The organism is Pseudoalteromonas gelatinilytica, from assembly GCF_001641615.1.
In the GTDB taxonomy this organism is placed as follows: Bacteria; Pseudomonadota; Gammaproteobacteria; order Enterobacterales; family Alteromonadaceae; genus Pseudoalteromonas; species Pseudoalteromonas gelatinilytica.
This window is the reverse complement of sequence record NZ_LRRU01000004.1, coordinates 230,687-288,357: the sequence shown is the minus strand read 5'-3', so window position 1 is coordinate 288,357 and position 57,671 is coordinate 230,687. Positions and strand designations below refer to the sequence as shown.

The 57,671-nt window shown below is 42.1% G+C and carries 40 protein-coding genes (2 of these 40 running past the window's edge); 16 read left to right on the top strand and 24 right to left on the bottom strand.

The features are described from left to right. From NH153_RS01850 to NH153_RS01840, 3 genes are all read right to left on the bottom strand, one after another. Positions 1-447, bottom strand: the 5' portion of a protein-coding gene (locus NH153_RS01850; protein ID WP_063700406.1) for an ATP-dependent Clp protease proteolytic subunit. It extends 249 nt beyond the left edge of the window; only the first 447 of its 696 coding nucleotides appear in the window; it begins with the start codon at positions 445-447; the stop codon falls past the left edge of the window. 43 nt (positions 448-490) lie between these two features. Next, positions 491-1,411 (bottom strand): alpha/beta fold hydrolase, encoded by a 921-nt coding sequence (locus tag NH153_RS01845; protein ID WP_063700404.1) that lies wholly within the window; start codon positions 1,409-1,411, stop codon positions 491-493. A 119-nt stretch (positions 1,412-1,530) separates the two neighbouring features. Beyond that, the gene (locus tag NH153_RS01840) at positions 1,531-3,900 is read right to left on the bottom strand and encodes a TonB-dependent receptor domain-containing protein (protein WP_063700402.1); all 2,370 of its coding nucleotides are present in this window, start codon (positions 3,898-3,900) and stop codon (positions 1,531-1,533) included. Positions 3,901-4,315: 415 nt separating this feature from the next. Between NH153_RS01840 and NH153_RS01835 the strand changes: the two genes are divergently transcribed. The 3 genes from NH153_RS01835 (at position 4,316) to NH153_RS01825 (ending at position 9,886) form a co-directional block, all read left to right on the top strand. Continuing rightward, positions 4,316-5,569 carry an MFS transporter gene (locus NH153_RS01835; RefSeq protein WP_063700400.1) on the top strand — a complete coding sequence of 418 codons (1,254 nt, stop codon included), beginning with the start codon at positions 4,316-4,318 and terminating at the stop codon, positions 5,567-5,569. 143 nt (positions 5,570-5,712) lie between these two features. After that, the gene (locus tag NH153_RS01830; RefSeq protein WP_063700399.1) at positions 5,713-9,273 is read left to right on the top strand and encodes an ImpA family metalloprotease; all 3,561 of its coding nucleotides are present in this window, start codon (positions 5,713-5,715) and stop codon (positions 9,271-9,273) included. A 139-nt stretch (positions 9,274-9,412) separates the two neighbouring features. Continuing rightward, positions 9,413-9,886, top strand: a complete 474-nt coding sequence (locus NH153_RS01825) for a VOC family protein (RefSeq protein WP_063700397.1) — start codon at positions 9,413-9,415, stop codon at positions 9,884-9,886. Here the strand turns inward: NH153_RS01825 and NH153_RS01820 are convergent. Continuing rightward, positions 9,883-11,523, bottom strand: a complete 1,641-nt coding sequence (locus NH153_RS01820; protein ID WP_105174707.1) for a BamA/TamA family outer membrane protein — start codon at positions 11,521-11,523, stop codon at positions 9,883-9,885. The two genes, NH153_RS01825 and NH153_RS01820, sit on opposite strands and share 4 nt — an antisense overlap. A 235-nt stretch (positions 11,524-11,758) precedes the next feature. Here NH153_RS01820 and NH153_RS01815 point away from each other — a divergent pair, with 235 nt between their 5' ends. Both NH153_RS01815 and NH153_RS01810 read left to right on the top strand, forming a co-directional pair. Continuing rightward, complete coding sequence (locus NH153_RS01815; protein ID WP_063700395.1) at positions 11,759-13,072, top strand: DASH family cryptochrome; 1,314 nt, start codon at positions 11,759-11,761, stop codon at positions 13,070-13,072. 115 nt (positions 13,073-13,187) lie between these two features. Next, positions 13,188-14,870: a sensor domain-containing diguanylate cyclase gene (locus NH153_RS01810; protein WP_063700393.1), complete on the top strand. Its 1,683-nt coding sequence runs from the start codon at positions 13,188-13,190 to the stop codon at positions 14,868-14,870. Here the strand turns inward: NH153_RS01810 and NH153_RS01805 are convergent. The 8 genes from NH153_RS01805 to fucP form a co-directional block, all read right to left on the bottom strand. Continuing rightward, positions 14,856-15,425 (bottom strand): DUF2799 domain-containing protein, encoded by a 570-nt coding sequence (locus NH153_RS01805; protein ID WP_063700391.1) that lies wholly within the window; start codon positions 15,423-15,425, stop codon positions 14,856-14,858. The two genes, NH153_RS01810 and NH153_RS01805, sit on opposite strands and share 15 nt — an antisense overlap. 119 nt (positions 15,426-15,544) lie before the next feature. Beyond that, positions 15,545-17,212 carry an asparagine synthase-related protein gene (locus tag NH153_RS01800; RefSeq protein ID WP_063700389.1) on the bottom strand — a complete coding sequence of 556 codons (1,668 nt, stop codon included), beginning with the start codon at positions 17,210-17,212 and terminating at the stop codon, positions 15,545-15,547. Positions 17,213-17,317: 105 nt separating this feature from the next. Beyond that, complete coding sequence (locus NH153_RS01795; protein ID WP_063700387.1) at positions 17,318-19,201, bottom strand: propionyl-CoA synthetase; 1,884 nt, start codon at positions 19,199-19,201, stop codon at positions 17,318-17,320. Between the two features lie 160 nt (positions 19,202-19,361). After that, positions 19,362-21,578, bottom strand: coding sequence for a tetratricopeptide repeat protein (locus tag NH153_RS01790; protein ID WP_156503605.1), 2,217 nt, complete (start codon positions 21,576-21,578; stop codon positions 19,362-19,364). Positions 21,579-21,582: 4 nt separating this feature from the next. After that, positions 21,583-22,338, bottom strand: a complete 756-nt coding sequence (locus tag NH153_RS01785; protein WP_063700383.1) for a substrate-binding periplasmic protein — start codon at positions 22,336-22,338, stop codon at positions 21,583-21,585. A gap of 84 nt (positions 22,339-22,422) precedes the next feature. Beyond that, positions 22,423-22,803 (bottom strand): hypothetical protein, encoded by a 381-nt coding sequence (locus tag NH153_RS01780; protein WP_063700381.1) that lies wholly within the window; start codon positions 22,801-22,803, stop codon positions 22,423-22,425. Continuing rightward, a complete protein-coding gene (locus NH153_RS01775; RefSeq protein ID WP_370626045.1) occupies positions 22,803-23,174 on the bottom strand; it encodes a hypothetical protein in 372 nt (123 codons plus the stop codon). The genes NH153_RS01780 and NH153_RS01775 overlap by 1 nt, the downstream gene beginning before the upstream one ends. 59 nt (positions 23,175-23,233) lie before the next feature. Further along, positions 23,234-24,523 (bottom strand): L-fucose:H+ symporter permease, encoded by a 1,290-nt coding sequence (fucP, locus tag NH153_RS01770; RefSeq protein WP_063700380.1) that lies wholly within the window; start codon positions 24,521-24,523, stop codon positions 23,234-23,236. A gap of 155 nt (positions 24,524-24,678) precedes the next feature. Between fucP and NH153_RS01765 the strand changes: the two genes are divergently transcribed. After that, on the top strand, positions 24,679-25,809 hold the full coding sequence (locus NH153_RS01765; protein ID WP_063700378.1) for an ROK family transcriptional regulator: 1,131 nt from the start codon (positions 24,679-24,681) through the stop codon (positions 25,807-25,809). A gap of 33 nt (positions 25,810-25,842) precedes the next feature. Here NH153_RS01765 and NH153_RS01760 read toward each other — a convergent pair whose 3' ends face one another. Then, positions 25,843-27,882 (bottom strand): S9 family peptidase, encoded by a 2,040-nt coding sequence (locus NH153_RS01760; protein WP_063700376.1) that lies wholly within the window; start codon positions 27,880-27,882, stop codon positions 25,843-25,845. 141 nt (positions 27,883-28,023) lie between these two features. Next, a complete protein-coding gene (locus NH153_RS01755; RefSeq protein ID WP_063700549.1) occupies positions 28,024-29,256 on the bottom strand; it encodes a TMEM143 family protein in 1,233 nt (410 codons plus the stop codon). 236 nt (positions 29,257-29,492) lie between these two features. Here NH153_RS01755 and NH153_RS01750 point away from each other — a divergent pair, with 236 nt between their 5' ends. The 3 genes from NH153_RS01750 (at position 29,493) to NH153_RS01740 (ending at position 32,726) form a co-directional block, all read left to right on the top strand. Further along, positions 29,493-30,401 (top strand): GGDEF domain-containing protein, encoded by a 909-nt coding sequence (locus NH153_RS01750; protein WP_063700374.1) that lies wholly within the window; start codon positions 29,493-29,495, stop codon positions 30,399-30,401. Between the two features lie 59 nt (positions 30,402-30,460). After that, positions 30,461-31,045, top strand: a complete 585-nt coding sequence (locus tag NH153_RS01745; protein WP_063700373.1) for a YqaA family protein — start codon at positions 30,461-30,463, stop codon at positions 31,043-31,045. A gap of 94 nt (positions 31,046-31,139) precedes the next feature. Continuing rightward, on the top strand, positions 31,140-32,726 hold the full coding sequence (locus NH153_RS01740; RefSeq protein WP_063700371.1) for an L-lactate permease: 1,587 nt from the start codon (positions 31,140-31,142) through the stop codon (positions 32,724-32,726). A 58-nt stretch (positions 32,727-32,784) separates the two neighbouring features. On the opposite strand, the gene NH153_RS01735 is transcribed toward NH153_RS01740, so the two are convergent. Together NH153_RS01735 and NH153_RS01730 are read right to left on the bottom strand one after the other, a co-directional pair. Next, complete coding sequence (locus tag NH153_RS01735) at positions 32,785-34,725, bottom strand: phytase (RefSeq protein WP_063700370.1); 1,941 nt, start codon at positions 34,723-34,725, stop codon at positions 32,785-32,787. Positions 34,726-34,783: 58 nt separating this feature from the next. Continuing rightward, positions 34,784-37,084 (bottom strand): TonB-dependent receptor plug domain-containing protein, encoded by a 2,301-nt coding sequence (locus tag NH153_RS01730; RefSeq protein WP_063700368.1) that lies wholly within the window; start codon positions 37,082-37,084, stop codon positions 34,784-34,786. 284 nt (positions 37,085-37,368) lie between these two features. On the opposite strand from NH153_RS01730, the gene NH153_RS01725 reads away from it, so the two are divergent. After that, positions 37,369-38,286 (top strand): GGDEF domain-containing protein, encoded by a 918-nt coding sequence (locus tag NH153_RS01725; RefSeq protein WP_063700366.1) that lies wholly within the window; start codon positions 37,369-37,371, stop codon positions 38,284-38,286. Next, positions 38,270-39,268, top strand: coding sequence for an AraC family transcriptional regulator (locus NH153_RS01720; protein ID WP_063700365.1), 999 nt, complete (start codon positions 38,270-38,272; stop codon positions 39,266-39,268). The genes NH153_RS01725 and NH153_RS01720 overlap by 17 nt, the downstream gene beginning before the upstream one ends. Before the next feature lie 36 nt (positions 39,269-39,304). On the opposite strand, the gene NH153_RS01715 is transcribed toward NH153_RS01720, so the two are convergent. The 3 genes from NH153_RS01715 to NH153_RS01705 form a co-directional block, all read right to left on the bottom strand. Next, the gene (locus tag NH153_RS01715; protein ID WP_063700363.1) at positions 39,305-40,375 is read right to left on the bottom strand and encodes a cytochrome-c peroxidase; all 1,071 of its coding nucleotides are present in this window, start codon (positions 40,373-40,375) and stop codon (positions 39,305-39,307) included. After that, complete coding sequence (locus tag NH153_RS01710; RefSeq protein WP_063700360.1) at positions 40,368-43,019, bottom strand: TonB-dependent receptor plug domain-containing protein; 2,652 nt, start codon at positions 43,017-43,019, stop codon at positions 40,368-40,370. Before NH153_RS01710 ends, NH153_RS01715 begins: the two co-directional genes overlap by 8 nt. 290 nt (positions 43,020-43,309) lie before the next feature. Continuing rightward, positions 43,310-46,069 carry a cadherin-like domain-containing protein gene (locus NH153_RS01705; RefSeq protein WP_063700358.1) on the bottom strand — a complete coding sequence of 920 codons (2,760 nt, stop codon included), beginning with the start codon at positions 46,067-46,069 and terminating at the stop codon, positions 43,310-43,312. A gap of 260 nt (positions 46,070-46,329) precedes the next feature. On the opposite strand from NH153_RS01705, the gene NH153_RS01700 reads away from it, so the two are divergent. Then, positions 46,330-47,682: a magnesium transporter gene (locus NH153_RS01700; RefSeq protein WP_063700356.1), complete on the top strand. Its 1,353-nt coding sequence runs from the start codon at positions 46,330-46,332 to the stop codon at positions 47,680-47,682. On the opposite strand, the gene NH153_RS01695 is transcribed toward NH153_RS01700, so the two are convergent. Beyond that, the gene (locus NH153_RS01695; protein ID WP_063700355.1) at positions 47,679-48,578 is read right to left on the bottom strand and encodes a LysR family transcriptional regulator; all 900 of its coding nucleotides are present in this window, start codon (positions 48,576-48,578) and stop codon (positions 47,679-47,681) included. The two genes, NH153_RS01700 and NH153_RS01695, sit on opposite strands and share 4 nt — an antisense overlap. 107 nt (positions 48,579-48,685) lie before the next feature. Between NH153_RS01695 and NH153_RS01690 the strand changes: the two genes are divergently transcribed. From NH153_RS01690 to NH153_RS01680, 3 genes are all read left to right on the top strand, one after another. Beyond that, complete coding sequence (locus NH153_RS01690; protein ID WP_063700353.1) at positions 48,686-50,329, top strand: amidohydrolase family protein; 1,644 nt, start codon at positions 48,686-48,688, stop codon at positions 50,327-50,329. Positions 50,330-50,423: 94 nt separating this feature from the next. After that, the gene (locus tag NH153_RS01685) at positions 50,424-51,161 is read left to right on the top strand and encodes a hypothetical protein (protein WP_063700351.1); all 738 of its coding nucleotides are present in this window, start codon (positions 50,424-50,426) and stop codon (positions 51,159-51,161) included. A 67-nt stretch (positions 51,162-51,228) separates the two neighbouring features. Next, positions 51,229-52,134: a tetratricopeptide repeat protein gene (locus NH153_RS01680; protein ID WP_063700349.1), complete on the top strand. Its 906-nt coding sequence runs from the start codon at positions 51,229-51,231 to the stop codon at positions 52,132-52,134. Here NH153_RS01680 and NH153_RS01675 read toward each other — a convergent pair. The 3 genes from NH153_RS01675 to NH153_RS01665 are packed head-to-tail and all read right to left on the bottom strand — an operon-like array spanning position 52,131 to position 55,016. After that, positions 52,131-52,679, bottom strand: a complete 549-nt coding sequence (locus NH153_RS01675) for a hypothetical protein (RefSeq protein WP_063700347.1) — start codon at positions 52,677-52,679, stop codon at positions 52,131-52,133. The two genes, NH153_RS01680 and NH153_RS01675, sit on opposite strands and share 4 nt — an antisense overlap. A gap of 59 nt (positions 52,680-52,738) precedes the next feature. Then, entirely contained in the window at positions 52,739-53,434 is a 696-nt protein-coding gene (locus NH153_RS01670) for a response regulator (RefSeq protein WP_063700345.1), read from the bottom strand. 1 nt (position 53,435) lies between these two features. Continuing rightward, the gene (locus NH153_RS01665) at positions 53,436-55,016 is read right to left on the bottom strand and encodes an ATP-binding protein (RefSeq protein WP_082873958.1); all 1,581 of its coding nucleotides are present in this window, start codon (positions 55,014-55,016) and stop codon (positions 53,436-53,438) included. A gap of 168 nt (positions 55,017-55,184) precedes the next feature. On the opposite strand from NH153_RS01665, the gene NH153_RS01660 reads away from it, so the two are divergent. Beyond that, complete coding sequence (locus NH153_RS01660; protein ID WP_063700341.1) at positions 55,185-56,066, top strand: dioxygenase family protein; 882 nt, start codon at positions 55,185-55,187, stop codon at positions 56,064-56,066. A 63-nt stretch (positions 56,067-56,129) separates the two neighbouring features. Here NH153_RS01660 and NH153_RS01655 read toward each other — a convergent pair whose 3' ends face one another. After that, on the bottom strand, positions 56,130-57,671 hold the 3' portion of the coding sequence (locus NH153_RS01655) for a TonB-dependent receptor plug domain-containing protein (protein ID WP_063700339.1). It continues 978 nt past the right edge of the window; only the last 1,542 of its 2,520 coding nucleotides appear in the window; its start codon lies beyond the right edge, outside the window — the gene reads right to left on this strand; it ends in the stop codon at positions 56,130-56,132.

The window sequence follows — 57,671 nt, the reverse complement described above, 5'->3', positions numbered from 1 at the left end:
GTCGTATTGAGTGCGTAAAGCCTGCCACTTGGTTGTTTTTTCTGGCTCTTTTAAATGGCTTACCATGGCATCAATATCGCTATCTCGCCAGCGAGCTGAAGCGGCATCGCCGTGCCAACCGACAATGGCGTTATTAGCTATGGTAGTAGGGTTTCCTGCAAGCAATACATAATTAGCACACGACGAAAAGCAAAATTGTTTTACATGAACTTTTAAATTATGCGCCAAAATCAATTCTGCGAGATCCATACCCAAATCAACGTTTCCGCCACCACTGGTGATTTGTATGCTGTTTATGTTTGGTTGCTCAGCCAAAAGCTGTGCAACATGTTGATTGTTTTTGGCACTAATTTCGCCCTGATAAATAATGCGCTGCTCGCTTAGTGACACACCGGCAAAGCTTAACCAAGGGATAATTAAAAACAGACTAAAAAATACACGCAACATAAAACGCTAACCTTATAAATTGTATGATAATTCTATCACGCTTTTAGGGTTTTTTAGCGGCTTTTTTGGCGCTGACTTTAGCGGCGTGTTTGGCAATCCACTTAGTCATTTTTTTCATTAAGGCGGGTGGAAAATCATGGCCCATTCCGGGCACAACTTTTAGCTTACTACGCTTTATTAACAGTGCGGTGTTGATACCCGCAGACAGTGGCATAACAGGATCAGCACTGCCGTGGATCACTAATGTAGGGGCTTTAATCTTTTTTAGTAATTGCTCGCGATAAGGCGTTGCGGCAATGGCTGCAAGCTGACGTTTAAAGCCTGTTTGATTCGTGTGAGCCCGCTCAATATAGCGTTCTGCGTTGGCGTATAAAGCGTGTTCATCTTGTGGGTAGGCTGGGCTGCCAATGAGTTGGTTGAGCCTAACATTGTAATCAATAGCGGCTTCTTTATTACTGCTTCGGGGGCGTATTTTAGCGAGCTTTACTAATAGGTTTATGTTTGAACCCGAAAACGATAACGGCGAGCTACTCGACATAATTGAAGTTAAGCTCAGTACACGTTTTTTATACTTTGCCGCGGCAATTTGCGCAATCATGCCACCCATCGACGCCCCCACTAAGTGCGCTTTTTTGATATCCAGTGCATCCATTAATTCTTTTACATCGCGAGCCATGTCATCGAGCGAATAGGGCAGTTTTGCACGAATGGGTAATCGGCGGCTAAGCCAATGCTTTACAAGACTCGGCTTGCCTAACTCATCTAACGATGAGGATAACCCTGCATCACGATTATCAAAACGAATAACCCGAAAGCCTTTTTCGACCAAGCCAAAATAAAGTGACTCTGGCCAAACGGTAAATTGAGCACCTAAGCCAATAATTAAGATGATCACAGGTGCGTTTTCATCGCCTTCATCTTGATAACTAATACTGATACCACTGGCTGTAAGGATATGTTCCATAGACTGACAAATAAGCTTACGCAGGTATCATCAGCTTAGTGTGTGAAGTTGGCAGTTTAGTGACAGTAAGAAAAATAGACAGCACATGACTGCATGCTGTCTATTTTCAGGGAGTTTTCTTAGAAGTAAGCGGTAACGCCAATCCAGAAGTTACGGCCTTTATCTTTAACGTTGTAGTCGTCTGTGAATGTGACCTCACTAATTACACCGCGACCTGTTAGGTACTCATACTCACCATCGCCATTTAGGTCGGTATAGCTTGTGCTATACGAGGTGAAATCTTCGTCTAATAGGTTGTTTACACGGGCATTGATTTGCACGTACTCATTTACATAAAACTGCGCACCTAAATTAAGTAGGTTGTAGTTTTTGTAATAAAGCGCTTTGTCGTGCACGTTATCCCAACCGCGGTAACGGTCTGAACGATATACACCTTGTAGGTATAGGTTCATAAAGTCAGTCGCTTCCCAGTTTAGGGTAAGGTTTGCCATGTGCTCTGCGGAGTTCGTTAGTGGCTTACCTTGTTCAGGGCCGCTCTTTTGTTCGCTATCAGTCCAGGTATAGTTACCGTTAACAGACACTGTTTTGCTGATAGTATATTGGCCTGCAATTTCAACACCTTGTAGGTCTACTTCGTCGATATTGATTTTTTGGCTATAGCTATCGTAGCCAAGTTGATCGTACTGACCTAAGTTCACACAAGGGCGTAAATCGTTAGTTTGCTCACAGCTTAAAATAGTGTCGCCGCTGGCAATTTTGTCTTCAAACTTGGTGTTGTAGTAAGTCACATTGATGTTGTGATCGCCATCAAGCGAAGTCCAGTAAAGGGCGATTTCAGAGTTCACACTGGTTTCTGGTTGTAAGTCTGGGTTACCCGCAAACGGGCTTGTGCCTTGACCGCCAAATCCGGTAATACCGTCATAAAGATCAGTGGTTTGTGGTGTTTTATAACCCGTACTTACACCCCCTTTTAGCGTCCAAGTGTCAGAGAGGTTATAGACACCGTAAACGCGCGGAGATACTTGGCTGCCAAATACATCATGGTCATCGTAACGAGCGCCTAATGTGAAGGTAAAGTTATCAGTTGCCATCCAGTTATCTTCGGCAAAGATTGAGTACATGTTTTGCTCTTGTACTTTGCCAGCTTGGTCACTTTCAAGACCAAATACACCGTCTTTTAATTCACCGTCGATAAGCTGGCCACCAATTGCTAGGTTATGGCTACCAAAGCTACCTGTGATAGGAATATCAAAACGTAAGTCATAGGTATATTGACTGCTTTCAAGTGGGCGAGCAGGGCGCGGTAAGAATGTTTCTTCAGCTAAGTCTTTACGTGCTTGCTCGTCCATTCCTTCGTATTCGCCAGTACCATCGTACATAGCTTGCAGCTCTAGGCGCTCGCTGACACTCAGTGGTAAAGTACGGCCATTATTTTGCGTATCAACATAAGAAACAGAAGCCTTCAGCGTTGCCCAATCAAGCTCGCCATCGTAGCTGATTGACCACCACTCACGGTCAAACTCTTGGTCTGCTGCATAACCTGCGCGCGGGTTTACTTGGCCGCGGCGGTCTTGCCAAATTGATTCAATATTATCTTTAGTGCCAAGCGGGTAAGTAATTGTGCCTGATTCGATGTCGTAGCTTGGCGTGTTGTCGTACACTTGGCTTGAATTATCATAATCAAAACGTAAATGATGAGACTCAAACGGGGTATAAGTTAGAGTAAAACCATACTGCTCGTTTGTGTTATCAACGGTACGACCGCCACTACCAAAACCTAATGAACGAGTATGAACAACACCATTTGGATCGGTTGCTGGTTCAAATGTTGGCGAAGATGCTTGTTGCTCGTAAACACTGCCACGCACACCTAAGCTTAATACGTCTTTAATAAGTGGACCCATCACACTAAAGTCAGTGGTAATGTCATCGCCAAAATCATCGTTTTGCTGTAATGAACGGCTAAAAGACACTGCACCGCTCCAACTATCAGTGTGCTTTTTAGTGATGATATTAATTACACCACCCAATGCATCTGCACCATAAAGCGTTGATGCAGGGCCGCGAATTACTTCAACACGTTCAATGGCATCAACCGGTGGTACGTGGTTAAACGCGTTACCACCAAAGTTGTTTGGATAAATATCGCCATGGTTATTTTGGCGTTTACCATCAATAAGTAACAGGGTGTATTCACCTGTTAAACCACGCATACTTACACTGCCTTGGCCCGTTTTATCTCGGGTTGTGCCAATGTCGATACCTTCTAAATACTGCACAGCATCAAGTACTGAGGTGAAGGCATGAGACTTAATATTTTCATTGGTGATAATTGAAATACTAGCAGGTGCTTCGGTAACTTTTTGCTCAAAACCTGTTGCAGTGATAACTAAGCGTTCCATATCTTGTTTCGGCTTAGCGTCATCAGCAAAGGCTGAAAAATGTGTTGCTATGGCAAGTGCCAGTAAGCTTGGTTTTATTGATTTCATTGTAGGTTTCCAGTTCTTTTTGTAGGTTATCCCTTTGAGGAACGTTGCGTATACTACATAAATGAAAAATACAATCAATAACTATTCTTATTTAGATTAATCTTTTTCAAGTTGGCTTAACACTATTCACAATTAAGTTGCGTTTGTTTTTTAGCTAATTAATACCAACCCGCTTAATTAAGTAGTCTATTTTGAGGCAATAAAACCTCGTTGATAGCAAGGCAAAAATTTCGTTATTTAGTTGTTCTAAATGAGAAATTTTTAACGCAGTTAGCGACAGGTTTAATCCCTCAAAATGATTAAGTATTATTGCGGGTTGGTATAACACGCTGTTACAAACAAGTTTTAGATTAAATACCCAAGGCAGATTCAGTTCCTGTATAGTGTTTTAATCATCATCATAAAAATTAAAATAATGAATTCAGATATCTCTTTAGCGCGCTTTAAGCAGTTTCCTGTGCTTATGTGGATCTTCCTATTTGGCTCATTTATTACCCGTGGTAGCTATTACATGGTGTGGCCATTTCTTGCGGTGATCTTGTACGAAAAGTTTGCTTTATCGGCGACAGAAGTCGGTTTGGTGCTTACCAGTGCCGCGGTGATTTCAGTGTTCACCAGTTTTATTGGCAGCAGCCTATCCGATAAAGTGGGCCGGCATACGCTGATGTACATTACCGGCGTGCTGTATATCATTTCTTTCTCGCTGTTAGCTGAGGTAGAAACCGTGGCCGGTTATATGATTGTAATGACCTTATGTTCGATTGCGACTGCACTTTGGCGACCATTAACCAGTGCGGCGATTGGCGATATTATTGAGGATTCACAAACTCGCGAGCTGGCCATGCAGTCGCTGTACTTTATTGTTAATGTGGGCTGTGCGGTGGGTCCATTAGCAGGGGTATGGCTAGGTTTAACCGGTGAGCAGTCGAGCTTTTATATTACCGCAGGGGCATTTGCTATTTTATTGGTGCTGCTTGTTTGGGGCTTTAATTTTAGTGATAAAGCAGCAAAAAATACTGCCGCAATCGACGAGCCTGAAGAGAAAAAACCAGCTATACAGGGCAAGCAAATCTTACGTATTTTATTTGCAGATAAACTGCTGCAATGTTTAATTTTAGCCAATATTTTGTGCATGTTTATTTATGCGCAAATGGATAGTTCACTCATACAATACCTAACTCGTGCAGAGGCACCCGACCTACTTGCATTGATTTCTGCGCTTATATTTACCAATGCGATAGTGATCATTTCAAGTCAATTTCTGCTGTTAAAAATGATGGCGCGATTTAGCCTAACGGTACGAATACAAATTGGTTTGATGCTATTAATGGTGTCGCAATTTTGGCTAGCACTTAATCCAATCGATTTATTCTGGGGCTGGATTGGTGCGATAGTGGTGATGAGTTTGGCCGAAACTATTTTGTTTCCGACGATGAACGTTCACCTTGATAGGCTCGCACCATCACACTTACGTGGAGCCTACTTTGGCGCAGCTTCGTTTTATGATTTAGGATTTGCTTTAGCACCACTCGGTGGTGGTTTAATTTTAGATTATTACGATGGCCCAACCTTATTCTTTGTAGCGGGAGGGCTTTGCCTTGTGGTGATTTACTTATACGCCATACTCGAAAAGTTACCCAGACCCGATTTTGCAAACCCAAGCTCGTAACCCTTAAATAGCCCCTTTATGGGGCTTTTTACGCTTTAACAATTAATGACAGCGATATCAATTTACGTATTTTTTCCGAGATATTAGTTTGTAGTATCGGCTTATAATGTTAAAAAATTGTTTACTATACCAATAAGAACTCAATGAACGCACCTTACTCTTTGTGCAAACGCTCGCTATTATGCTCGGCTGTAATGCTAACACTTGCTGCTTGTGGCGGCTCAGGCTCAGATGAAAAACAAACAACAACCCCTCCTGTAACCGAAACACCACAAAATCAAGCGCCGCAAATCAGCGGTCAATCACAGACTTTACGTGTTGGTGAAACCTTGAGTTTTAGCCCTGAAGTCTCTGATCCAGATAATGACCCTCTTACTTTGTCTGTAACAAACTTACCAAGTTGGCTAAGTTTTAATGAAGCCTCAGCAAGTATCAGTGGCACACCAGAGCAAGCAGGTAGGTATGCAAACATTGAGTTTACGGTCACTGATGGGCAGCTCTCTGCACAGCTTTTGATTGATATTAATGTAGAAGCCAAACTTATTGAAAATACACCGCCAACGCTCACGTCCACCCCATCGGATAGCAATGAAGGCCAAGCTTATACTTACCAGCTAACATTTACTGATGCACAAAATGACACTGTGGTAGTAAGTGAAGTTAGTAAACCTGATTGGCTTAGTTTTGATGCGAATAACCTCAGTTTTAGCGGCACGCCCTTGTTTGCGAATACGGGCGAACAGCAAATTCGTTTTCGTTATTCAGATGGTGAAGTAACGCAGCAGGCAGAGCAAACATTTAACATCGCTGCCAGAGCAAACTCGGCGCCTGTGGTGTCTCCACTGAGTAGTGAAGCGCGTGCTGAGCAGTCATTCAGTGTGCAGTTAATCAGCACCGATGCAGACAACGATGAAGTGAGCTTAACCGTAACAGGGTTGCCAACGTGGCTAAGTTTTGATGAGCAAACTAGCATCTTATCTGGCACCGCGAGTAATGAAGATCTTGGTGAGCATAAATTCACAATCACAGCCTCTGACTCACGTGTACAAGCAAGCTTCGAGTTTGTGTTAAACATCACCCAAAGTTATGTGGCTGAGGCACTAGAAACGGGTAATGCGCTAGTTGTGCCAAACAGTGAGTTACTGCTTGATGCGACACTTAATGAAATTGATACCCACAAAGCGCGCTTTCAAAGCATTAAAAATAGCTTATTTGCTTTTGGCTCAAGCTCCGCTCTTGATGAATTAAGCTGGTATCCAACATGGGATGCAACGTTATTAAATGCCACTTATCCATTCAATGAGCCAGTTCTACTTACCAACAATAGTTGGCAAGATGGTTACGAGACAAAAGTCAGAAACCTTGCAGTTGTCGGTACTAGTGATGGGGAGCAGGGCCGTTACTTAGTATTTGGTAGTAACCCATATCGAAATACTATTAACGAGCAAATGACTCAGTTTTTGAAAAACAGCACCACATGGTTAGCTGGTAGAGAAATAACCGCAGAGCAGCCACTTAAACTTGTATTAGCGCAACTTGATCAAAGCTATTACTTTCAAGATAGGATCAAAACGCGAGAGTGGTTTGATAGTCAATATGAAGGCATGGTGAGCTATAACGACAATACAAGTTGTGACAACGACGCTTTAGCGGCGTGTTTAACAACTGACACGGATGTACTGATTATCTCTCAGCATGAGCGTGAAGGATTAAATATTGATAATGTTGTGGCTGCAGTAAAGCAAGCGCAAGAAAACGATATAGCAGTGATCTATATTCAGCGTGATGGTAGTCAAACAGCACTCGGTAAAGCGCTATTTGAATTACTCCATGTGAGCGTTGCAGGTGATAACTATTGGCACCGATTAGAACTGGCACAGTGGAACCCAATTGCTATCAACGACAGCTTGCCAACCGATGCGCAAACTATTAAAGACTTACTTAGCCGCTTTAAAAGCAGCGAATTTAGTGTTGATTTAAGTGCCTGTGATAATCGTAGCTGCCCAGCTGAAAGCCAATATCAGCAACAGTTTAGTGATGCGGCAACGATCATTAATTCGGTTTTTAGAGGTTTTGACCAAGCGAAAACAGATATCTTTACAGAGCAGGGCTATCGCTTTTACCAGTTACTGGCGCTGCTTGCAGATCATTATCGCCAAGTTGTAAGCTTCCCGATGGATAAGCTAAGCACCGATAATACAAGCTTCTTTCGTGCCCTGTTTACTGATCATGCGGTATTAAATATACGTAAAGTTAATCCACTTCAAGTTGATATGGGTAATTTCAGCCGTAGTGATTTTAGTCATGTAACACCTAAAACCGTCACAGTGAATATGCAGAGTAAGGCGTATTTTTGCTCAACGGGTGTGTATGCCTTGCCGGGGCAAACGTTTGCTATTAAACGCACCGATAATCAAGCAGTGAATACTAAGGTGTTTGTTAATACTCTGCGTGATGGTGCAACACATTACATGAGCAGCAATGGTTATAATCGACCCGCTAAATTGCAGTCAGTTCATGTGCCTATAGAGACAAATGAAACAGTCTATTTTACGTCACCTTATGGTGGGCCAATTCAAATTGAGTTTGATCAAAATGATTTAGATGTCAGCTTTGAATTTAGCAATGTAGGTGAGCACCCGTATTGGCGTAGCAGCAGTGATGATGAGCGCTTTGCTGAGTTGCTTGAAAAAGGTGACTATGATTGGGCTGAGGTGGCAACTGGTGGCTTTGAAGTGCATTCAAAGCTCGAGAAAATGCGTATTTCAATTAACGATGGTTATTGGCCCATAGCGTCTGACTTCGCCCATGCAGTAGAGCGTTATACCCATAACTATCCGCATGTACTTGCTGGTTTCAAAGGGCCGGGCATCGATGTGGTTAGCGAAATTCATGACTTTGCGAGTGAACGCAATATTGAAGTACAAACAATCGATATTGTAAAACATATGAATGCAGACCAACCGACCTGTGGTTGGGGCTGTTCTGGTAATCCGTATGACGCAGGTTGGAATTTTAATCCAACTGGGCATGGCGATATCCATGAATTAGGACATGGTCTTGAAAAAGGGCGCTTCCGAATCGAAGGGTTTGGTGGCCATTCAAATACCAATTTTTACTCCTACTACAGTAAGTCGAAGTTTGAAGATGAAACTGGCTTTTCGGCATCGTGCCAAAACTTGCCATTCGAGAACTTGTTTGATCATTTACAAGCCAGTAAACAAAGCGCAGATGCATTTGCTTATATGCAAGATTTAGCAATGTCAGAGTGGTCACAAAGTCATGCTATTTATTTACAAATTATGATGGCCGCACAGGCACACAATAAGCTTGAAAACGGCTGGCATTTATACCCTCGCTTACACATTTTGGAGCGTGCGTTTAATCTAGCTGATAACAGTGAGACTAATTGGCAGGCACAAAAAGATGCACTTGGCTTTTCAAGCTACAGCTTGTCAGAGGCACAAAGCTTAGGCAACAATGATTGGCTATTAATCGCGCTTTCAGAAGCAACCGAGCTCGATTTGAGTGACTACTTTAGCATGTGGGGTATGGCAACGTCAGACAAAGCAAAACAGCAGGTTAAAACGAAAAGCTACACGGTATTAGGTGATGTTTACTATGCCTCATCTGCCACCGGCTATTGCACCACGTTAAATCAAACAGAGGTTGCAATAGATGGGGCGCAAAGCTGGCCTGAATAATACACCGCTTTGTTAAGTTGATTGGTATTCATATTTAAAACGCCAGCGAAAGATTTCGCTGGCGTTTTTACTATTAGATTCGTGAAATTAGCTACAGCTGCTACCTTTATAACTCACACATTTATCGTTGAGGTGTAACATGGCTGTTTCTGCAATCCCAAAAGGTTTCCATGCGGTAACCCCGTATTTGATTATTGATGGCGCAACAAAAGCTATCGAATTCTATAAGCAGGCTTTTAATGCCGAGCTTGTAATGCAAATGCCAATGCCTGATGGTGGGGTGGCGCACGGCGAGATAAAAATAGGCGACTCCTACATCATGCTTTCTGACACCTACCCTGAAATGGAATACAAATCTCCACAGCAGCTTGGCGGTACACCTGTCAATATGATGCTGTATGTTGAAGATGTCGATGCTGTTTTTGCCAAAGCGTTGTCGCTTGGCGCGAAAGAGCTACGCCCTGTGCACGACCAATTTTATGGTGATAGGTCGGGCACGTTAGCCGACCCTTTTGGCCATATATGGAACATCGCGACACATAAAGAAGACCTAACCGAACAAGAATTAATCGAGCGCATGGGAGAGCTCATGAGTAAAGAGCAGGATGCTTAAAAAGTTGTTTCAACCGACATTCCTATTTGCCATGAATCAACGTCTTGGTAACTGCCCAGAGGCGTACTAAAGTCGATATGGATCACATTGTCGTTACTTGAGCGCGATGAATATAGGCGAATACCTAGACCTGCACTGGTTAGCATTGAATCTGAAATATTTGCAGTTTCAGTGCTGCCAAAAGCTTGGCCTACATCAACAAAGCCAACAAAGCCTACATCTACAAACTGATACAGATTGATGTTAGGGTACATTCTTAGTTCCGCCGTTGCTTGTACGCTTGAAGTACCATGTTGGTAACTTTCTGGGAAGCCACGCATACCTTCTTCACCCCCAACAGCCAGTGGTTTGTCAGCAAATTCATGGTTTTGCCAATGACCATTTAGATGCGCATAAAAAGCAAATGAGTCTGACCAGCGATAGTTCATTTGTGCTTTTGAATAAAGCGCTAAACGGTCATCAAGCTCAGTTCCGACATTGCCTTTGATTCCAGCGGCAAATCGATACAAGGCGTTATTGTTAAACCACGCTTTGGTAAGGTTTGTATCAAATAAAAAGCCTTGACCAAAATTTACGGTATCGATGGCAAACTTTGAATTTAGCTCCCAACCTAGGTTAACGTCTTCGTTGTGGTTTATTAGGTCAATATCGTGCAAAACGGCGTAATTGTCTTCTAGCCAATGTAATCCGACCCAAGGCGCTGCAATGGTGTAATCGTTAAGGCCTGCAAGCAAAGGCTCTGTTTCAAAAGGGCGGTAACTGACATCTTCGTAATCAATCCCAGCAAGCCAGTGAAAGGTTTGCTGACTGTCTTGCGATAAAATTCCGCCGTAAGCAAACTGGGCGATTAATTCATCAGTAAAAAACTCTGAACGTGTCATGCCATTTTGATAGATATAACTTTTTTGCTTTTGTGATTTAGCAAAGTAGCGCATAAGTGCGTCACTGCTGCGTTGATAAAAAGGCTGATGATAATCCACTAAAAACACTTGCCCGTCATCGTAATCATCAGCTTGTAAAGTGAGGGTTGCATGAGGCTGCCAAGGCACTGGCATTTGCAGCACTGAGTGGTAGCCTGAGCGTTCATGATCTGATTTATACTTTAATGATGCGCGAATACCGTAGCCTAAAAAGTTTTCTTCTTTAAAACCTAAGCTGTATTTATTATTGCCGCTACTACGGCCAAAATTAATGGTTGGCAATAAACTCCAGGTATCCCAGGTATCGATTTGCACCACGCGGGGTTCATCTTCAAGGCAATCTTTTGTATAGCTAACCTTGGCATCTCTTAAGTATTTTTTGCTGCGCAGAATACGCTCCGCTTCTTGTAGCTGACGCTCACTGACTTGGTCACCCTCTTTGAAGGTAATTTGCTCACTAACAACTTTGTTTTTGGTATCTATGTGCAGCCAGTTGATAAAGCGATGTAGGGCGGTTGTTTCAGGGTCATTAGGATCGAAAATCGTATGCGTATCAATGTTGAGTTTATCAACAGTGATGTCTTTGTCTTCGCTTAACTCTGCAGTAGGTTTGCTTTTTACTTCACAAACCACATCTAAGCTTAAAGGCTCGTTTGCATAAACAGTCCCTGTAGCAGTGCATGTTATTAATAAAACGGGTGTTATTTTATTCATCATTATTATGCCTACTAAATACCAAGGAGATGCAGCGTGTTTGGCTTTATCAACCTTTAAATTCTTTACAGTTATCAGCATAAAATCGCTAACTTAAGAAAAACTTAACTAAAACTTAAACTTCATTGAAGATTGTAAGTTTATGATTAATAAACGTTATGCTAACTAATTATGACAAAGTTAATCGAGAAATAGCTGGCTTACGTATGATTTCTTAAGGTTTCTAATTGAGTAAATAATGAAAAAGCGTGTTTTATATTGGCTGCAAAATGATTTACGCCTAGTCGACAATGAAATTCTATCTGAGTTAGCTGATTTTGATGGTGAGCTTGATTTAGTGTTTGTGATTGAGCCGCGCTGGTTTAGGCAAACTAACTATCAATCAAAACCGTATGGGACGCATAAATACCACTTTTTACGTGAGAGCCTAGCCGCATTTGCACAAGCTGTTGAGCAACTCGGGCAAACACTTCATGTAATTACAGGTGAGCCTGAGCAAGTAATCAGTCATCGTTTGCAAAAATATGATATTGAAACATTGGTTTGTACCGAGCAAGTTGGCGTTTATGAGCAAAAACAGCTAAGAAAAATCAACGCATTGTGCCCACAAGTGACGGTAAAAACATATCAGCAAGATACATTGTTTAAAGCAGCAGACTTGCCTTTTCAGCTTGATAACTTACCTAAAAACTTTACAGCCTTTCGCAAACTGGTCGAAGCTGAGCCAACCTTTATAGCCGCGCCACAGCAAGCGGTTAGCCACTTACCTCATCCTGTACAACTATGCCCTGACAACCTTATTGCTGATGTTGCAACTCAATCGGGCGTTTTTAAAGGTGGTTTACTTGCAGCTCAGCAGCATTGTAATGCGTACTTCTCATCTCAGGCGCCAAGCAGTTATAAAGAAACACGTAATGAGTTAGACGGCTTTAGCAACAGTACTAAGTTCAGTGTATGGCTCGCTGGTGGCACAATTAGCGCAAAACAGCTATACCGAGAAGTGGAAGTGTATGAGCTACAAAACGGTGCGAATGAGTCGAGCTATTGGATAAAGTTTGAATTACTGTGGCGCGAATATTTTAAGTGGCATGCAATGCGCTCTGGCGCAACACTCTTTCAGTTTAAAGGGCAAAAGCACAGTGCACCGCTGACGACTTTTAACAGCCAGCGCTTTAATGCCTGGTGCCAAGGTCGCACGCCATTTGCTTTGGTTAATGCAATAATGCATGAGCTTAATGCGACAGGCTATATTGCTAACCGCTCTCGGCAAATTGCAGCAAGTTGTTTAGTTAACGAGCTTGAACTTGATTGGCGCTATGGTGCAGCGTATTTCGAACAGCAACTCATTGATTATGACGTGGCTGCAAACTGGGGTAATTGGCAATATATAGCGGGGGTCGGCGTTGACCCTAGAGGCGGTCGACATTTTCATATTAATAAGCAAACAGTCCTTTATGATCCTCTGGCGCGTTACATTCGAAAATGGCAAGGAGATCAAACCATCGTAAGCACAATCGACAGTGTTGATGAGGTGGATTGGCCAAAAATGTAATAGCCTGCGTTAGATCAATATTCTTCACGGATTTTTAGTGTTTTTTTATTTTGTTAACTAAAATAATGATTAAGGCTTACTTTTATTTCGGGTGAGCTAGTTAACAAGGCTAATTATGGCATTTAGTGAAGGGTATGATGCGATTAAATCGCAGCTTGGATTAGACATTGCTCAGCTAATTCTCGACAGTGGGGATGCGGGTGTCTGGCTTTGGAATGTACAAACAGGCGAAACCATTTTCAATGATAAGTGGGCCGATATTATCGGTTACACACTGCAAGAATTATTGCCAGTTTCAATAGAAACTTGGCTCAGCTTTGCTCACCCTGACGACCTATCAAAATCGGAACAGCTATTAAACGCTCACTTTAAAGGTGACTCTAAGCGTTATATTTGCGAAGCGCGAATGAAGCACAAACAAGGGCATTGGGTTAAAGTGCTCGATAAAGGCCAAGTGCAAAGTTGGGATGAAAATGGCAATCCTGAATGGATGCTAGGCGTTCATATCGATATTACTGAACAGTGGTTAAAAGAGCGAGAAATTGAGTTTTTACATGCTAAATTGCAAAAGTTTACTGATAACTTACCGGGGTTTGTTTATCAGTATGTGGTGGAAAAAGATGGCACCGCATATTTTCCTTTTGCCAGCTCCAAAGTCTTCAAGATTTATGGCTGCACAGCAGATGATATAAAAAATTCTGCAGATTTAATCATGCAAACGATTCACCCAGATGATTTAGAGCGAGTCGTTAAAAGCATTGAGAAATCGCGAGTCGAATTATCCGATTGGCATGAGGTATATAGAGTTAATCATCCAACTAAAGGTGTGATTTGGGTTGAAGGAAAATCCTCACCTATTGCCCGTGCTAATGGCAGTGTTGAGTGGAATGGTTATTCAGAAGATGTCACTGAAGAAGTTAAAAGCAACGAAAAAATACAGCTGCTTACAGCCGTTTTCTCAACAACAAGCCGCGGTATATTAATAACCACCTCTGAGCCTAAAATTGTGGATGTTAACCCTGCTTTTGAGCAAATTACAGGCTTTTGTAAGGCAGAAGTGCTTGATAAAAACCCATCTATACTTTCAGCTAAGCAGCAACCCACAGAGTTCTTTGAGTTGATGTGGGAGAGTTTAATACACAATGGGCGCTGGCAAGGTGAAATATGGAACAAGCGCAAAACCGGTGAAGTTTTTCCTGAGTTGTTAACCATAGATGCCATGTATGACGAACATGGTCAAGTGAGTCATTACATTGGTGCATTTGATGATATTTCGCAGGCAGTAGAAAAGCGCCAACTGCTTGACGAATTAGTCAATCAAGACCCTCTAACTAAGCTGTTAAATCGGCGAGGTTTAGATATTCAGTTACATTCATTTTCTCATCATGCGGCGAATGAAGGTAACCAGTTTTCGTTGATTTATGTCGACCTTGATAACTTTAAACTGGTGAACGATACCTTTGGTCACGAGCAGGGCGATAATCTACTTCTTGAAATCAGTGAGCAGCTTTCACTTCAGCTGCGTGATAAAGACATATTAGCGCGCATTGGTGGCGATGAGTTTGTGATTGTGTTGCCAACGTTAGCAAAACTCTCTGTTTGCCAAGACATTGCTGGACGCTGCCAAAAAGCAGTTGAAGGCGTAGCAAAGCGCTACGCAACAAAAGTGCCTGTGAGTGCTAGTTTTGGTATCGCGCTTTACCCAGAAGATGGTAAAAACGCCAAAGAGTTACTCGCCACAGCTGACGAGCAAATGTATAAGATGAAGCTTAAACATAAAGCATCACCACTCGGTTGATATTTCGACACTCGGCAATTTATTTAAAAGCGGAAGTAAAGCGCGCTCTTTGCGTAAGTCTTTGCGCTCGTTTTCTAAGTCTTTACGCTCTCGATATAGCGCTTTTTGCTGGCTATTATCAAGCTGATTGCTGTTAAGCTCTGCACGAATATCTTTTAGGCGACGGTCTATGTCGTCAATTCGGTCATCAATGTATATCAGCCTTTGTTGTACTTCGTACCTATCATTACCTTCTTGCCATGCTTTACGAAACGCCGTGCTATTACAAACACCATTGTAAGATGCGCCTTGCATACCAAGGGTAAAGCCATTTTCGGGCTCACAATACACTGCCAGACCTTGATCATATCCCACTTTATATTCAGCAATATCGGCACTTACGCCATATTCGCTGCATTGTGATAAGGCATCGATGCCATCACGATACTCAGTGCCATCTGCACCATGTTTATAACCAATACCATGCCAATTGGCTTGTAAACATTCATCTTTACTGACTGAGGTACAGCCTGCTAATACGATTAATGGCAGTAGAGGAAGTGTCCATTTTCTCATTAAAGTCTCAGCTTAAATTATTAATAACTGACTTGATTCTAGCCTGTAATATTATTTTTTAGAAAGTAGTTTTTGTATTTCATAATAATGCCCTCAGATGAGGGCATTATGACTATCAATTACCACTGACAGAACCGCTGAGCAATGCGTATATTTGGCTGGGCATTCTTTAAGTGAGCTAATTGTAATAAGCATAACGCGGTAAAGTGACTGCGTTTGATCAATTGATGGCGATCAAAGCGCATGATCTCGTACCACAGCTTAAAGAGCTCGCCAAAACGCATCAGATTGTTATTGTTAAACTGCCACTGTGATTGGTAATTTACCTTGATAGGGCAAGGCATATGACCCGGATAAGCTTGCCATGGTGCAAGCATAGCTCGTGGGTAACTGGTTTTCAGCCAACGTTGATAAAAGCGGTGTTTACGTACATATTCAACTGGGACAGCTAGAGGATATTGCAGTACTTTCCACGAATAAAACGGATGGAAGAACTCCATTTTAAATTCGCATACTTGCTCGTTCGGAATGCTTAAATGATGGTGTTGATCATTGAGTAGTAAAAACAATTGGAATGCTTTTTCCAGTGGTAATTCAGCCAAGGGTTTAAAACTAAGTTTTAGGTTATCAATTAGTTTTTGTTGCAGCATAGACGCATTATGAACCACTGACTTTGGCAAATAAGCGTACTGCTGATCTAAATAAGCTTGAATGAGCTTATCAAGATTGTTTTCTTTTGCCGCCTCATAAATAGCGTCGCCATAAAATACGGCACCTAAACCAACACTGCCACCATTACCTGACCAACTAATTTGTGGTCTTGAAACGGTTTTATATTCATTGTGATGTGCTTTGCGCCAGTATTTGCCAAGGCGCTGCTCAACAGAGAGCTTTTGCGTGTCGCGTACTTGCACAACTTCAAGTTTAAGGGCATTTTGCGAAGCATATTGTTTTGCGCAGTAGAGATCTTGGCTATCTGATTGCGAAAAATTAAACGACTTAAGCTCAACACCTTGGCGTAAGAGCTCGCAGTTAATTAACCGTGAATCAAGGCCACCTGACAGAGTGCTCAGCACTTTTTTATCGGTGTGCATCGCTTTTGTTACAACACTGCGAAAAGCCTGAGTAACGCCTTCAATTGCATCGGTCACCTCTCGGTTTTGTTTGGCAAGGGCGACCCAATCAAAGTAACGTTGCTTTACCACGCCGTGGCTGGCATCAAAACGTAATATTTCGCCTGGGTATGAGCATTTAATGTTTTTATAAGGCGTGTGATCTAATAGCGGGTAACCAAGCACAGCAAGTTCTGTGAGTGCTTCGGCATCGCTTTCAAGCTCAATACTCAGTTGTTTAAATATCCCCAAGTTGGTTGAAAACAGTAAGCCTTGCGCCGTTTTTAAGGTGTAAAATGGTTTTAAGCCAAGTGGGTCGGTGGCAAGTACTAAGCTGCCTAATTGGCTATTAAACTGGCAAAAGCTAAAAACCCCTTCACATTGCTGTAAGCAGGTGTTGAGCGAAGCTGTATTGGCCATGGCTTTTAAATCATCACTGCGCGAGCTGCTGAGTAAAGGATGACCAATCAGCGTTGCAATTTGCGACTCAGTTTGCAACCAACTCGCTTGTTGGTAAGCATCAAAGTCATAGTGAAAAATAGCTCCATTATCACAATCAAAGCGCTGAACATCTGCTTTTTTATAGCGATTAAATACATCAGCTATTTGATTAATATAATGAAATTCTGTTTTGCCTAATTCATTGAATTGGATATAACCTGCGATAACAGCCATGTTAACCACCTTTTCGTTTGCTAACTTACATGTAAAGTTGCAAGCCATAGGCCAAAACGAATAAAGGCCTTAAACAAGGCCTTTGGGTAACATTACAAAAGCTGATCAGCGATTGTTAAGTTGTTGGTTGATTTCATCAAAAATACTTGCATCATCAATGGTGGATGGAATTTGTAGTTCTTCACCATCGACCAATTGACGTAAATTCTTTCTGAGTATTTTCCCTGAGCGGGTTTTTGGGAGGCGCTCAACATGCAAAATGTTTTTCAGGCAGGCAATGGCGCCAATTTGATTTCTTACCGATAGGATCAACTGTTGCTCGACTTCTTTGCTATCGCCAAGGTAATCGTCTTTGAGCACTATCATCGCCATAGGTAATTGCCCTTTGAGTGCATCGTTAACACCAAATACTGCGCATTCAGCAACAGCAGGGTGGGCTGCTACAATTTCTTCCATTTCACCGGTTGATAAGCGATGACCCGCAACGTTAATTACATCGTCGGTACGACCCATAATAAATAGATAACCATCGTCATCAATATAGCCGCCATCACCAGAAAGGTAATAACCCGGGTACTCGCTTAAGTAGCCCGCTTGAAAGCGTTCATTGTTTTGCCAAATTGTTGGTAAACAGCCAGGAGGTAAAGGTAGTTTAATAACCACAGCGCCACTTTCGTTTGCTGCACACTGCTCACCATTCATATCAAGAATTTGTACATCAAATCCCGGTGTTGGCACCGTCGAACTACCCGGCTTAGTAGCAAGTTGTTCAATACCAATTGGATTACACGCAATTGCCCAACCTGTTTCTGTTTGCCACCAGTGGTCGAGTACAGGCAAGCCGGTGTTGTCTTTTAGCCATTCATAAGTGGGTGGATCTAGGCGCTCACCGGCCAAGAATAAACGTTTTAAACTTGAGGTATCGTATTGTTTAAAGCCCTCGGCGGTAGGGTCTTCTTTTTTAATTGCGCGAAACGCAGTAGGAGCACTGAATAAAGCAGTGACTTTATAATCTTCTACAACACGCCAAAACGCACTGGCATCTGGGGTTCTAATGGGTTTGCCTTCATAAAGTACACTGGCACAGCGATAAATGAGCGGTGCATAAACAATGTATGAGTGACCAACCACCCAGCCAATATCAGAGGCCGCCCAAAATACCTCGCCGGGCTTCATGCCATACACGGTTTCCATGCTGTAATGCATTGCAACTGCGTGACCACCGTTTTCTCGAACCACTCCTTTAGGTGTGCCTGTGGTGCCTGATGTGTAAAGAATGTAAAGCGGGTCGTCGCCTGCAACAGGCACTGCATCGACTGCACTTGCTGTATCAGAGGCTGATTGCCAATCGATGTCTCGGCCATCTTGCATCTCGGCAATGGCTTGTTCACGCTGAAATACAATACAGTGTTCAACAGCATGCTTGGCATTTTCGAGTGCTTCATCAAGCAGTGGTTTATATTCAATCACATGATTGATTTCGACCCCGCAAGACGCAGTAAGCACAAGCTTAGGCTTTGCATCATCAATACGCACCGCGAGTTCGTGCGGTGCAAAACCACCAAATACAACGGAGTGAATGGCACCAAGGCGCGCACACGCCAGCATACCAATAACCGCTTGTGGGATCATTGGCATATAAATGACTACGCGGTCACCTTTGCTTACGCCAAGGGATTGCATGAGTCCTGCAAATTTAGCAACTTGAGTTTGTAACTCGCCATAAGTGTATTGTTGTTTGGTATTGGTAACAGGGGAGTCGTAAATCAGTGCAGTTTGGTCGCCATAGCCTGCTTCGACATGTTGATCGAGGGCTAAGTAACAAGTGTTTAACTGACCATCGGCAAACCAATGGTAAAAATCATTATCGTCATATTGATAAGGGGCACTTGGCTCTTTAAACCAAGGAATTCGTTTACTTTGCTCAAGCCAAAACTGACCCGGAGCGCGCTGGAACTGTTGATATTGTTGTTGATATTCGCCCGCCATTGTGAGGCTCCTATACTTTTTAGTGAGAGATTTGTACAACGTACTAAAAAATATAGGGCGGTTTTTGATTAAATAATATGCGACCTTGGTCGGCATTAATTGGGCTAAATGTCGTGAAATCGCCCTGTTTAGGGGCGATTTTAGGGAATCGTGGTGCTAATTAAACCTGTTGTTCACTAATAAGCGGTAAGCAAATGAGGATCTTAACGCCACCTAGCTCACTATGCTCAGCTTTAATAGTGCCTTTGTGTGTTTCTATCAGGCTTTTACAAACCGCCAGTCCAAGGCCTGAGCCACCCGTTTGGCGGCTGCGCGACTTATCAACGCGGTATAAACGTTCGAATATTTCAACTAACTGATTATTGGTAACGCCGGGTGGGGTATCTTCAATACTAAAAGTAATACTCTGCTCTGAGGCCATTGCTATAAATTTAATTTTGCCGGGTTTATCAGTATAAAAAGTACTGTTTGATAAAAGGTTCGTCAGTACTTGCTTAATTTTATCGATATCCCATGTCACCTTGATATCAGCAGCAACGCGAATGTTACTGGTAAATTCAAAACCTTTGTTTTCTACAAAAGCAGTAAAGTCTTGCTGCCAAAGGGATATTACATCAGCCAGTAAATAGGGTTTTAAGTTCAGATATAGGCTATCGGAGTCAGCTTGTGCTAGTTGATGGATATCACGGATCAGTACATTGATATCGGTAAGTTTTCGATTAATGGCATCGTAAGAGGCATCTACGTCTTTGGCGATATTGTATTGCAATGCTTCAACTTGCAATTGTAGTGCTGTGAGTGGCGTGCGAATTTCATGAGACACATCGGCTAGTAAGCGGTTCTTTTTATCAACGACTTCTTGGAGTAGCTGGGCTCGTTCACTGGCAAGCTTACGCTTTTTAAATGAGCGGTAACCAAAGCCAGATATCAGCAAAATCACGCAGCTTAAGCCCAGTAACCACGCTTTGAATTGCCATTCACTTTCGCTTAGTTGAGCCGCTTGAATTTGCTTTTCAGCACTCAATTGGTTGATTTCTTGCTGATTTCGCATAAAAGCTACTTGGCTTTGCATCGCGGCCACGGTTAAGTCGTGCTGATTTTTACCTGTATTATCCTCAAGGGTTTGATAGCGGTTTTGCGATTCAAATGCTTGTTTATACAGTTGTAAAGCAAGGTAAGAGTCAGTGAGTAACTTATTTAAGCTAATTTGATCTTCAACATCTTGCAGCTCATCAGCCTGTTTTAAAGCCTGCTCTGCGGTTTTAATTGCTTCAGCGTGATCATCCAGGGCTTGATTGATACGTGTTTGGGTGATCCCTAAAGATACCAAGTGTGAGCGAAAATTATAGTCAGTAGCGATTGCCAAAGCGCGGTTGATATAGGCTTGCGCTTCACTTATGTTATTTTGTTTTAAAGCAATTAACGCCATTAAATCGTACGAGCGACATAGCCCAGTGTTTGAAGATGATTGCTGATAATAGCTAATCGACTTTTCTGCGTAGTCTGTGGCTGTAGCAAGTTCACCTTGTTTTAGCGCAGCATAGCCAACTTTCATGGCACTGTTACCGATGTCGACTTTAGAGCCAATTTCTAAATCTAACACGTGAGACATTTTAAAGTGCTTTAACGATTGAGCACTGTCGCCCATACGGCGGTAAACTTCGCCAATTTCGTAAAGCGAATCGGCTATGCCTTTTTTGTCATCAAGCTTTTGATGCAAAGAAAATGATTGAGTTAAACTTGCAAGCGCCGCATTGTGATCGCCAATAATGGCTTCGATTATTCCTAGATTTAGTAATGCCGATGCATACGATTTGTCATCATCAAATTCATGTAAGATATTAACAGACTTTTGTGCCTCATTAAGGGCGGCTATGTATTTATCTTGCCAGCGTAAAATGGCTGCTAATCGCTCATAAGACTGAGCAATTAGCACTGAATCTTTTATCTGTTTGGCAATAGATAATGCATCTCGGTAGTGCTGCTCTGCTGTTAGAAAGTTACTTTTTCTACCTTGTGCGTAGCCCTGAATAAGTATCGCTCGTACTGCGATAGCCTGATTACTTTGCTTTTGCCCGTACTCCAGTAGCTGCTCTGCATAGCTCAGTGCTTGATCATAATCACCACTGCTGACATTCATAAATGCCAGCGATTCGAATGCCTCTTGTATGATGTTAGGCTCATTGACAAGGGTTGAGTCGTTAGTTAACTGCTCAAATATTTCAGTGGCTTGGTTTGGGTTACTGTTACGTAACGATTGTGCTTCGTTTAGCTTTTCTAACGCTTGTTCAGAGGTTATTGCAAAGGCGCTGAGCGATAAACAGCTAAGTGCACAAGCTAAAGCTAAGCTTTTGTAAAATAATGGAGTATTTTTCATTTTTTTATTTGGGTAAAGGCAACTGCCATTTTTGTAAAATTGCTTGGTATTGGCCACTTTGCTTCAACGCTTCAATCGCGTTACTTAATTGCGCTGCGAGTTGTTTATCTAAATTAAGATTTGCAGCTAAATAAAGACCTGAAGGAAAGTCATCTAAGTGCAGGCTTTTATGAATGTCACTCGGATCAACCCCAGATAATGCCAGTTCGTTTTGCAAGGTTAGGGTGTTGGTCAGTACAAAGTCGATGCGCTCTTTTTCAAGCAATTGCCAAAGTTGATGGTAATGACTGACTAGCACCAAGTTTTTATCTTCATTAAATCCAGCTTGCTTCAAATAATGTTCACTTGAATAGCCTCGAATAGTTGCGACACGGTATTGCTGAGCTTGCTTCAAGCTAATTATATTGTGGCTTTTGCTGGTAAGGTCAACAAGGTAAGCGTCCGAAAAATAGGTTTGTGCTAACCACTGAAAGCGGTTTTCGCGAGCTGAGTTTTTTAGTAGCGAAATCATTAACATGTTTGGATTGTTTTCGAGCTCATGAAAAGCACGCGCCATAGGCATAATTGCGAATTCGCTAGGGATGTTTGCGTGTGTTAAGGCGGTTTTTACTACTTCAACAAGTGCACCATCGGCTTCGCCTTGTTGGTTTTTAAAATGGTAAGGAGGAAGATCTTCAGCGATAAAGGTCAGTGTTTTCGCAGCCGTTGCACAACTGATGAAACAAAGCAGGGTAGCAATCAGTAATGAGCGAAACAGCATAAAGATCCTTTATCCTTAAACAAGTAATTAACATACTAAAGAATCTTAATGAAAAGGTATAGGTTTTTAATTGGCAAGTCAGATTTAGTTGCTTTTTTTACTGCGGGGTGCCCCTAGCAAGATACCTATATGGCAAACACAGACAGATAGAAAAGCACTCAAGCCCAATGCACCGCCATAGCCATGCAAGCGCGGCACAAGGTATTCAAATAACAAAGCAAACAAGATTGAAGCAATGGCTAATGTAAAAATGCCAAAGCGTTTTGGTGCACTCATGCCAATGAAAGTCCCCCCAAAAAACGCCACGCTGTAAAATTCTACATCAACAGGGAATAGGCTTAAAATTGCAAATGCAATAATGCTGGTGGCGGCTGAGGCGCGAATGCCATCAAAGCGATTATGATGCGCTAAAAAGTAAGTAGAGTAGGCGCCTAGTAAAGCGGTAATAGCAATAAACAAATCCATTAAAAGACTCCTTTTGCAAGCATGTAAAGCGCCACACTGGCAAAAGCAACGCTACCAAGACGACCACCAAAACCTGCAAATAGATTCATAGTTAATACGTAAAGGCTGGCACCAATTAAAGAGATAAAGCTCAGCTCCCAGTAGCTGTTGATTAAACTTGATGAGCACATACCAGCAAAGCTGCCAGCGTAAATGGCTGCATAAGGGTGGTTACCAAAACGAGCAGGAAAAGGAATAAATGTGCCAACTAACCCGGTAACAGCGGCAGATAATACAAGGGCAACATGGGCTTGATCATGAAGTAAAAAACAGGCAAAACAGCCAGCAGAAAAGGCCAAAAACTTGACCATGAAAAACGTAATATGTGCCATTAATTGACGATACACCTCGCTTAAGTAGGTAAACGAGGTGCATTATCTCATTGATGCGTTTAGTCCTGCAACTGCGCGCTGGCGGGTATTGCTGCTACTTTGGTATGGTGGCCATATAAAGCAACAACTAAAAAGCAAACCAGAGGTACAACAAACGAAACCGCAGTGTTAAAGGCATCTATGGTTGCAGCTTGGATCAGAGGTAAAAATGCGCCCCCTAAAATTGCCATTACTAAACCTGCCGCACCCACTTTTGCATCTTCGCCGAGGCCTTCAAGTGCTGTGCCGTAAATGGTTGGAAACATCAAAGATAGACAGCTTGAAATAGCAACAAGTGCGACTACCCCCACTAAATTAACTTGGGTGGTAACAATAAAACAAAGCACGGCTGCAACTAAAGCCATAAAACGCAGTAATTTAGCGCCGCTAATAAAGCGCATTAGCCAAGTCATAATGAAACGAGATACTAAAAACACCAGCATAGAATATTGTAAGACTTGGCCGCCGGTAACTTCTGTGGTGTTAAGTGCTTCCATGGTGTAGCCAATGGTGTAGGTCCATACACAGGTTTGCGCGCCAACATTAAAAAACTGTGCCAGCACGCCAAATCGGTAGTGCTTATTTTGATACAAATGTTGAAAGGTCTTTTTAAGTTTACGCGGCTGCGTGGCGGCTTTTGTTGCTGTGGCAGGAGAGCGACTAAAAAAGATGCATAGCCATAGTAAGATTAAGCAACAGGCCATACCCACATACGGCACCATCACAGCATCGAGTTCTGCACTCACAACGGTTTTTAGTTGCGCTTCACTCATCAGGGCACGGCTTGCGCTATCAGCTTGATTTAAGTTCGGTAAAATCAACGTCGCCGCTAAAAACACACCAATATTAGTACCAACAGGGTTAAAAGCTTGTGCTAGGTTAAGTCTACGGGTGGCTGTTTGCTCGCATCCTAACTGCATGACATAGGGGTTGGCAGAGGTTTCTAAAATAGACAAGCCACCTGCAAGAATAAACAAGGCCAATAAAAAGTGGCTATAGAGCATGGTTTGGCTAGCAGGGTAAAACAATAACGCACCACAGGCGGCCATGGCTAAACCCACTAACAGCCCCGTTTTATAATTAAACCGTCTATTGATCATGGCTGCCGGTAAAGCTAAGCAAAAATATGCGCCGTAGTAACTAAACTGCACCAGTGCTGATTGCAACGCACTCATCGAAAATGTTTTGCTAAAAACTTTCACTAATGGGTCTGTCATATTCGCCGCAGTACCCCAAGCAGCAAAGCAAATTGTAAGCAGAATAAAAGGCCAAAGCATTTGGCGCGATACAATAGCGGACTGTGTTTGCATAGTTCACCAGATTAATGTGTTCATATTGTTGTGGCCGACAGTATTCACGACTATAAATAATAAATCAACCTAGTTGATTTATTATTTTGACTGGTAGATAGTACGCCAAAAAGGTCTAATAGGCCGCTAATCAAGCTTGTATCAAGAAGGATGTTATGAAGAGCAGTTTATCGCGAGCACCAAGAAGCAATAACGAGCGCGCAATCTTAAGTTTAATTAGGCAACAGCAAAGCATGCCTAAAGCACAAATAGCGAAAGCGTTAGCCTTGTCTGCTCAGGCGGCAACAGTGAATATCAACAAGCTCGAAGAAGATAAGCTATTGCTTCGTGATGCACCCGTAAAAGGACGAGTAGGGCAACCTAGTGTGCCATTTAGGCTAAATCCTGATGGCGCATTTAGTTTTGGTTTGAAAATTGGGCGACGACGCTTCGACCTGATACTCGTTGACTTACAAAGCACGCAAAGAGCATCTGTATCTGTTGAGGTGAATGAAGCATCGGTTGATGAGCTTAAATCATTCTTAGAAACATATATCCCAAAATTAATCAGTCAATTAGAACCTGAACTGCGCTCATATGTGTGTGGGCTTGGGGTCGCTATGCCGTTTGATATTTGGCAATGGCAAGCAGCTTCAGACTCAGCAACAAATACTCTTAGCCAGTGGCAAAACTTCGACTTAAAAGGTTACTTAGAAAGCCAGTTCCAGTTACCTGTTTATATTAGTAACGATAATAACGCAGCCTGCTGTGCAGAACTAAGCCTTGGTAACCCTAATAATTACAGCGATTTTTTATATGTCTATTTGGGGGCTTTTTTAGGCGGCGCTGTAGTGATTAACTACCAGCTTCTCGAAGGTAAAAGTGGCAATGCGGGTGCTATAGGCTCAATGCTAAACGCTGATCGGGAGCAGTTACTTAGCCAATGTTCATTACTATCACTGCAAAGCGAGTTTGATAAGCAGCAACTTGGTATTTCTGTGTACGAGCTAACAGACAGTCAGTTTACAGAGCATAAACCACTTGTTCAGCCTTGGCTTGAAAAAGCCGCTGAGGCTATCAGTATTGCCATGCATAACAGTTTAAGTTTATTAGATATGCAAGCGGTGATTATTGATTCGCCACTACCGAGTAAAGCGCTTGAACAGCTTAAGCAGTTATCAATTGCAGCATTTGCACGTTTAGATAGTCGTGGATTACGTAGCTGTGAAGTGAGTTTAGGCGTGTGCGGGGAAAAAGCGCAGTCGATAGGATCTGCTCAACTTGCGCTTAGTCATCATTACTTTTAAGCAGGAGTGAGTGCCTCACTCCTGCTTAATTCATTACTTCTGATATTGCTTGAACCACGCAAGCGTGTATTCAATTTTCGAAATCATACGTGATGGACGACCCGCAATACCATGTGGTGAGCCCGGTACGCGAATAAGTACGGTATCGACCTTTTGCAGTTTTAATGCTTGATAGAACTGCTCTGATTCTGAAATCGGCGTACGGCGGTCTTCTTCACCTGTCATGATCAATGATGGCGTGGTTACGTTACCCACTAATGAAAGCGGCGAACGTTTCCAGTAGTGCTCAACATTATCCCATGGCATACCAGGGAACTGGTTACGAATTTGACCAATGTAGCTGTCGGCAGTCAGTGTTTTACTTAACCAATTGATCACCGGCTTGGTAATTGCTGCAGCGTTGAAGCGGTTTGTTAAACCAACCGCATAAGCCGTTGCAATACCACCTGCTGAACCACCAGCAATAAACAAGTTATCTTTATCGATAAAGCCTTTAGCAATCATCGCATCAACCGCTGAGTTATGATCAGCAAAGTCTTCTTCAGAGCTGTATTTACCATCTAGCAGTAATGCAAAGTCTTTACCGTAACTTGTTGAACCACGGTAATTCACATACACAACCACATAACCTTCGGTTGCATAACGCTGTAATTCAGCAGTAAAGCTTGGACCATAGGCTAGGTGTGGGCCACCGTGAATTTCAACCATTAATGGGTATTGCTTGTTTTCATCAAAATCAGGCGGCGTGATGTACCAACCTTGAATGGCTTGGCCGTCAAACTGCGACTTAACATTCAGCTCGTGCACTTTACCAAGCTTTTTATGGCCTAATACATCTTCATTTAATGAAGTCAGTGTTTTACTTTTACCCTTGTATAGGTAGCCTAAATCAGCTGGGCGGTATTCATTGCCTGTGGTGTAAGCAATCGCGCCATTATTGGCCATGCTAAAACTACCACTGACATACGGGCGACCAATAGAAGTGCCTGACACGGTATCAGTTAAATCAGTGACCTTACCGCGGCTTGTTACTTTAGCGAGTTTACGCTTACCAAAATCATCGTATTGAATAACAAAGTCGCCATCGCCTGACCATTTATAATCAGCCACAGAGCGGTCTAGCTTTTCAGTAATATGCTTGACTGATTTGTTATCTAGATCAAGTAACGACAAGGTTGAGTTGATATAAGGCACAGGGGCGTTATCACGAGCAATGAAGGCAAGTTCATCACCGTCTTTAGCGTAATGCGGGTTACTTTCTCTACCTGGTAAATCAGTTAGTTGCGTAAGCTCACCTGATTTTACATTGATTTCATAAAGATCAGACTCTGTTGTACGGTACTCCCAATCAGTATTGCGATCAGCAGAGAAAGCAAGCTTGCTATTGTTCGCGTTCCAAGCCAGTGGGCCATAGTGCTGGAAATCACCTGAGGTTAGCTGACGCGGCGTGCCACCCGAAACGGGGATAACGAAAACGTGACGATATGAAGGTTCTAAGAAACCTGCACCATCAGCTTGATAACGCGCTTTCTCAATAACCTTAACAGGTTTTGACCACTCAGCACCTTTTGGTTTTTTTGGCAGCTTTACAGATTTTGCGAACGCAGATTTACCTTCAGGAATACTCATCGTAAACGCAATTTGCTCTGAGTCATTCGACCACGTTAAGTTGCCGACTGATTTTGGTAGTTGCGTTAAAAGTGCTTGTTTGTCTTGCGCTAACCAATAAACGTGAAGCTGATTTGAGCCGCTTGAGTTGCTGGTAAAGGCAATTTTTTGGCTATCTGGAGACCAGGTTGGTTGACTGTAGTTATGCTCATCAGAAAACAGTGGCGTGTGTTGACCAGACTTTAAATCGTACAGCCAAAAGCTACGTTTGTTGCCATCTTTCATGATGTCGTAGCCGCTGCGAACATAAACGATTTTTTTACCGTCTGGGCTTATTTGTGGGTCGCCTGCGTATTCAAGTTGAAAAATATCTTCAGAGACAAACTTGTCGCTAGCATATACCTGAGCAGTCGTTGCTGCGCACAGCAAACTAGCTCCAATAAGGATTGTTTTTTTTAATTGCATGGAATGGTCTTTTTTTAGCCGTAAAATTTTATCCTAAAAGCAGACCATTTACTGCGCAAGCACATTGAGACCAAAATGCCGTAACGAGAGTTAAATTGACTCAAACTCGATTTATGCTTTCTAGTACCTGATTTTAAAGGCTTAGGCAAACTTAAAATAGTCATCCCAACGACTATCTAAGCGCTGTTTGGCCTTAGCTAAATCAACCGCCGAATAAAGATCATTTTGCAGATTAACTAGCTCAAGCTTGACGAGTTTGTCTAAAGCATCATCAATTTCAAAGTCGAGCTGGCAATTATGTTGCTCGTTAAACCACTGTTCAATTTGACTATCTAATTGCTGTGCAGTCATCGCAGACTCGCTTTTTAGTAAAAAGGTGTAGGCGAGCAGCGCCTCTTTTACATCTTCTTCTTCAGCTGCGTCGACTAGGGTATGAAAAACCCCCGCATTGTTATCGAGGTTTTTAAAATATAAGTTGTCGGCCAGTGCTTTCATAAAACGAATTTTACGGTTTTTAAACTTGCTCCATTCTTTAAAAATAAAGCTGCCAAACACTCCCATGCCAATTGCAAAGGTAATAAAGTGCTGCTGACTCATATGCACTTCTTCACTGCGCCAACCACCCCAAAAGGCAAGCATGGCAATCAGGAGTAAAATTGACGCACCTAATTTTGTTACCAACACCACAGCACCACCAATCAGTGCTGATGAACCAATAATCAGTTTATCTATTGGACGCATTTTTACTTCGCTATTCGGAAACAGCATTTCTAAATCGGCTTTTGGCACATTCTGGAATAATTTTACGATGGTTGAGTTTGGCTCAAAGCCCACTGGCATTTTGCCTTTTTCTAAAAAGTACTGCTCGTCTTTAAAGCGGATGAATATGGCAACACGATCATAGTTAGTAAATTGAATCTGCTTTTTCTTGAGGCCCCAAAAGCTGCGAAGCGTCTCGGTTTTTTGCGATTCGCCGCGACGGTAAAAGACCACTTCTGCAAAGTCATCAAACTCAACGGCTAAACGCACTTTAAATAAAGACTCTTCATTGAGCGCATCTTGTAAGTCTTGATTGGTAATGGTTTCAAAATTGGCAGCATTGAGTACGGTGGCAAAATCTTTTGCGAAGGCCGACTGGTAGCTGGCACGTTGCTCGTTAGTAATCGGTGATAGAGTGCGGGTGTCGCTATTTGGGTCAAATGGCGCATAGTTGTTTTTTAATGACTCCAGCAGCTCGTGATATTGATAATGGGTCACGCTTTGCAAAAGTGTAGCAAACTCCAAAAACGAACCTGATTGCGGTTCACCTAAATAGGCTTGGCAAAGGTTGATGATGTCGTGTTTTCGAAATGGAATAAATCGTGCGTCGCTCATTAATTCTTGCTGTGTCATTTAAATTGTCAGCGATGATAAAAAAAACACAGCAGAATTGCGACCGTTAGTGGCAAATAGCATGAACTTAGACTTTTTTACTGACTAAAACGGCTTATTTTTAGACTTTTTACTCCAGTAAAAACGCTGGTTTTTGCCCTTTAAAGCGGCTTTATCATGCACTTTTAAATTTGCTTTGCTAATGTTTAAGTCATTGCAGTATGTTGTCGTGATTAGTTATGAATAAACAGTCTTCTCCTCCAGAAATAAAGGCTGAGTTAAACTCAGTGCCACTCATAATAAAGCAGTTCTTTATTAGTTTTTTTATTGTCTTTTTGTTGCTGATAGTGATCACCTATCTGTATTACTTTAATCGACTCGAAAATGATATCTACTTAAATGGTGTGCTAAGTGATGCCATCAATTTGCTTATTTTGATTTGTATTTTTGCCTTTGTGCAAACCTCAGTGGTTGCTAAGCGCAGTTACTTATTTTTAAGTGTGGGTATCTTCCTTTGGAGCGTTGGGCTGACTTTTGATTTTTTAGACGAGCTGGTATTTCAACCAATTTGGGTTGGTATTTATATCGAAGATATTACCCGCACCTTAGGGATGCTAGTAACGGGGTTTGGTCTTTATCTTGCCCTGACTGATTTAGCGAAAACCCGCGAGCAGCTTGAAGAAGAGCTAAAAACAGATGTATTAACAAAGGCGTACAACCGTCGTTATTTTTATCATTATGTGCAGCAAAACCAAGATAAGCCGCACAGTATAGTGATTGCAGATATTGATCACTTTAAAGCGATTAATGATGAATATGGCCATGATGTTGGCGATCAGGTATTGATAGATTTTGTATATCAATGTCATCAAGCGTTAGATGAAAGCATTCTATTTGCGCGAATTGGTGGTGAAGAGTTTGCACTGTATGTTGCCACCGACGACGCTGATAAGTTACGTGCTACCTGTGAGCAACTGCTAAGCCTTGCCAATAATGTGATGGTGACACCGAGTAAAACGCTCAGCGTGAGTGTTGGTTCGGCGATAAAACGCGCCACAGAGACATTTAGCAACACCATGAAACGTGCCGACCAAGCGCTTTATTTGGCAAAAAACCAAGGCCGTAGCCGTTATATTCATAAACCGTAAGGGACGGTTAAGGGTTTTTGTTGTAACCTATATCGCAACAAAAATCCAAGGGATGAATAATGGCAATTGCTAAAAAGATAAAGCAAAAAACACGGCAGTTTATCGACTCTAAACATATGCTTAAATCGATTACGGTGGCATCATTTTTAGAGTCAACCATCGTGCCCATCCCCCTTGAAGCTGTGCTTATACCGTTAATGCAAGCACGCCGCGAAAAGCTCTGGTTAATTGCATTAATGGCGACCATTGGCTGTATTATCGGTGCTATTTTTGGCTATGCCCTCGGCTATTATCTGTTTGATGTAGTGGGGGACTGGGTGATTAATACCTTCTCGAACCCTGAGCAATTCGAGCAAGTTAAACAAAACATGCAAGCACAAGGCTTTTGGTTTGTATTGACGCTCGGTATTGTGCCCATTCCATTTCAAATTGCCATGCTGGCCGCTGGGGCAACTAAGTATTCAATTTTTCTCTTTTTGCTGGCTACGGTCATTGCTCGCTCAATTCGGTACTTTGCCCTTGCTGCCGTTGTTTATTACGCGGGTAATCAGGCTGAGCGAATTATTCAAAAGCACAAAACCAAAGCCTTAGTGGCTATTTCTGTGTTAGTACTGCTTCTTTGGTGGCTCAGTACACTCATTTAATACACTCATTTAACAAATAAAAAATACTGATTATGGTTATCCTGTCTATACTTTGAATTAAGGAAAGCGCTTAATAAAAACAACAGGATGACCCATGAATACCCTAGTGGCTGCACTACCTATTTTGGTGCTGATCTGGATGATGGTAAAACGCAGCCCCATCGCTTCTTATATTGCCTTACCCATAACAGCGCTACTCGCAGCCTTATTGCAACTGTTTTACTTTCAAGCTGATTTAAGGCTGTTGCTTGCTAATTCGTTTGCTGGTGTGTTGTCAGTCATGACCCCCATTTCGATTATTGCTGGGGCTATTTTACTTAACCGCATGTTGGCAATATCAGGGGCCGAAACCACGATTAAACACTGGCTCGAATCTATTAGCAGTAATCAGGTTGCGCAATTGATGATCATAGGTTGGGCATTTGCATTTATGCTCGAAGGCGCATCGGGCTTTGGCACGCCAGCGGCTATTGCTGCGCCTATTTTAGTCGGGCTTGGTTTCTCGCCTTTTAAAGTGATTGTTTTCACTCTTATTTTAAACTCAATTCCCGTTTCTTTTGGGGCTGTTGGCACACCAACATGGTTTGGTTTTTCGGCGCTACAGTTAGATGACCAGCAAGTGCTGGCTATCTCAAAATGGACGGCACTGTGCCATGTTATTGCTGCTTTGGTTATTCCTATGATTGCGCTGTGTCTTGTGCTGCCACTAAAAAAGGTGCGTCAAAATAGCGTATTCATTTATCTAAGCGTGTTTTCATGTGTCTTGCCTTATTGGTTGTTTGCTCAGTGGAACTATGAGTTTCCATCACTGATTGGTGGTGCAGTGGGGCTATTAGTCACTATTTATTTGGCAAGCCGGGGAGTGGGTTTAGATAAATCAGCTGCAAATACACAAAGCTCGAAAAACAAGGCTGAGTTCACACCTAAAACGCTGTTTGTAGCGTTATTCCCGCTATTACTCTTGATTGTTGTGCTGGTCATAACCCGTATTCATCAGCTAGGTATTAAAGCACTGCTTAACGACGAAACGCTCTGGCTGAGTGTCAATTTGGGCTTTGCGCAATTTGAATTAAGTAAAGCGCTGATCTTATCTTTACATGAGATATTCGGCACCTCAGTGGGGTGGTCATATAAAACCTTGTTTGTTCCAGCGCTGATCCCGTTTGTATTGGTGGTGTTGATCTGCGTGCCGTTACTTAATATGAGTAAGCCACAAGTAAAGAAAATGTGCTCAGACACCTTAGGCCGTATTGCTATGCCATGTATTGCTTTAATCGGTGCATTGGTGATGGTGAATGTTTTAATGCAAGGCGGCCATAATGCGCCCATATTTTATATGGCGAGTACCTTTGCTGATTTAAGCGGTGAGCACTGGGTGTTATTTGCCTCGTACTTGGGGGCACTCGGCACTTTCTTTTCAGGCTCGGCAACGGTGTCTAATCTTACCTTTGGCGGTATTCAATATGGTATTGCAGAGCAAGTGGGCTTATCAGAAACTTTAGTGCTTGCGTTGCAATCAACGGGAGCGGCGATGGGTAATATGATCTGCATTAGCAATATTATTGCTGTAGCCAGTATTGTTGGAGTGAATAATCAAGAAGGGCCCGTGCTTAAGAAAACCTTTTTGCCGATGCTGATTTACGGTGCAATTGTAGGATGTTTTAGTTATCTATTTTACTGATTAAATATGTGCAGATAAAAAAGGTGCCCAGGTAAACCGAGCACCTTTACGGAGTAATTTATTGAATGGCTTTTTTTACTTCGCGCCAGTCAATAATCTTAAAGTTTTGCGGTGCTTGTGGCATACGGTTGTAACCATCTTGCACAATTAGCACCCCTTCAGGGTAGCCCGGTAGTGCAGCCGGCGTTACCGTTAGGCCATCGGTTTCTGATACGCCATCTATTGCTAACTCTAGGTTATTACTGATTGCAAACTTACCCGCAAACTCAAGGCTAGGGGTATTGCCATCAATAATTTTATAAAGCACATAGCTGTAATCACCTTGGCTAGAAACCACTAAATATCGAGCATCTTTTGCGTGGTAGATTTCCATGCCTTCTACATCATCAACGAGCATATCGTTCACGGTTTGTAGCATTACAGGTTTATTTCCTGCTGTTGGCTCAGCGCCAATAAACCAAATACCTTCGTCTTCTTCACCTAAAAATAGCTGTGCGCTTTTATCATCGGCACTACAACCTTCTGGTTGGCTAGGAACACTAAATTCGCGTACTAGCTGTGCTGATACGCTCTCATTATCACCAGTTAGTTTGTATTGCTGAAACAGGCCTGATTTATCATTCATAAACACATAGTTGCCTGTATTTGATGAATACATACACATACCGTAAATTTCGTTTAAAGTCGTTGGTAACTCAGCAAGATATTGCACTTGATTGTGAGTATCGACACTGTAAACACTGATACTGTTATGAGTACGATTACTTGCGGTGATCCACGTATTGCTTGCGTTGTTGATACTTGCATGTTGGCGCACATCAACATTATTTAAACGGCCTGTTTCTAGCGCTTGTAGCTCTTTGCCTGCAAGGTCATACACCATTAAACCGCGGCGTTTGTCGGTACCTAAGATCAAGCTTTTTGCTGCATTGTGAGGGTTTACCCAAATAGCAGGGTCATCGGCAGCATCACCAAAAGCACGTACCGCATCGCTTTGCGCTTGTGCATTGATATAAGTAACAGCCGCTGTTTTAGCGCTATTTTGCTGCTTGGCTTGTGCTTTAATTTGCCCCTCGATTTGACCTTTTAGGTAATGACCTGATTCATCATCGTATAGCACAATATCAGCTTGATTATTGTTAAAGCGCACTGCGGCAGATTCAATTGCTAGTTCTCCTGCAAATTGCCAGCTACTAAAACGCTTTGTGTTATTTTCGTAGCGATGTAATTGGTTATCTTCAGAGGTGGTAAACCATAAGCTGCCATCATTTGTTGTGCTTAAGCCGCCAACTTCAGGTGCTAAGCTGCCAAATGGCGACATCATAGCAAGGGGCTTTTTATCAGCGCGCGATTCAGCGTCGGCGTTAATTTGCCAAATACCCACTTCGCCTTCGCTTAGGTAAAGGGTTTTACTGTTATCATCAACCGCACAGCCCGATGTTTCACTCACACCGGCAAACTCGCGTAATTCAAGGTTTAACGCGCGCTTATTTGCCATATCAAACACCAGTGTTTCGCGGATAAGACCACGAGCGTCTGCCACAAATGCCGACACAGCCTGAGTGGTCGGGTTGGCAAATAAGCACACTGCCTCAGGCTTTGCTTTTGGTGGGCTAATACGGCTAATTTCAGTTAACTGCCATTTAGCTGCTTTTTGTAAGCTAAAAATCACCGCTTGGTCGGCTTCGTTGTCGATGCTAGCAACAAGGTAACTGTTTTTGTTGATAGCCTTAACAGATAACGCTTCGAAGTTACCTTTTTGTAATGCGTGCTGTTTACCTGTGGCATCAATAAGTTGCAGACCTTGGCTTTGTGAGCTTAAGAGCCAAGCGTCATCAGCAAGGGCTGCTGCTTGTGAGCCTTGCATATTTTCAGTTGTGCCAAAGGCTGTTAATTGGTTTTTACTTGGTGCCTCGGTTGCCGTTGTTTGGCTACACGCTGCTAGGGTGCTTAGTATCACTGCACTGGCAACAAGATTAAGTGGTTTTTTAAAATTCATGGGATCCCCAAATATACAACAAGGCAGCAATGCGCTGCCTTAATAACTCTTTTGTGTATTAAAACGCGTAGCGCAGCATTAACTGAATAACAGGGCCTGCTTCTTCAGACTCTAATTCATACTCGTCAAAGTCGCGGTTGATTTGGTCATCAACCGTGTCGAACTTGTTAAAGGTTTCGTCTTTACTTGCATCTAATAGGTTTGAGCCCACTAAACGAAGCGTGACGTCTTGCCAGCGTTTTTCTACGAATACTTCAAGGTCCGCGCCATAGTGTGTGGTCACTTCTTCACCCACGATACGGCCATAGGCATCACCTTGTTTACGGTAAGTTGCACCGAACGAAGCGCCTAAATCAGGTAGGTCTTGAATAAAACCCACGTTAAACACATAGTCAGATTGGTCGTTGAATTTACGACTACCGAAAGTGTCATCTACTTCTGAATCAAGCCATGAGTAGTTAAAGAATACCCCGGTGTTTGGCATGCTAATGGCGCTTAGCGGCGTTGATAAATCAAGCTCGATACCTTTTACATTGCCATCACCGGTGTTACGCGGTTGCAAAATGTAAGTACCATCACCTTCTGAGCCTTGTTGGCCTGTATTAGCTATTTCGATAAGGTCAGTGACATCACGGTAGAACACGTTGAGTCCTACTACGCCGCTTTTACCTAAGCGATACTCATAGCCTAAGTCCATACCCCACGATGATTCTGGTTGTAAGTCTGGGTTACCTAAAAAGTCGTTATCGCCTAATTCTTTTTCAAGTAGAGCTGGGGTGATGTAATCAAAATCAGGGCGACGTAAGCTACGTGCAACCGAGGCACTAACACGGCCATTTTCAGAGACGTTGTAGCGTAAATGTGCCGATGGTAAGAAGAAGTCATAATCGCTTTTAGCGCTCACACCTTCTACTTTGTCAGTAATGGTTGAATCAGTTGTTTCGTAGCGCACACCTAACTCCCACGAGAAGTCTTGGTCTTCGTGCTTCACTAGTGCAAATACATCTAGGCGGTCTTCTTCGAGTTTATTTACGCCACCGGCGGCTGCTTCAAACTCGTTGTTAAAGCCTGCCAGTGACATTGGTGTTTGGTTAAACTGATCCCAGCTTGTAAAGCTTTGTTCGCTTTCACCTTCGGCTTGATAAACCGCAGTATCGCGCTCTTTACCTTGTACAAAGGCACCGAATTGAATCGTTTTGTTCTCGCCTGCAAATAAGCTATGTTGCCATTGTAATGACCATTCTTTGTCATCAAGGTCTACAGTTTCTTCTTCTTCCTCAAACACCATAGGTAGCTCAGAGGTATCAATTTCTACTTCTTGCTCGTAAACAGACTCTTCAAAGCTTGCAAAACCAAGCTTAAATTTACTTGTGCCACCAAAAAGGGGTAACTCATAACCCGAGTTGATGTTGTAGTTGGTTTGATCAATGTAAGACACATTGGCGTTGTCGGTTTCAAGGTTACCGCCTTCAACAATTGAGTTATTGATTGCTGTTGGGTCGTCATATTCAAATGAACGCTCATCTTCAGTACGGTCGGTATCAACCCAAATTGCGCTGATATCAAACTTGCTGCCATTATCAAAAGCAATTTCGTAGCTGGCATTTAGTGAGGTGTCGTCACCATCGCGGGTGTCTGTTTGGTCTTCACGGTTATCGAATTCTTCGCTTTTGAAATTGGCGTTATTCTCTGGGCTGTCGCCATAGCGTAGGCTTGATTTTTGTTTTGGGTTATAACGGCCTTGTAAGTTAGCGCCAAGTAATAAACGGCCGCCAGCAAACTCAGTGCCGTAAACACCGGCAAAGCTTTCTTTTAATTCGCCATCATCATAACGCAGGCCACCCGCACGAAGGTAACCACCATCTAGGCTGTAACCGTCACGCAATACAATGTTTAGCGTACCGGCAATGGCATCGGCAGAGCGGTTTGCACTTGAAGCACGAATAATTTCTACACGCTCAATTAGCTCAGCAGGAATACGGTCAACAAAGAATGAGCGGTCAGCGCCTGCACCAGGTACTTCTTCACCGTTAATAAGAACCTTTGTGTAAGCCGGGCTTAAGCCACGCATACGCGCGCCATCAGACTCTAAAACATCCGATAAAAACGTCACACTCGGTACGCGTTTTAATGCATCACCAGCAGTAAGTGGTTCAAAACGTTGAAAGTACTCTTGTGAGTATTCAAGCGTCGGTGCCAGCTCTTGTGAGCGGTTGCGATAACCAATCTCGCCATAGACGACAAGCTCTTCAGAGACTTTTACTTTTTTCTCATCGCTGTTTTGTTCGTCTTGTGCGTATGCGGCAAATTGGCATAAGGCGAGGGCGCTTACTAACGCCTTCGTTTTAAATTGTTTCATGGGGTTGCTCCTGGTTGTCCTTGGTTTGACGAGCAAAGTACGCAGCTTAAATGACGCAAATGTGACAGAAAATCGCTAACAGCCAGTAAAAACAAGTGATTAGCGGGTTTTAAAAGTACTTTTGAGCTGCAATAACCCCATCTTTTTAAGGTAAATACAGTGCTTAGGAGGTTTAACAAGGTATGACTGTCGTTTTGCTGTCACATCATTGAGCTAATATGACCCTGCTGCTTTAAACGCTAACGAGTTAGCATGGCAGCGTGAATAATAGTTAGGTACTGAGAATGCGATATAACCCTTTTACTCATCATCGATTTTTAACCAATGCAGTTATTGCTCTGTTTGTAATTGCGTTTTTGCTAAGCGCGCAAGCAGGAGAATTAAAGTCTCTTGCTGATATCGCATGGTTAGATATTTTAGGTGAGGGGGGCATTGTGCTAATGACCCTTACTTGGATAGCTGCGCTACTTATTTCGAGGCCACCCGGCAAAGTCACCAGCTTTTTAGTGCTTGGGCTTGGGCTTTTTATGTTTTCAGCTTCCCTTGATTTATTTGATGAGTGGTTACATCAACCAACTAACACATGGCTTACTTGGATTGAATCATTGCCTGCGCCGATAGGCATGATTTTCACAAGCCTTGGGCTGTATCAATGGCACCAAGAGCAATACGTACTGAATAGGCAACTAAAACGTCGTGAAGCCCAGCATCGTGAGCATGAATTAGTGTGTTCAATAACAGGACTTTACAAGGCTGATTACTTACAAGCAGTGCTAAAAGAGCAGTTAAGTGAGCCACAGCCGTTGCAACTGGCCGCCATTGATATTCGCGGTTTTGCTGATTTTAACGCTGAATTTGGTTTTATCGAAGGCGACCGCTTACTCCGTGAAGTGAGCGAGCTTTTGTTGATGAATTGCCGCCTTAGCGATGTGGTGTGCCGCTATGCAGGAGACTGCTTTATGGTGCTAATGCCAAACACCAGCGCAGTACAAGCGAAAGAGCTGGTGGCGCAAATTACCTCGGCGCTGAGCCATTGTGCATTTAAGGTCGAAGGCGAAAAACACGCTAAGTTTCAAGATGTAACAGCGGCCTTAGTGGGCAGTATGCAAGGCGATACACCACACAGTTTAAGCTCGCGTTTACACGCTAAGTTACAACAACAAAAACAACAAAGAGTCAGCCATTGTGAAGCCGTATCTTAATCAAGATGACAAATACCTCACCGCACAGGGGCTGATCACCACGCTGGTGGAGCTGGCTTTAAGCCGCGGCATTGCACTGCATAAGTTACTCAGAGGCACTGGGGTGTTTGAGCAAGACTTAATGAGTGTGCAGCATCAGTTTAGTATTTCGCAGCAAGTACGCTTATTGACGCAGTTTAAGCAGTTGATGAAATCTGCCGACAGCGGCTTTTTATTAGGCAGTCAGCTGGCGAACGATACCTCTGTTGCTGCTCAAGGCGTGCTACATGCAGCGCACATCGGCCAAGCTTTAAAGCAGTTACACAATTTGCGCATGCAACTAGCTCCTTTGTTATTTAGTTATAGTTATGTACATAACGAGCAGTATTACATTGTGCTGCAAAATGCAGTGGGCTTGGATGATGAAATAAGCCAGTACGTTATGGAAATTTACAGCGCTGCGTTTTATCAAGTTATTAAAAAAGTGGCGGGTGAGCGAGTCCCTTGTCAGTTTGAGTTTGCCTATAAACGCGCCAGACATAGCCAAGAATACGAGCAGCATTTGGGCCTTAAAGTCGTTTTTGAAAAACCTATAACCCGCTGGGTATTAAATAAACACGCGCTTAGGCTGACTAACCCCGCGTTTAGTAGTTTTAGGTTCTCACAAATTAACTCGCAACTAGCGGCATTAAATTCTGCAAATAGCACTTTTGTGGAAGCCGTAAGCCGATTAATTTATCAAAATCCGGCGTTAAATTTAGACCAAGTCGCCAGCCAATTTGCCATGAGCCCTGCAACTTTCAAGCGCAAACTAAAAGCCCATGGCGTGCGGTTTTCTACCTTGTATGATGAGCAAAGTAAGCGCAAAGCGATTTACTTACTTGCCATGCGCGAGCAATGCAATGAGCAAGTCGCCATGCGCTTATCATTTTATGATATTGCTAATTTCAGACGAGCATTCAAACGCTGGACAGGGCTTACGCCAAGTCAATTAAAGGGGTAAGAGAGCCCACTCTTATTGCTAAGAGCGAGCATGCAGTTAAAGGGTTTCTAAAAATGCGATTAGCGCATTTTTTTCATCCTTACTGAGTGCTAACTTATGCAGTAACTCAGTTGTTTGTGGGTAGTTTGGATCATCTTTAAATTTTTTGCTCGGTTTTGGCCTTGCTCCACCTGCATTATAAAAGTTGACTATCCCTAGCAAATTTTGAAAGCCACCATGGTGCATCCAAGGCGTACTTTGTTGTAATGCTAAAAGAGAAGGGGTTCTAAACTTGCCTATATCAGCGGGGTCTTGAGTGGCATCAAAACGCCCTAAATCTTGAAGTTTTCGACCATAAAAATGCAGCCCCGTAACATGAAATTCATTGTCACTGAGTAAAGCGCCTTCATGACAAGTCATACACCTCGCTTTGGTTCTAAATAGATGTAAACCTTCAAGTTGTTGATCGTCTAAAAGTGCAACCGCTTCACTAGGGTTCGTTTGTGCTTTATCGATAAAGCGCGTGAAAAGTGATTCAGGAATATCAAAGGTGCGTTCAAAGGCAACAAGCGCAAGAGCCAATAGCTCTTTATTAAGCGCTTCTTTGCCAAAGGCATTAAATATTGGGTTTTTATAGTCCTCAGCACTGTTTACTTTGTTAAGCACAAGCTCAACCGAACTGCCCATTTCTATCGGGTTTTCAATTGGCATTAATGCTTGCTGAGCTGCAGTTTTTGCTCGGCCATCCCAAAAAAATGTTTGCCAATGGTCAACACCAATAATGGCTTGGGTATTACGTGTGCCGACTTGACCATCAATGCCAACTGCTAGTTTACGCCTATCTGTAAACGCTAAACGAGACTCATGACAGCTTGCGCAGCTTACCGTGTTATCTCGTGACAAACGGGTATCGTTAAATAGCTTTTCACCTAATGCGATGATCTCATCACTTTGCTTAAACGGCTTGGCTTTTAAAGGTTTAAGCGGTGCAGCTGGCACATCTTTACTACTAATAATCGTTGGCCACTCATGCTGTGGCTTTGCGTATAATTCGCGTAATGACTGCTCTTGAGTAAAAGCGCTCGTTGTAAAAATGCTGCACGTTAAGAGAAGTAACCACTTATTCATAGTTATAAGACACCCCTAACCAAAACATTCTTCCAGGTTCAATCCCTGAGTTTCCTTCTGTAATAGCATGGCTACGGGCGTTGAATAAGTTGCTGACATCAAGACGGAACTCAACAGATTGAGATTGACTTATTTGATAATTCCAACGACTACTTAAGGCAAACATAATGCGAGAATCAAAGGTATGTGCTTCGTATTTTGGTACAAATATTTCAACTGCTTCACACGTAGTACACTCACTACCAATACCAATTTGTTGATCGCTGCTAGACTTAATTGCAGTTGTGTAACTGCCGCTGTAGGTTGCTGTTAAACCAGTTGAAAACGTATCAGTCCAGTTGGTATTCAAACCAAAGTTAGCAGTTACTGGGCGACCAAAATTCGCTTTAAGGGTATCTAACTCAGATAAGCTCATGAGCTCACCCTCATAGTAAACCAGTGTCTCGATAGGGGTGTTGTCGGGTGTTGCAGTGTAGTCACTATTGCTTTCACTATTTTGGCTATAAGATGCATTGGCCCATATTGAATGGTCTCCAAATTTTGCATCCCAAGACAGTGAGTAACGTTCGCTTTCGCCAGTACCATTATTATAAATAGTAATATATTGATAACCATCGTTTTTTAGGTTGGTTTCTTCATTTCTGGATAGCTGCTCTTTTTTGTCACGATGTACGTATTTCACTGCAAAGTTACCGAAACTCTCGGTAGCATGGCGAAGACCTAAGGCAACTTCATCATCGTAAGGGCTTTTCACATCGTCATAAATATAACGAAAGTTACCTGTGTAAGAAGAAGGAAGCCAAGCTTGTAAGTAGCCACTTTGAATAGGGCGGTACTCACGGTAAGCAAACTTTTGTTGCTCTTTAATTTTATAACCAAGTAGGCCTGCATCGTAATAACGGTTTAAACCCGCAGTCAGTAGTGTATTGCCATCGTTAAATACGTCATAACCCATTGAAAATCTTGGCGCGATATTGTGATTTTTGAAAAAATCATCGTAGTCGTATCTAACGCCTAAATGAAAATCAAACTGCTTCCAGGTGATCACATCGGTAGCATACAGTGCTGCTTTATTTAAGCTTACATCGATATTTTCACGTGGTGTGACAAGACGAGAGTTAAAATACTGAGCAGTTGTCGCGACGTTATTCGAGTAGGCAAGTAAGTGCTCTGGATTATTAAAATCGATACTGCCGCCTAATTGCTCGGCAAGGGTATCTAAATCAACATAAAAACTTTGTTCAACACAATCAAGAGTATAGCCACTACAGTTTAGTTGTGCGTTAGTTGATGAGTATTGAATTGGTGAGTCATACTTATAATAGTTTTGTTGGCGAGTTCGCTCATAATTTTGATGGTTGAGTTCAGCACCCACGCGAATTGCATGTTCGGTATTGCCCCACTTTTTACGCTCAAGTGTTAGGGTGTTTCGCCAATTAAAGGTGGTTTGCGTGTTATCAAGGTTGCCATAGCCGCCGTACTCTGAAACAGGAATTGAGTCGACGCTTTGATCGGCTAATTGACCCCATTCTTTGCCTTTAGCTTGAAGCCAAGTATAAAAATGCGCAGGCCCTGTACGGTTGTTATCACTTTGACTCATATTAAATTTGCTGCTGAAGTGACCAAAGCGTGTTTCTTCAGCTAAATTCGCAGTAAAGCCAAAACTTCCCCCTTCAACTTGATAGTCACTATTGAGCACGTCTTTCAAGTACGAGTCTGAAGTATAAGGGGCATACATAACGCTTAAATCGAGTGAATCAACCCAGCCATCGCGATAGCTGTATTTCAGTAAGGCGTTGATGTTTTCTCTACTTTCGACCTTTTGCGCCGAGAGCGAAATATCCGAAATATCACTTTTTAAATAGCTAACGCTCATTAGTAACGCATGCTGTTCATTTAACTTTTTTTGGATTGAAAAATCGATATTCGTTTTTTCATAGATTGGCGGCTCAAGGTCGTCTTTGCCCTCTGCGGTGTCATCAGGCTCATCGTTATCGATTATATGGTACTCCCCCCAATCACTGCGGTTACCACGAATACCAAAGCTCACACGAGTGTCTGTAGAAAAAGGTGAAATCGTTTCGGCATCGACCACGCCACCAGAAAAGTCACCAAAGTCTGCAGGAATGTTATGATCGTAAACAGTAATCGACTCAACAATTTGACTGTTAATGTTCATGCTCTGCACACCGCCTGATACCTCATTTTCAGAGGCCCCAATACGGCTCGCGCTGGCAGGATCAAGACGATTGTTATAATTCATGCCATCAATCATAAAGCCTGTTTGCCAAGGCTTTGCACCCGAGATACTAATTTCAGGGGCGCTAATTTCAGCAAGGTTATCAATCGAGTAGTAGTCTTCACTTAATTGCACGCCCGGCAGTAAGGCAATTAACTCATTAATATCACCATTACCTTTGGGGGTTGCTTCGATAAAGTTTCTATCTAAATAGGCACGACCTATCACCTCAGGTACTTCAATCCCGATGTATTGCCCTTTAACAGTAATGCGCTCTATCTCTTTGCATTGCTTATTGTTCTTATCGTTACATTGAGGATCTGTTGTTTGTTGCTTTACTTCATTAGCGTGTAAAGGGGCATTAAGTAAAAGCATCAAACACGCTGATAAGTAGCGCATTTGCATGGTAAAACTCCTGAAATAGTACCAATTAGATTAAAGAGAAGGCCGCATAAGAGCTGGCAATAGTTAATTACCTTTATTAAATTAATTGCTTTATTTGTTGCGTATTTTGCATAAAGATAAGAGTGGGTGATTGTATCAATTAAAAATGAGAATAGAAATAGATCTCAATTGTATTGCGGGGTTTTTTATTTTCCAAGGAATATTAAATTCCTTTTGTTGAGTATTTGTTGAATTTGTTGGGGTTTTAACATGGCGGGCGAGGCAGAGCTGCCTCGCCGTATTATAATGGGCTATTCTCCTAAAGGAGTCACATCGATACTGTCTTCAATCCCATCATTGTCAGCATCGTTATCTGCAATTAAGCCGGATTCAGCAATTGCTTGTTCTGATGCGCCTGATAAGAAGAAGTTAGGTTTGCCATCGTGGTCTGTATCGATACTTGCTATCGAAGATGTAGGGAAATCATCTCTTTGAGCGACTAAGTTAGCATAAAGGGCTGTAAGTGATAGCTTATCTGCTTCTGCATTGACTGAGTGAGCAATTAATTCTTTTACCGCGGCATCATTGCCAAGTAGGGTCTGAAAAGTAATCAATGTTTCAAGGTTACTTTGTATAACTTTATCGTCTTGTAAGAGTACAAACGTATTTGCATTGGCTACAAATGGCTTTAACATTTCAATTGTTTCAGCATAAGCTGAGGCATATTGCTCGTTATTTACTTGGAATCTAGCTAATGATGAGGTGAGAGAGTAGCTTTCGAATAGTCCACCACTTGTTTTGCCAGTGCTAAGTGTCGCGTAAAGTGCTTTAGTAAGTAGAGATTTATAGTCATTAATATCAAGGTTTGATTGTTCTGATTGCAGTGTGGTCAAGCTGATATCTAACCAATTTAACGCCATATCAATTAGCCCTGCTTGTACAAGGTATCCGAGTGAACTTAATCGCCATTCTATTTGTGTTTGCTTTTTTTCAAACAAATTAATTAGAGTTTTAAGTTTTTCTGCGGTGTTAGCTATCGATTCAGGTTGAGATACGAGCCCGAAAGTAGCTAGCTGGTGATTCAATGCATAAGCAGCTGAGTCGGTAGTGAAGTTAGTATTATTTTCAATAAAGTAAGTATCTATAATATCTGAACAACGCTGTGCGTAATTTTTAGCTTGTTGCTCATTACCTAATGCTATTGCAAGATTGACTAGTCCAGCACAACCATACCGGTCAGTAATGTAAGTAGGTGAAGTTTGACTTAAAATATACTCTTCAGAAAATAGTATATCTGCGGCGTAATTAGCCAGAATTAGGCCAAGTTCATTTTCACCTCGAACTCGAAGAATATCAGCTGCACCAGGTTGGCCTGATGAGGTTATAAGTGTCTGATAGAAGCTAATTGCATTAGGTGATTCGCCACTCATAAAGTATTCTTTCGCGTTTTGTACTGCATCATCTATGGTGATACCCGCTTGTAGCTTGTTAGCTACTTCATAAGCAAAAGAAAATTCAACAGCATCATCTTTGTCATCTTGATCTGTGAGTAAAGCAAAAGCGGGATTATTTGAAAGCTCTACATCATATAAAGCTTTAATATTTGCTGTTAAAACTTCTAATGGATAGGTATATGAAGCTAAAGTTGCTTCTGCATATGGGCTTGCAGTAAAGCTATATGTATTATCAAAACCAACAACACCATAATATGAAAGCGCTAAGTTCGTATAATATTTTGCCAAATCAACTTCATTTAGCTGAATAAAAGATTGAGCAGACCATGCAATGTAAAGTGCCCGCATACGCTCAGTTGGTTGGCCTTTGTAGTCACCTGACTTTTGTATAAAGTAACCGATTTTTTCACTTAATTCGGCCATGGCTTGAGTGACTTTTACTCCTTCATTTCTTACTGTTTCTGTGTGGGTTGCAGCATATTGCTCTTTAGAAGACTCAACGGTTTTTTTGATTGCAGATATGAACCTAATATAAGTCGCATTATATTCTTCTGTATAAACCTCACTTGCATAAAGTTTTAGTGTGTCTAACATAGCTTGAGCGGCCTCAGTTTGGCCAGCTGCGTTGTATTGATTCGTTAGAGTCAGATAAAAGCCCGGATCTGAGCTGCTGATATTTTCCAGTCCTTTTTCAGCAAGGTATTGATTGTAAAGAGTTGCAGCATCTTGTCTAAACGTTAAAGCTTTTTCACTTAAATTTATCAAATCAAGAGATTTAGCTGCATCTAAATAGGCATTTGCTTTTGTGTCTATTGCTGTAATTTTGTTGAAGTGTTCGTCAGCTTTCTCAGCAAAGCCTGCAATAAGGTAACCAATAGCTAATTGTGTGTTTACTTCGTCCATGTAAATATCATCATTGATATTTTCACTAATCGCTTGTGCTTGTTTTAAATGAGACTTATCTGAGCTGTAGTAGTAATTGAGCTTATCTTCGTTCGTAACATACGAAGGTTTTAATTCAATGGTTGCGGTGATAGGCGAGCTAATATTGCCATCGGTAAATTCAATAACAAAACTATCGTTAATTTCTGACAGCGTTTCTGCGGTAAATGTAAATGCCCCTGTTTGTTCATCTAGAGTAAGGGTACCGTTGGTAGGAGGCGTTACTAAAGAGACAGTTACAGTGTCACCGTCGGCATCATTAAAAGTTAATGAACCTTCAGTTGTTGTTGAGGTGGTTACAGTGATTGACTGGCTCGTAAGCGTTGGTGCATCGTTAACGTTGTTAACCGTAAAAGTAAGTACTGCATCAGTACTTAAGCTGCCGTCAGTGGCGGTAACGGTTACTGTGTCTTGGCCTGCAAAATTTTCTTTTGGGGTATAGGTAAATGTACCATCAGCATTTAAAGCAAATACTCCGTTACTTGCTGCAGAGCCGAGGGTATAGCTAACAGCATCATCATCTGCTGCCACAACTTGGCCCGTAATAGATGTATCTTCATCTAGTGTGAACATTAAGTTACTTGTGAACTCAGGTGCATTATTACTATCTGAACCACCGCATCCAGTGAGAGCAAATGCAATTACAAATGGTAAATACTTTATTCTGTTTTTCATGCTGATACCCGTATTTATTATTTAAAAATTATGAAGGGTTGAGATGTTATCATTATAATGCGAATGATAATAGATCTTAATTGCGTTTGGTTGTGCTTTTTTGTGCAATTGTGGTTCTCTAACTTGAACCGTGATTTAAAAACGATGTTTTACAGCTGGGGAGTAATTGCTTAGTTTCAAAAAATATACCTTTTCAGAGCAGTTATTTTTTGCCAGCTGCGTTAGACTATTGTTATTGATGTAATTAACCGAGGTCTCAAATGATTGAGTATCCAGTTGACCAACTTCCCCAGTTAATTGATGACTTGCTTCAGTGTGACACCACAACACGCAAAAATAAGTTACTTGCTGATGCTAAAGAAAAGCTTTCTACTGAACATTTATCGTTATTGTTCGAAGCGTTACCTAAAGAGCAGCGTTTAGAAATATGGCAATTACTTGATGAAGATACACAACATGAAATCTTCATTAACCTAGGTGGCGATAGCTGTCGTTGGTTATTGCAAAGTCTAGATGAAACCGAAGGCTTTAAGTTACTTGACGAAGTGAGCGTAGAAGAGTTACTTGAACTTGAAGAAATTATTCCTGAGCGCTTTGTTGATTATGCACGCAGACAACTCGATGAAGTTCAAACAAAACAGTACGACCTTGCACAGCAATATAATCCAGAGCAGTTAGGTCACTGGCTCGATTTTGATGCGCTAAAAGTGTCAGAAAAACTCACAGTGGCAGGCGCGCGTAAAATTTTTCAAAAAGGCTTACCGCAATATACCGAGGTGATTTATCTAGTCAGCCGTAAGGGCACTCTCATTGGTGAAGTGGCTATCAATGCTTTATTTAAAGCCAATGATAACGACAGCCTGCTGGATTACGCGAACCTTGATGTATCGGCTTTACATGCTGATGACGACCTGTACGAAGCCGCTGAAGTGGTTATTCACAGTGAGCAAATGGCGATGCCTGTTGTGAATGCCGACAACAAACTATTAGGCCGATTGTCAGTGTCATCAGCTTATGAATTGCGTCAAGAAGTGACCGACGAAGCCGCTGCAAAAGCCGGTGGTCTACGTGAAGACGAGGATCTGTTCTCAAGCGTCACTAAATCGGCAAAAAACCGCGGTATTTGGCTTGGTATTAATCTAGCAACGGCGTTTTTGGCCTCTTGGTTTATCGGTTTGTTTGGTGCAACTATCGAGCAAGTGGTTGCGCTGGCGGTATTAATGCCGGTTGTCGCTTCTATGGGCGGTATTGCAGGTAGTCAGACGTTAACGGTTATTGTACGCGGTTTGGCACTCGGTCAGGTTACCGACTCTAACCGCAAAGCGCTGCTGAAAAAAGAGCTTAGAGTAGGGGCGTTAAACGGCTGTGTTTGGGCCTTTGTGATTGGTGTGCTTACTTATTTTTGGTTCAACGATGGCATGTTAAGTTTAACCATCACTATCGCTATCTTACTTAACTTAGTGGCTGCTTCATTATCTGGGGTGGTGATCCCATCGATTTTAGATAAGCTTAAAATCGATCCAGCCCTTTCAGGGTCTGTGATCCTGACCACAGTCACCGACATCGTCGGTTTTGTTACCTTCCTAGGTTTAGGTAGTTTACTCCTTCTTTAAGGGATCGGATGCTGGCTAAAGTAGTGTTTAGCCAGCTCAACAAATGATTTCACCCGATTTGACAGCGCATACCTATGCGGATAAACCGCAGCAATCGTTAATGGTTTTAGGGTGTGCTCTGCTAACACCTCGACTAATTCGCCTGACTTAATAAACGGGGCGACTGAATAACGAGGCGCTTGAATTATCCCACCACCCGCTGCCGCTGCTTCATTTAAAAATCGGCCATTATTAGAGGTCATTGCCCAGTTAAATTTGCGGCAAACATGCTGACCATCTAGCAAAAATATCCATTGGTCATGACGAATATGATGACTGAAAAACAGTAATCTATGTTCAGATAAAGCCGCAATATCTGTTGGCGTACCATGTTTTTTTAAGTAAGCAGGACTGGCCCATAAAGATAATGATGAATGGCAAACCGTCTGCGCTATGTGGCTGGCATCAGGTAATGAAGGAGCAACTCTAAATGCCAGATCAATTTGGCTATCAAATAAATCAACAGGCGTATTAGACAATACAATATCTAATTTCACATCAGGGAAATCATGCTGATATTGACTAACCAAAGGTGCTAAATATTGGCAACCAAATTCAATACTGGCTGAAATAGCTAGCTTACCACTAGGCGTTTGACTAAGCCCGCTAAGCTCAGCATCAACTTCATTAAATTTATTCAGCAATGGCTTCATTTGCAGAACATAGTTTTGGCCTGCATCGGTTAAGCAAACTTTGCGGGTGTTTCGTTTTAGCAGCAAGCAGCCTAAGTTTTGCTCTAACTGTTTAACGTAGCGGCTAACCATGGTGGTAGACAGCTGCATCTGCTTAGCAGCTTGCGTAAAGCTTTGATATTCAGCAACTAAGCATATTGCCCTGACGGCTTCTAGTTTGTTCATTGTTATTATTTTTAAACTATAAGTTCATACACTATAAACTTTTGTGAGATGTAAAACCAAGCAATTCAGGTGTAAGTTGGGGGTTAAAACAAGAATAAGAGGTGATTATGAAATCGGGCATCAACACATTACTTGCCAGCATTGCATTGGCATTATCGTCGTCGGTGATGGCACAAACCATTGCATTACAAAATGTGAACCTAATCGACGTCGAAGCCTTGTCGGTTAATAAAGCACAAACCATCATCATAGAAGATGACAAAATCAAACAAATTGTTCCTGCAAGTTCTCGTCGCTTTGCCGATGATGTCATTAAAATCGATTTAGCAGGAAAGTATGTCATACCCGGTTTAATCGATACTCATGTGCACCATGCTACTTCGCCTGATGACTCAGATAACGATGAAATCACACGCACACGCTTGCGTCAGCTTTTACAGGGGGGTGTAACAAGTGTGCGCGATATGGGCGGCGATACCCGTGCTTTGAGTTCACTTAAAAGACGAGCCGATAACGATATTATTCAATCACCGGATATCTATTATTCTGTGATTATTGGTGGTAAAGCGTTCTTTTCTGACCCCCGCACAGTCGCCTCTGCAAAAGGTGAAATCCCGGGAGCTGTGGACTGGATGCGTGCCGTTGATGAACACAGTGACTTTGATGCCATTATGCTGCGTAGTAAAGGGTTGGGGGCAACCGGCATCAAAATTTATGCAAATGTGCCAGGATCAGTGGTAGCAAAGTTATCTCAAGCTGCTAAAAAACATGACCTCAAGGTGTGGTCGCATGCTTTTATTGGCCCAGCAACACCGCTTGAAGCGGTTAATGGTGGGGTTGAAACAATTTCACATGCTGCCGATTTTGCCGCGCAAGTAATTGAAAATTTCTATGATATGCGTCGTAAAAATGTCGCCTTAACAGAGCAGCAAAAAAGCGATGCAAAGCAACTAGAAGCTTATCAAACACTCATAAAACAGATGAAAAATAAGGGCACAATTCTAGACTCAACCTTAACGGTCTTTGATAAAACCAAAGCCTCACGTGGTGAAAAAGGGTTATTGCTCAATGAGTGGGGCGGGTTGTTTACGCAATTGGCTCATCAAGCCGGTGTAACTATTGCAGCAGGTACTGATGTGACCAGTGATAGATTTAATACTGTAACGCCTATGGTGCACGATGAAATGAAGTTATTAGTTGAACGGGCAGGTTTAACACCTTTAGAAGCTCTACAGGCTGCAACCATTAATGGTGCAAAAGTGATAGGCATTGAAAAGCAAACTGGTTCAATAAAGGCAGGTAAAACGGCGAATCTTGTGGTACTTAACAGTGATCCAAGTATTGAAATCACCAATAGCCAAAACATTGTTCATGTAATTAAAAATGGCCAATTTATCCACTTAGGTGATAATGAAAAATTACCGTTTGTGATGGCGCGTGAAGCGGCTGGGTTATTATTTTTATCGGGGCAATTAGGCAACTTGCCAACCACCATGGCGTTGGCAGGCAATGACATCAGCACCCAAATGACGCAGGCAATGAAAAACATTGGCTTTGTTTTGCAAGATCACAATTTAGATTTTAACGATGTTGTTAAATGCACCCTTATGTTGGCAGATATAAAAGACTGGCCTTTAGCCAATCAAGCCTACACGCCATTTTTTACTAAGTTACCCGCCAGAAGTGCTTTTGCAGCTAGCGGCTTGGCACTTGGCGCAAAGGTTGAAGTGGAGTGTATTGCTGCGTTGTAGCTAAAATTGTAAGCGAACATAAAATAAACACTTTTATTTACCTAATACACAGTTATTATGAATTGTGACTCAGTCAAACTAAAAGGACGTTAATATGGTATTAGGTAAAAAAGCAGCACTGGCTGCTTTATCGGTAATTTCAGTGTTTAGCGCATCAGCAGCACAAACCGCTTCGGGTGAACAAACTAAACTGAGTGAAGATCCCACCAAGGTCGTCACTCAGTTTGGCGCCAGTTATTCTGATGAATTAAGGATCACCGGTTCGCTAAGTTTGGGAGCAGTAAAAAAGCTTAATGCCAGTGTGAGTGCCAATGGTGATGAATGGCGTGTTGGTGGCTCGTGGCTATTTGATATTGGCATTGTTAATTTTAGCTTTGGTAAGCAAAGTTATGATCAAGGAGCTGAGCGTACAACCTACAGTGTTGGCACCTTTATGCCACTGAGTTACTTTGATATTGCGCCCTATGGTTGGCAAATTTTCGCTATGGGGGGTTATAGCCATGTTGATGGTGAAATTGCTTGTTTAGCAGGGCAAGGAGCATGTTTAACAACAGAAATACCTGGCCCCGAGGGTTGGGTGCTCATTCCAAACAGCAGTGACGGTGGTTACTTAGGTGCATTTGCTTTAAAGCCATTATCCGAAAAATGGACATTAATGACTGCAGCAGCGTATTCGGTAGGTTCTAACGATTATTCAGGTTATTTCGCAGCCATTGGTGCAAGTTATCAATTTGATAAACAACAAAGTTTCAAGCTTTTTGCTGCAACAGAAGACAGTGATTATGGCTCAGATCAAAACTTAGTACTGGGTTACACTTATCAATTTAATTAAAAAATACTGTTACAAAGCATTAAATTTTGTTAGTTTTCTGAGTGAGTTATCACTGAGAAAATAGTGAATGAAAAAAAAGTTAGCCTTGTTATTACTAGGATTATCTTGCCTTAATGTCAGCGCCTCTGAAAACTTTAGTGATCATGAGATGTTTTGTGAGCAACAACCACAAATTAGTTGCTTAGATTACATTAATCAGCAGCTTGCAAGCAGTGAGCTTGGCTCTGCGCGTTGGTATGAGATTAAATCTTATCAGTTTGATTATTTCTACGACAAAATGGAATTTCAGACCTTGAAAGATAGCACTGAGCCCTTCATTTCAAGTGAAGAATTGCCTGTTGTCTTTCAAGTGCAAGTTTACTTTTATTACGCTAAATCAATGCATTATTTAGGCGACTTTGAAACAGGTCGTAAATATGCCACTAAAGCATTTGAAAAACTGCAAGCAATCTTTGACTCTTTTGGTAACCCTATGCGCATGGTTGAATTGGCTAATTTGCAATACGTGTTTGGCAACAAAGAAACGGCACTGCATATACTTGATAGGGCAGAGCGTCGCTTTGGAAAAAGCAAAGATCCCATTTTTCACTTTGAACTGGCTTCGAATAAAGCCAGTGTTTTTCATTCATTAGGTGATGTAGATGGCGCACTTGCAAGCCGACAAATCGCCGCTGATTGGATTTTAAAAACCAACCATAATCGCAAAATCTCTGTCGCTTTAGGTAATTTAGCGCGTACCCACCAACTTCTGGCAAATTATGAGCAAGCTGACGCTGTTTATACTCAGTCTCTTAAGTACATGGACTCAGACTCAGATCGCCATGTGATTGCCATTTATACATTACGGCTAGCTGAAATTAATTGGCAAGCAGGCAAGCCAGAGCAGGCTCTAAAATGGTATAAGCAAGTGCATAAAGAAGACATTCGTCAATCACATGCGAAACTTTATGCACATCTTGGCAACGTACTTTAGATAGTGTAAAAACACCCAGGTTTTTCCTCTTCACCCGGCGCTAAAATTTGTAGATGGGTTGACTCACCTTGTTCCATTAAAGGCTTCATAGTTTTATCAAACTGTTTAGCGGCATGTTCAATTAACTTTGCTTGCTGTTCCAGTGCTTTAAAATCGGCATCATGAGCAGCCATAAGTTTATTGAGCTCTTTAGCCAACTTATCTTGCTCTTTTAATAAGCTTTTATTAATTCGCAAGTGGTTTTCGTCTTCAATCACTGCTTCTTCAGTGATTGCTTCTATTTGCTCAGAGTACTCAGTAACTTGTAGCTCAATGTCACTAATAGGTTGCTCAAGTGCTTCTAGTTTTACCTGCTCACGTTCAAGCTCTAGGTATGCAGCAATCTGTTCGTTATTGAGGGTACTTTCGCTTACCTTTTTACAGTCTTTAAAAGTGATAACACGATAATCACCTTGGTTGTGTGCTGTACTGGCATTTGAGAGGCCGATACACGCTGTAGTGGCTGTGATTAAGAGTGCACTTGCGCTGATGCGTACTAAATTCATAATGATGTCCTAATGGGTTATGTTATTTAGTTAGTCGTCGCAAGTGTGAAAAAGGTTGTTTAAATTTTAAATTTATATCCCACGCCATAAATTGACTCAATGTAATGGCTATCAGGGTCGGCTTGAATCAGCTTTTTACGCAAGTTTTTAATGTGTGAATCAATACTGCGCTCGTAACTCTCAAAGTACTTCCCTTGGGTCATGGTCAGTAAATCTTGGCGTGAAAAAACTTTATTAGGTGAGGCAATTAATATTTTTAATAAACTAAATTCATTAATTGTAAGTTTCAGTTCTTCATTTTTTACCAGTACTTTGTATTCGCTCGGATCAACAATAATATTGCCTGCTGTGAATGTACTCGGTTTGTTAGTTGGCATTCGGCGTCGTTTTAAAATGGCTTTCACACGCGCCATTAACTCTTTTGGTTTGAATGGTTTAGTAACATAGTCATCGGCACCCACATCAAAACCAATTAAGTGATCAATTTCTTCGACCCGTGCTGTAAGCATAATAATAGGCACATCACTGTATTGTCTTATCTTGCTGCACAACTCGATGCCATTTGTGCCTGGCAGCATGATATCGAGAATAATCAAATCAGGGTTTAGCTCATTAACAGCATCCAGTGCGCAGTTGCCATCGTGAATTAGGCTTGTTTTAAACCCTTCAAGATATAAATACTTTTCTATTAATTCGGCAATTTTAACTTCATCTTCAATAACGAGAATATGCTGTTTAGCTAAGGTTTCTGACATATTAGTGCGCCTCTGCAAGCGGGAGTTTTAACGTTATACACAGACCGCCTAAACGGCTTTTAGTTGCATTTATTTTTCCTTGGTGGGCTTCAACAATTGTTTGGCAAATTGCCAAGCCTAAGCCAAAACCGCCGGTTTTTCTGTTACGAGAACTATCGGTGCGATATAAACGATCAAATAGTTTTTCAAGGGCCTCATCAGGAACACCGGGGCCTGAATCTTCTATCGACAAAAATACATGATGGTTAGACACCGTTAAATCTAACCAGACTTTTTGCTGTTCATCTGTATAGCGTAAATTATTTTCTAATATGTTTTGTAATACTTGCGTAATACGATTTTGGTCAGCCAAAACCATTACCGTTTGCTCTGGTAAGGTGGCATTAAGCGTGATGTTTTTGGATTGAAATTTAAACGCATACTTATGCGCTTGTAGGGCTACCAAGGCATTAAAATCAATGGCTTCCATGTGATAGTTAAAGCTGTGTCTGTCGAGTGAGCTGACTTTATGTAAGTCGTTGACAAGTCGGCTTAACAGCGCCACTTCTTCTTGCAGTGAGATTATTGCTTTTTGATTTGGTTCGATAATGCCATCGTTAATAGCCTCTAGTTCACCCTCTAAAATAGTTAAAGGCGTGCGCAACTCATGAGAAATATCCATGAGCCATTGGCTTTGCTGCGATTCAAAGCGTCTGAGCTCTGTGGCAATACGATTAAAATCATCCGCTAAGGTCGCAAATTCATCACTACTGTTGACGGTTATTTTTGTCTCAAACTCTCGCTCTGCAAGGGCTTTTGCGCCTTTTTTCAGCTGCGAAATAGGGTTAGTAAAATGACGTGCGAGTAAGTAACTAAACAATAACGCAATTAATAAACCAATCCCTGCTGTCCACAAACTGATATTAATTTGGGTATTAAGGTAATGCTGAGTCAGTGCGCTAACATGACTGCGGTTAGCATGCAGCTGAAGCACTGCAACAACGTCACCATTGTGAGTGATTTCTTGCTCGTTCACGACCTCAGTTTCGGTATTGCCAGCAATCAGTATTTCGCCTTTTGCATCAAGTAAACTTAGGCGTTTTTCAAAGGGTATAAAGTCATCAGACATGGGTTTATTGCGAGGCGGTGGCTCACGCATGTCAGCAAAGTTTGCAAGCTCGTTAAACTCAGTTGATGGGTCAAATTCAGGTGCTTGATCGAACGATGGTGGCTTCCCAAAGTCATCGGGGGGTGGCATAGCCTCATTTTGCATATGCTTTTCGGGAGGGCCATCTTGTGTAAAAGGCCCGGGCTCTCTTGGCTTTGGGGTATTGGGTGAAAATAATAAACGGCTTGAATGAAAATTGCGGTTAATTAGCTCATACCACAGGGCTTTAGAATCGATAAACATGCCAATCGAACCCGTTTGCTGATACTGCTGGCTAATTTCAGTGGCTATACGGTTAAATGCTTCGTTATCTATATCTTCAAACACATTATTGAGCATACGCTTATTGGTAATTGCGTTCAGACCAAACATGGTCAGTACCAGCAATAACGTAATAATAAGATTAGTAATTAAGAGTTTGTGAATTAACTTCATAGATGTAATAGTAAAATGTAATAGCCAATAATGAATATACTATAAATGTCTATTTTTTGGCATGCGCATCCTAGTCACTCTATAAAAGCACCACTTTTTCTACACAAAGTCTCTACATTTGTTCTTTATACTCGATGCTAATTACTCATGTTAGCGAAGGGGCACAATATGACTTTAAAACCTGAACTTTATACTCGTAGAAAAATGCTAAAAACATTAGGTGTTTCAGTTGCTGCTGTGCCTATGTTGGCATTTTTAGGCTGTAACTCAGATACAGTCTCATCAACGGATACAACATCAGATACAGACACTTCAACAGGCACAGACACCAGCACTGATACAGGCGATACAACAACCACGAACGACAGTGATTATGTATCGGGCACAACAGCACTTATTACTGATGACTTTCCTGATGACAGTATTTTTGAAACATCAACCGCATGTGTGTTAGCACTTACTGAGGCAACAACCGAAGGCCCATGTTACTTCCAAGCTGATTCAGACGAAGATATTTCGGATGGTTTAACCGGTTTACCTATGATGCTGTGCTTACAGTTAATTGATAGCGACTGTAACCCATTAGCAAATTACGAAATCTCGGTTTGGCACTGTGATACCAGCGGTATTTACTCGGGCGATACTAGCAGTAGTTCTGATAGCTCACGTTTTGCCGGTGACTTCTGTACTGACGGCGATGCCGAAGCTGAGGCAAGTACTTGGTACCGTGGTTCATTGATCACAGATAGCAGTGGCCGTGTGAACTTTAAAACGCATTTCCCTGGTTGGTATTCTGGCCGTACTATTCATATTCACTTTAAAGTAGCAAACAACAATAACGACTATGTAATTAGCCAGTTCTGTTTTACTGATGCGTTTGCAAAAGAAATTTGTACCACTCACAGCGATTACAAATCACGCGGTGAACAAGATACAACTCTTGCTAGCATCGATAACGTGTTTGGTAGTGATTATGAGCAGTTTATTTTAAACACAGCACAAAATAGTGATGGCACTTTATTGGCGTATCACACTATTCAAATTAGTTAATTTATTCACTCATCATTGTAGGTTAGGGCGTGTTAGCAATTACTGCTTTCACGCCCTATTTTTTTAGAAGCTATAAGTGATGTTACCGTAAATAAAACGGCCATCTAAGCTGTATGGTGCAAAGCCACTATAAGGGAAAATTTGGTTGAAATCGCTATAACCTATATTACTTACAGTATCTTGAGGGTACTGATCGAATAGGTTATTGGCGCCTAATGCAAACTTCCACTGCTCATCAGGGCGGTAAGCCACTTCTAAGTCAGCAATCCATTTAGCATCAAGTACTTCATCACCATCTTCACTGCTTGCAGTATCAACTACTTCACCATAACGAGTTGCTCGTAATGTTGTTTGGAAGTTTTCATAATCCCATGTTGCAGATAGGTTCCATTTATCGGCTGGAGTACCTTTTTCAAAGCGTGTGATTTCGCGACGAGAGAAATACTCGTAGCTATCGCCAAGCGCCTCTAATTCAGGTGGATTTTCTTTAACGTGTGTTACTTCAGTGTCGTTAAAGTTAACCGCTGCACTTAAGCGTAAATCACCATAGTTTTCTAAGCCTAGTGAGTAGGTCGCAACAATATCAACACCTTGCGTACGTGAATCAATGGCATTAGTAAAGTAACGAACGCGCTGCGTATTTACTTCGCCCGCTTCGGCTAAAATCGCTTCAACTTCTGAGCCACTTAAGTTTTCAGACAAAACGATACGGTCGTCAATTTCAATGCGATACGCATCTAGGGTTAAGCTAAAACCGCCTTGCGTAAAGATGAAACCCGCTGTCATATTTACTGATTCTTCTGCTTCAAGTTCACGTGCACCTAAAGCTTGCGCTGCTGGCTCATCAACTGGGAATAAGCCCACTTCATTTGGCACACCATTTTCAAAGACAGTGCTTACTGATTTATATGATGTTTGTGCAAGTGATGGCGCTCTAAAACCTGTGCTAATTGCACCACGTAGCGACAGCGACTCGTTAATGCTGTAGCGCGAAGCAAGTTTAGAGGTAAAAGTACTACCAAAATCACTGTAATCTTCAAAACGACCTGCTAAAACAAGGTTCCAATCTGTCGTTAGGTAAGTATCAAACTCTGCAAACACCGCAATGTTATGACGGCTTTTATCTGTTGCACTTTCTGGTGAGAAACCAGGTAACACTTGCGCGCCACCGGCAGCAACAGGGTTACCATCGTCATCTAATACAGTGAGGTAAGAGGCTGTTTCACCTGCTTTTATTTGGTAGTTTTCGTGACGATACTCAGCACCAATCGTAACAAACACATCATCAGGTAAACCTAAATCTAGTGTGTTGCTAGCATCCATATTCACTAGGTATTGTTCATAAACAAGCGAGCCATCATCAAATTCTGTTGGGCTGCTAACACCCATCGAGGTATTTAAGCTGTTGCTTACGCCAATACCAAAGTCATTGCGACCATAATTGGTGCTTACATCCCAAGCCCAATCATTAGTTTCGCCATTTAGACCAATCGCAAATGAGTAGTCATCAACATCGGTATCAATTTGCGGTAAGAAACCATCAGGATACACTTCAGTTAAGTTACGTGAATCTTTAGCGCGACGATAAAAACCACCTGAGTTACC

What these genes read in the sequence shown, in the direction of transcription:
- NH153_RS01680 (WP_063700349.1), top strand. Translation starts at nt 51,229, where the DNA reads ATGAAAAAAAAGTTAGCCTTGTTATTACTAGGATTATCTTGCCTTAAT.
- NH153_RS01810 (WP_063700393.1), top strand. Translation starts at nt 13,188, where the DNA reads ATGGCATTTAGTGAAGGGTATGATGCGATTAAATCGCAGCTTGGATTA.
- NH153_RS01765 (WP_063700378.1), top strand. Translation starts at nt 24,679, where the DNA reads ATGAAGAGCAGTTTATCGCGAGCACCAAGAAGCAATAACGAGCGCGCA.
- NH153_RS01735 (WP_063700370.1), bottom strand. Translation starts at nt 34,725, where the DNA reads ATGAATTTTAAAAAACCACTTAATCTTGTTGCCAGTGCAGTGATACTA.
- NH153_RS01745 (WP_063700373.1), top strand. Translation starts at nt 30,461, where the DNA reads ATGGCAATTGCTAAAAAGATAAAGCAAAAAACACGGCAGTTTATCGAC.
- NH153_RS01815 (WP_063700395.1), top strand. Translation starts at nt 11,759, where the DNA reads ATGAAAAAGCGTGTTTTATATTGGCTGCAAAATGATTTACGCCTAGTC.
- NH153_RS01790 (WP_156503605.1), bottom strand. Translation starts at nt 21,578, where the DNA reads ATGAAAAATACTCCATTATTTTACAAAAGCTTAGCTTTAGCTTGTGCA.
- NH153_RS01710 (WP_063700360.1), bottom strand. Translation starts at nt 43,019, where the DNA reads ATGCAAATGCGCTACTTATCAGCGTGTTTGATGCTTTTACTTAATGCC.
- NH153_RS01665 (WP_082873958.1), bottom strand. Translation starts at nt 55,016, where the DNA reads ATGAAGTTAATTCACAAACTCTTAATTACTAATCTTATTATTACGTTA.
- NH153_RS01795 (WP_063700387.1), bottom strand. Translation starts at nt 19,201, where the DNA reads ATGGCGGGCGAATATCAACAACAATATCAACAGTTCCAGCGCGCTCCG.
- NH153_RS01715 (WP_063700363.1), bottom strand. Translation starts at nt 40,375, where the DNA reads ATGAATAAGTGGTTACTTCTCTTAACGTGCAGCATTTTTACAACGAGC.
- NH153_RS01675 (WP_063700347.1), bottom strand. Translation starts at nt 52,679, where the DNA reads ATGAATTTAGTACGCATCAGCGCAAGTGCACTCTTAATCACAGCCACT.
- NH153_RS01685 (WP_063700351.1), top strand. Translation starts at nt 50,424, where the DNA reads ATGGTATTAGGTAAAAAAGCAGCACTGGCTGCTTTATCGGTAATTTCA.
- NH153_RS01845 (WP_063700404.1), bottom strand. Translation starts at nt 1,411, where the DNA reads ATGGAACATATCCTTACAGCCAGTGGTATCAGTATTAGTTATCAAGAT.
- NH153_RS01690 (WP_063700353.1), top strand. Translation starts at nt 48,686, where the DNA reads ATGAAATCGGGCATCAACACATTACTTGCCAGCATTGCATTGGCATTA.
- NH153_RS01785 (WP_063700383.1), bottom strand. Translation starts at nt 22,338, where the DNA reads ATGCTGTTTCGCTCATTACTGATTGCTACCCTGCTTTGTTTCATCAGT.
- NH153_RS01835 (WP_063700400.1), top strand. Translation starts at nt 4,316, where the DNA reads ATGAATTCAGATATCTCTTTAGCGCGCTTTAAGCAGTTTCCTGTGCTT.
- NH153_RS01825 (WP_063700397.1), top strand. Translation starts at nt 9,413, where the DNA reads ATGGCTGTTTCTGCAATCCCAAAAGGTTTCCATGCGGTAACCCCGTAT.
- NH153_RS01695 (WP_063700355.1), bottom strand. Translation starts at nt 48,578, where the DNA reads ATGAACAAACTAGAAGCCGTCAGGGCAATATGCTTAGTTGCTGAATAT.
- NH153_RS01660 (WP_063700341.1), top strand. Translation starts at nt 55,185, where the DNA reads ATGACTTTAAAACCTGAACTTTATACTCGTAGAAAAATGCTAAAAACA.
- NH153_RS01755 (WP_063700549.1), bottom strand. Translation starts at nt 29,256, where the DNA reads ATGAGCGACGCACGATTTATTCCATTTCGAAAACACGACATCATCAAC.
- NH153_RS01740 (WP_063700371.1), top strand. Translation starts at nt 31,140, where the DNA reads ATGAATACCCTAGTGGCTGCACTACCTATTTTGGTGCTGATCTGGATG.
- NH153_RS01670 (WP_063700345.1), bottom strand. Translation starts at nt 53,434, where the DNA reads ATGTCAGAAACCTTAGCTAAACAGCATATTCTCGTTATTGAAGATGAA.
- NH153_RS01705 (WP_063700358.1), bottom strand. Translation starts at nt 46,069, where the DNA reads ATGAAAAACAGAATAAAGTATTTACCATTTGTAATTGCATTTGCTCTC.
- NH153_RS01730 (WP_063700368.1), bottom strand. Translation starts at nt 37,084, where the DNA reads ATGAAACAATTTAAAACGAAGGCGTTAGTAAGCGCCCTCGCCTTATGC.
- NH153_RS01760 (WP_063700376.1), bottom strand. Translation starts at nt 27,882, where the DNA reads ATGCAATTAAAAAAAACAATCCTTATTGGAGCTAGTTTGCTGTGCGCA.
- fucP (WP_063700380.1), bottom strand. Translation starts at nt 24,523, where the DNA reads ATGCAAACACAGTCCGCTATTGTATCGCGCCAAATGCTTTGGCCTTTT.
- NH153_RS01700 (WP_063700356.1), top strand. Translation starts at nt 46,330, where the DNA reads ATGATTGAGTATCCAGTTGACCAACTTCCCCAGTTAATTGATGACTTG.
- NH153_RS01775 (WP_370626045.1), bottom strand. Translation starts at nt 23,174, where the DNA reads ATGGCACATATTACGTTTTTCATGGTCAAGTTTTTGGCCTTTTCTGCT.
- NH153_RS01840 (WP_063700402.1), bottom strand. Translation starts at nt 3,900, where the DNA reads ATGAAATCAATAAAACCAAGCTTACTGGCACTTGCCATAGCAACACAT.
- NH153_RS01805 (WP_063700391.1), bottom strand. Translation starts at nt 15,425, where the DNA reads ATGAGAAAATGGACACTTCCTCTACTGCCATTAATCGTATTAGCAGGC.
- NH153_RS01725 (WP_063700366.1), top strand. Translation starts at nt 37,369, where the DNA reads ATGCGATATAACCCTTTTACTCATCATCGATTTTTAACCAATGCAGTT.
- NH153_RS01800 (WP_063700389.1), bottom strand. Translation starts at nt 17,212, where the DNA reads ATGGCTGTTATCGCAGGTTATATCCAATTCAATGAATTAGGCAAAACA.
- NH153_RS01780 (WP_063700381.1), bottom strand. Translation starts at nt 22,803, where the DNA reads ATGGATTTGTTTATTGCTATTACCGCTTTACTAGGCGCCTACTCTACT.
- NH153_RS01820 (WP_105174707.1), bottom strand. Translation starts at nt 11,523, where the DNA reads ATGATGAATAAAATAACACCCGTTTTATTAATAACATGCACTGCTACA.
- NH153_RS01750 (WP_063700374.1), top strand. Translation starts at nt 29,493, where the DNA reads ATGAATAAACAGTCTTCTCCTCCAGAAATAAAGGCTGAGTTAAACTCA.
- NH153_RS01830 (WP_063700399.1), top strand. Translation starts at nt 5,713, where the DNA reads ATGAACGCACCTTACTCTTTGTGCAAACGCTCGCTATTATGCTCGGCT.